General features: G+C 71.6%; 52 protein-coding genes and 1 pseudogene (1 of these 53 only partly in view). 27 read left to right on the top strand and 26 right to left on the bottom strand.

Annotated features, from left to right (window positions below; genetic code table 11):
- The 3 genes in view from AB0C62_RS29180 to AB0C62_RS29170 are tightly spaced (at most 31 nt apart) and all read right to left on the bottom strand, a layout consistent with a single transcriptional unit that may run on beyond the window.
- Window positions 1-129, bottom strand: partial view of a UbiX family flavin prenyltransferase gene (locus AB0C62_RS29180; RefSeq protein WP_362978138.1) — the 5' end (the start) only. It extends 561 nt beyond the left edge of the window; only the first 129 of its 690 coding nucleotides appear in the window; its start codon is at window positions 127-129; its stop codon lies beyond the left edge, outside the window.
- A gap of 31 nt (window positions 130-160) precedes the next feature.
- Window positions 161-1063 carry a menaquinone biosynthesis prenyltransferase MqnP gene (gene mqnP / locus AB0C62_RS29175; protein ID WP_081218725.1) on the bottom strand — a complete coding sequence of 301 codons (903 nt, stop codon included), beginning with the start codon at window positions 1061-1063 and terminating at the stop codon, window positions 161-163.
- Entirely contained in the window at window positions 1060-2511 is a 1452-nt protein-coding gene (locus AB0C62_RS29170) for a menaquinone biosynthesis decarboxylase (RefSeq protein WP_362978136.1), read from the bottom strand. Before AB0C62_RS29170 ends, mqnP begins: the two co-directional genes overlap by 4 nt.
- Before the next feature lie 88 nt (window positions 2512-2599).
- On the opposite strand from AB0C62_RS29170, the gene AB0C62_RS29165 reads away from it, so the two are divergent.
- Both AB0C62_RS29165 and AB0C62_RS29160 read left to right on the top strand, forming a co-directional pair.
- Entirely contained in the window at window positions 2600-3025 is a 426-nt protein-coding gene (locus AB0C62_RS29165; RefSeq protein WP_362978134.1) for a PLD nuclease N-terminal domain-containing protein, read from the top strand.
- A gap of 46 nt (window positions 3026-3071) precedes the next feature.
- Window positions 3072-3965 (top strand): annotated as a pseudogene (locus AB0C62_RS29160) (LysR family transcriptional regulator); the annotation flags it as partial.
- Here the strand turns inward: AB0C62_RS29160 and AB0C62_RS29155 are convergent.
- Together AB0C62_RS29155 and AB0C62_RS29150 are read right to left on the bottom strand one after the other, a co-directional pair.
- A complete protein-coding gene (locus tag AB0C62_RS29155) occupies window positions 3862-4848 on the bottom strand; it encodes a DMT family transporter (protein ID WP_362978132.1) in 987 nt (328 codons plus the stop codon). The pseudogene AB0C62_RS29160 and the gene AB0C62_RS29155 overlap by 104 nt on opposite strands.
- A gap of 110 nt (window positions 4849-4958) precedes the next feature.
- On the bottom strand, window positions 4959-5309 hold the full coding sequence (locus tag AB0C62_RS29150; protein ID WP_362978130.1) for a transcriptional regulator: 351 nt from the start codon (window positions 5307-5309) through the stop codon (window positions 4959-4961).
- A gap of 154 nt (window positions 5310-5463) precedes the next feature.
- Between AB0C62_RS29150 and AB0C62_RS29145 the strand changes: the two genes are divergently transcribed.
- The 7 genes from AB0C62_RS29145 to AB0C62_RS29115 all read left to right on the top strand — a co-directional run bounded on the left by AB0C62_RS29145 (window position 5464) and on the right by AB0C62_RS29115 (window position 13871).
- Window positions 5464-6462 (top strand): zinc-binding dehydrogenase, encoded by a 999-nt coding sequence (locus tag AB0C62_RS29145; RefSeq protein ID WP_362978128.1) that lies wholly within the window; start codon window positions 5464-5466, stop codon window positions 6460-6462.
- A gap of 82 nt (window positions 6463-6544) precedes the next feature.
- Entirely contained in the window at window positions 6545-7201 is a 657-nt protein-coding gene (locus AB0C62_RS29140; RefSeq protein WP_362978126.1) for a class I SAM-dependent methyltransferase, read from the top strand.
- A 196-nt stretch (window positions 7202-7397) separates the two neighbouring features.
- Complete coding sequence (locus AB0C62_RS29135; protein WP_362978124.1) at window positions 7398-8585, top strand: abortive phage infection protein; 1188 nt, start codon at window positions 7398-7400, stop codon at window positions 8583-8585.
- A gap of 56 nt (window positions 8586-8641) precedes the next feature.
- Complete coding sequence (locus AB0C62_RS29130; RefSeq protein ID WP_362978122.1) at window positions 8642-9100, top strand: nucleoside deaminase; 459 nt, start codon at window positions 8642-8644, stop codon at window positions 9098-9100.
- Window positions 9093-10076, top strand: a complete 984-nt coding sequence (locus AB0C62_RS29125; protein ID WP_362978120.1) for a 2-oxoglutarate and iron-dependent oxygenase domain-containing protein — start codon at window positions 9093-9095, stop codon at window positions 10074-10076. The genes AB0C62_RS29130 and AB0C62_RS29125 overlap by 8 nt, the downstream gene beginning before the upstream one ends.
- Window positions 10077-10206: 130 nt before the next feature.
- Complete coding sequence (locus tag AB0C62_RS29120) at window positions 10207-12327, top strand: hypothetical protein (RefSeq protein ID WP_362978118.1); 2121 nt, start codon at window positions 10207-10209, stop codon at window positions 12325-12327.
- Window positions 12327-13871: a hypothetical protein gene (locus AB0C62_RS29115; protein WP_362978116.1), complete on the top strand. Its 1545-nt coding sequence runs from the start codon at window positions 12327-12329 to the stop codon at window positions 13869-13871. The genes AB0C62_RS29120 and AB0C62_RS29115 overlap by 1 nt, the downstream gene beginning before the upstream one ends.
- Window positions 13872-13950: 79 nt before the next feature.
- Here AB0C62_RS29115 and ccsB read toward each other — a convergent pair whose 3' ends face one another.
- The 7 genes from ccsB to hemL form a co-directional block, all read right to left on the bottom strand.
- On the bottom strand, window positions 13951-15069 hold the full coding sequence (gene ccsB, locus AB0C62_RS29110; RefSeq protein WP_362978114.1) for a c-type cytochrome biogenesis protein CcsB: 1119 nt from the start codon (window positions 15067-15069) through the stop codon (window positions 13951-13953).
- Entirely contained in the window at window positions 15066-16898 is a 1833-nt protein-coding gene (locus tag AB0C62_RS29105) for a cytochrome c biogenesis protein ResB (protein ID WP_362978112.1), read from the bottom strand. Before AB0C62_RS29105 ends, ccsB begins: the two co-directional genes overlap by 4 nt.
- A gap of 3 nt (window positions 16899-16901) precedes the next feature.
- Window positions 16902-17690, bottom strand: coding sequence for a cytochrome c biogenesis protein CcdA (locus AB0C62_RS29100; RefSeq protein WP_362978110.1), 789 nt, complete (start codon window positions 17688-17690; stop codon window positions 16902-16904).
- On the bottom strand, window positions 17687-18310 hold the full coding sequence (locus AB0C62_RS29095) for a TlpA disulfide reductase family protein (RefSeq protein WP_164369547.1): 624 nt from the start codon (window positions 18308-18310) through the stop codon (window positions 17687-17689). The genes AB0C62_RS29100 and AB0C62_RS29095 overlap by 4 nt, the downstream gene beginning before the upstream one ends.
- Before the next feature lie 66 nt (window positions 18311-18376).
- Window positions 18377-19633: a hypothetical protein gene (locus AB0C62_RS29090; protein WP_362978108.1), complete on the bottom strand. Its 1257-nt coding sequence runs from the start codon at window positions 19631-19633 to the stop codon at window positions 18377-18379.
- A 132-nt stretch (window positions 19634-19765) separates the two neighbouring features.
- The gene (locus AB0C62_RS29085) at window positions 19766-20485 is read right to left on the bottom strand and encodes a histidine phosphatase family protein (protein WP_362978106.1); all 720 of its coding nucleotides are present in this window, start codon (window positions 20483-20485) and stop codon (window positions 19766-19768) included.
- Complete coding sequence (gene hemL, locus AB0C62_RS29080; protein WP_362978104.1) at window positions 20482-21798, bottom strand: glutamate-1-semialdehyde 2,1-aminomutase; 1317 nt, start codon at window positions 21796-21798, stop codon at window positions 20482-20484. Before hemL ends, AB0C62_RS29085 begins: the two co-directional genes overlap by 4 nt.
- A gap of 384 nt (window positions 21799-22182) precedes the next feature.
- Between hemL and AB0C62_RS29075 the strand changes: the two genes are divergently transcribed.
- Window positions 22183-22815, top strand: a complete 633-nt coding sequence (locus AB0C62_RS29075) for a hypothetical protein (protein ID WP_107482611.1) — start codon at window positions 22183-22185, stop codon at window positions 22813-22815.
- Between the two features lie 89 nt (window positions 22816-22904).
- On the opposite strand, the gene AB0C62_RS29070 is transcribed toward AB0C62_RS29075, so the two are convergent.
- Window positions 22905-23651 (bottom strand): SDR family oxidoreductase, encoded by a 747-nt coding sequence (locus AB0C62_RS29070; protein WP_362978102.1) that lies wholly within the window; start codon window positions 23649-23651, stop codon window positions 22905-22907.
- 233 nt (window positions 23652-23884) lie between these two features.
- Between AB0C62_RS29070 and AB0C62_RS29065 the strand changes: the two genes are divergently transcribed.
- The 5 genes from AB0C62_RS29065 (at window position 23885) to AB0C62_RS29045 (ending at window position 28736) form a co-directional block, all read left to right on the top strand.
- A complete protein-coding gene (locus AB0C62_RS29065) occupies window positions 23885-24493 on the top strand; it encodes a universal stress protein (protein WP_362978100.1) in 609 nt (202 codons plus the stop codon).
- Between the two features lie 468 nt (window positions 24494-24961).
- Window positions 24962-25402 (top strand): SAV_915 family protein, encoded by a 441-nt coding sequence (locus AB0C62_RS29060; protein WP_362978098.1) that lies wholly within the window; start codon window positions 24962-24964, stop codon window positions 25400-25402.
- A gap of 9 nt (window positions 25403-25411) precedes the next feature.
- Complete coding sequence (gene lysA / locus AB0C62_RS29055) at window positions 25412-26782, top strand: diaminopimelate decarboxylase (protein ID WP_362978096.1); 1371 nt, start codon at window positions 25412-25414, stop codon at window positions 26780-26782.
- Window positions 26783-27122: 340 nt separating this feature from the next.
- Window positions 27123-27812: a hypothetical protein gene (locus tag AB0C62_RS29050; protein ID WP_362978094.1), complete on the top strand. Its 690-nt coding sequence runs from the start codon at window positions 27123-27125 to the stop codon at window positions 27810-27812.
- Window positions 27813-28070: 258 nt separating this feature from the next.
- The gene (locus AB0C62_RS29045) at window positions 28071-28736 is read left to right on the top strand and encodes a class F sortase (RefSeq protein WP_362978092.1); all 666 of its coding nucleotides are present in this window, start codon (window positions 28071-28073) and stop codon (window positions 28734-28736) included.
- Between the two features lie 42 nt (window positions 28737-28778).
- Here the strand turns inward: AB0C62_RS29045 and AB0C62_RS29040 are convergent, their stop codons facing one another.
- The 7 genes from AB0C62_RS29040 to AB0C62_RS29010 form a co-directional block, all read right to left on the bottom strand.
- Entirely contained in the window at window positions 28779-29285 is a 507-nt protein-coding gene (locus AB0C62_RS29040) for a GNAT family N-acetyltransferase (RefSeq protein WP_362978090.1), read from the bottom strand.
- Window positions 29286-29399: 114 nt separating this feature from the next.
- Entirely contained in the window at window positions 29400-30083 is a 684-nt protein-coding gene (locus tag AB0C62_RS29035; protein WP_362978088.1) for a response regulator, read from the bottom strand.
- A 160-nt stretch (window positions 30084-30243) separates the two neighbouring features.
- Window positions 30244-30912, bottom strand: a complete 669-nt coding sequence (locus AB0C62_RS29030; RefSeq protein WP_362978086.1) for a potassium-transporting ATPase subunit C — start codon at window positions 30910-30912, stop codon at window positions 30244-30246.
- A 3-nt stretch (window positions 30913-30915) separates the two neighbouring features.
- Complete coding sequence (kdpB, locus tag AB0C62_RS29025; RefSeq protein WP_362978084.1) at window positions 30916-33054, bottom strand: potassium-transporting ATPase subunit KdpB; 2139 nt, start codon at window positions 33052-33054, stop codon at window positions 30916-30918.
- Window positions 33051-34715, bottom strand: a complete 1665-nt coding sequence (gene kdpA / locus AB0C62_RS29020; RefSeq protein WP_362978082.1) for a potassium-transporting ATPase subunit KdpA — start codon at window positions 34713-34715, stop codon at window positions 33051-33053. Before kdpA ends, kdpB begins: the two co-directional genes overlap by 4 nt.
- An 8-nt stretch (window positions 34716-34723) precedes the next feature.
- Complete coding sequence (kdpF, locus tag AB0C62_RS29015) at window positions 34724-34813, bottom strand: K(+)-transporting ATPase subunit F (RefSeq protein WP_055544543.1); 90 nt, start codon at window positions 34811-34813, stop codon at window positions 34724-34726.
- Between the two features lie 275 nt (window positions 34814-35088).
- The gene (locus tag AB0C62_RS29010) at window positions 35089-36912 is read right to left on the bottom strand and encodes an APC family permease (protein ID WP_362978080.1); all 1824 of its coding nucleotides are present in this window, start codon (window positions 36910-36912) and stop codon (window positions 35089-35091) included.
- 240 nt (window positions 36913-37152) lie between these two features.
- Between AB0C62_RS29010 and AB0C62_RS29005 the strand changes: the two genes are divergently transcribed.
- The 5 genes from AB0C62_RS29005 (at window position 37153) to AB0C62_RS28985 (ending at window position 44328) form a co-directional block, all read left to right on the top strand.
- The gene (locus AB0C62_RS29005) at window positions 37153-37737 is read left to right on the top strand and encodes a hypothetical protein (RefSeq protein WP_362978078.1); all 585 of its coding nucleotides are present in this window, start codon (window positions 37153-37155) and stop codon (window positions 37735-37737) included.
- A 46-nt stretch (window positions 37738-37783) separates the two neighbouring features.
- Window positions 37784-39811 (top strand): APC family permease, encoded by a 2028-nt coding sequence (locus AB0C62_RS29000; RefSeq protein WP_362978076.1) that lies wholly within the window; start codon window positions 37784-37786, stop codon window positions 39809-39811.
- A gap of 168 nt (window positions 39812-39979) precedes the next feature.
- Complete coding sequence (locus AB0C62_RS28995) at window positions 39980-41938, top strand: amino acid transporter (protein WP_362978074.1); 1959 nt, start codon at window positions 39980-39982, stop codon at window positions 41936-41938.
- Between the two features lie 110 nt (window positions 41939-42048).
- Window positions 42049-42771: a response regulator transcription factor gene (locus AB0C62_RS28990; RefSeq protein ID WP_362978072.1), complete on the top strand. Its 723-nt coding sequence runs from the start codon at window positions 42049-42051 to the stop codon at window positions 42769-42771.
- A 150-nt stretch (window positions 42772-42921) separates the two neighbouring features.
- Window positions 42922-44328 (top strand): HAMP domain-containing sensor histidine kinase, encoded by a 1407-nt coding sequence (locus AB0C62_RS28985; RefSeq protein ID WP_362978194.1) that lies wholly within the window; start codon window positions 42922-42924, stop codon window positions 44326-44328.
- Window positions 44329-44457: 129 nt separating this feature from the next.
- Here the strand turns inward: AB0C62_RS28985 and AB0C62_RS28980 are convergent, their stop codons facing one another.
- Window positions 44458-45135, bottom strand: coding sequence for an FMN reductase (locus AB0C62_RS28980; RefSeq protein WP_362978070.1), 678 nt, complete (start codon window positions 45133-45135; stop codon window positions 44458-44460).
- Window positions 45132-46223 (bottom strand): LLM class flavin-dependent oxidoreductase, encoded by a 1092-nt coding sequence (locus tag AB0C62_RS28975; protein WP_362978068.1) that lies wholly within the window; start codon window positions 46221-46223, stop codon window positions 45132-45134. The genes AB0C62_RS28980 and AB0C62_RS28975 overlap by 4 nt, the downstream gene beginning before the upstream one ends.
- Before the next feature lie 178 nt (window positions 46224-46401).
- On the opposite strand from AB0C62_RS28975, the gene AB0C62_RS28970 reads away from it, so the two are divergent.
- Window positions 46402-47838: an MFS transporter gene (locus tag AB0C62_RS28970; RefSeq protein ID WP_362978066.1), complete on the top strand. Its 1437-nt coding sequence runs from the start codon at window positions 46402-46404 to the stop codon at window positions 47836-47838.
- 19 nt (window positions 47839-47857) lie between these two features.
- Here the strand turns inward: AB0C62_RS28970 and AB0C62_RS28965 are convergent, their stop codons facing one another.
- On the bottom strand, window positions 47858-48748 hold the full coding sequence (locus AB0C62_RS28965) for an NADP-dependent oxidoreductase (protein ID WP_362978064.1): 891 nt from the start codon (window positions 48746-48748) through the stop codon (window positions 47858-47860).
- Window positions 48749-48872: 124 nt separating this feature from the next.
- On the opposite strand from AB0C62_RS28965, the gene AB0C62_RS28960 reads away from it, so the two are divergent.
- Complete coding sequence (locus tag AB0C62_RS28960) at window positions 48873-49286, top strand: helix-turn-helix domain-containing protein (protein WP_362978062.1); 414 nt, start codon at window positions 48873-48875, stop codon at window positions 49284-49286.
- Here the strand turns inward: AB0C62_RS28960 and AB0C62_RS28955 are convergent.
- Window positions 49259-49756, bottom strand: coding sequence for a MarR family transcriptional regulator (locus AB0C62_RS28955; RefSeq protein ID WP_362978060.1), 498 nt, complete (start codon window positions 49754-49756; stop codon window positions 49259-49261). The genes AB0C62_RS28960 and AB0C62_RS28955 overlap by 28 nt on opposite strands.
- Window positions 49757-50173: 417 nt before the next feature.
- Window positions 50174-50641 carry a hypothetical protein gene (locus AB0C62_RS28950; RefSeq protein ID WP_362978058.1) on the bottom strand — a complete coding sequence of 156 codons (468 nt, stop codon included), beginning with the start codon at window positions 50639-50641 and terminating at the stop codon, window positions 50174-50176.
- Between the two features lie 162 nt (window positions 50642-50803).
- Between AB0C62_RS28950 and AB0C62_RS28945 the strand changes: the two genes are divergently transcribed.
- The 3 genes from AB0C62_RS28945 (at window position 50804) to AB0C62_RS28935 (ending at window position 52211) form a co-directional block, all read left to right on the top strand.
- On the top strand, window positions 50804-51142 hold the full coding sequence (locus tag AB0C62_RS28945; protein WP_351429354.1) for a YnfA family protein: 339 nt from the start codon (window positions 50804-50806) through the stop codon (window positions 51140-51142).
- A 128-nt stretch (window positions 51143-51270) separates the two neighbouring features.
- A complete protein-coding gene (locus AB0C62_RS28940) occupies window positions 51271-52038 on the top strand; it encodes an SDR family NAD(P)-dependent oxidoreductase (RefSeq protein WP_362978055.1) in 768 nt (255 codons plus the stop codon).
- Window positions 52038-52211 (top strand): hypothetical protein, encoded by a 174-nt coding sequence (locus AB0C62_RS28935; protein ID WP_362978053.1) that lies wholly within the window; start codon window positions 52038-52040, stop codon window positions 52209-52211. The genes AB0C62_RS28940 and AB0C62_RS28935 overlap by 1 nt, the downstream gene beginning before the upstream one ends.
- Before the next feature lie 112 nt (window positions 52212-52323).
- Here AB0C62_RS28935 and AB0C62_RS28930 read toward each other — a convergent pair whose 3' ends face one another.
- On the bottom strand, window positions 52324-53517 hold the full coding sequence (locus AB0C62_RS28930; protein WP_362978051.1) for an RtcB family protein: 1194 nt from the start codon (window positions 53515-53517) through the stop codon (window positions 52324-52326).
- Window positions 53518-53719: 202 nt separating this feature from the next.
- On the opposite strand from AB0C62_RS28930, the gene AB0C62_RS28925 reads away from it, so the two are divergent.
- Complete coding sequence (locus tag AB0C62_RS28925) at window positions 53720-54568, top strand: DUF3558 domain-containing protein (protein WP_362978049.1); 849 nt, start codon at window positions 53720-53722, stop codon at window positions 54566-54568.
- Between the two features lie 145 nt (window positions 54569-54713).
- Window positions 54714-55640: a DUF3558 family protein gene (locus AB0C62_RS28920; protein WP_362978047.1), complete on the top strand. Its 927-nt coding sequence runs from the start codon at window positions 54714-54716 to the stop codon at window positions 55638-55640.
- Window positions 55641-55932 lie beyond the last annotated feature (292 nt).

Here is a 55932-nt window from a genome sequence, read left to right as displayed (position 1 = left end):
GCTGACGACCAGGTCGACGCTCTCCCCCGCTTCCAGCAGCGAACGCAGCACCGCCGCCGCGTACGGCGTACCGGACGCGCCGGACACCCCCACGATCCAAGGCCGGCGCTGCGTCTGTCCTGGCTTCATGATGTCGAGCCTATCCGGCCACTGCCCGGATTCAGACCGTGAGCCCGCGCACCAGCAGATCCAGCAGCGCGCACACGAACAGCGCGATGCCGATGAATCCGTTGACCTGGAAGAAGGCGCGGTTCAGGCGGGACAGGTCGTGCGGCTTCACGATGGAGTGCTCGTAGAGGAAGGCGGCCGCGACGATCACGAGGCCCAGCCAGAAGAACGCGCCCGCTCCGGTGGCCAGCGCGTACCAGACGAACAGGCCCGTGGTCACCGCGTGGCAGACGCGCGCGCCCCGGATCGCGGCCGGGATGCCGAACCGCGCCGGCACCGACATCACGCCGATCTCCCGGTCGGTCTCGACGTCCTGGCACGCGTAGATCAGGTCGAAGCCGCCGATCCAGACGCCGACCGCGAGGCCGAGGATCACGGCGTCCCAGGACCAGGTGCCGGTGATGGCGATCCAGGCGCCGATCGGGCCCATGGCCTGGGCGAGACCGAGGATGGCCTGCGGGAAGTTCGTGAACCGCTTGCCGTACGGATAGACGACCATCGGGATGACCGCGATCGGCGCGAGCGCCAGGCAGAGCGGGTTGAGCAGGGCCGCGGCGCCGAGGAAGAAGACGAGCGCGACGAAGGCGCCCGTCCAGGCGTGCTTCACGCTCATCGCGCCGGTGACCAGCTCACGGTGGGCCGTGCGCGGATTGCGGGCGTCGATCTCGCGGTCGATGATCCGGTTCGCGGCCATCGCGAACGTGCGCAGCCCCACCATCGCCACGGTCACCAGGAGCAGCCGCCCCCAGTGGATGTTCCCGTCCCACTCGTACATCGCGGTGAGCGCCGCGATGTACGCGAAGGGCAGCGCGAACACCGAGTGCTCGATCATGACGAGCCGCAGGAAGGCCTTGGTGCGGCCCGGCTGCGGAAGCGCCGCGGAAGCTGAACTCACAGCCCGTACTCCTTCCAGCGGCGGTCGACCTTCGCCGCCGTCTCCGGGTCGGACAGCACCATCTCGGGCCAGCCGCCGTCCCGGGTGTAGCCCTCCTCGGGCCACTTCTTCGTCGCGTCGATGCCCGCCTTGCCGCCCCAGAACTGCTGGTAGGAGGCGTGGTCGAGATGGTCGACCGGGCCCTCCACGACGGTGAGGTCGCGGCCGTAGTCCGTGTTGCCGAGCGCGCGCCAGGCGACCTCGTGCAGGTCGTGGACGTCGCAGTCCGCGTCGACGACCACGATGAGCTTCGTCAGGGACATCATGTGGGCGCCCCAGACGGCGTGCATGACCTTCTGGGCGTGCTTCGGGTACTTCTTGTCGATCGAGACGATCGCGCAATTGTGGAAGCCGCCTGCCTCCGGCAGGTGGTAGTCCACGATGTCCGGCACGATGATCTTCAGCAGGGGCAGGAAGAACCGCTCCGTCGCCCGGCCGAGGGGTCCGTCCTCCGTCGGGGGCCGGCCCACCACGATCGACTGGAGCAGCGGCCGCTTGCGCATCGTCACGCAGTCGATCGTCAGCGCCGGGAACGGCTCCTGCGGGGTGTAGAACCCGGTGTGGTCGCCGAAGGGGCCCTCGGGCAGCATCTCGCCCGGCTCCAGCCAGCCCTCCAGGACGACCTCGGCGTTGGCCGGCACCTGGAGCGGCACGGTCTTGCAGTCGACCATCTCGATCCGCTTGCCCTGGACGAACCCGGCGAAGAGGTACTCGTCGATGTCACCGGGGAGCGGCGCCGTGGAGGCGTACGTCACGGCGGGCGGGCAGCCGAAGGCGATCGCGACGGGCAGCCGCTCGCCGCGCCGGGCCGCCACCTGGTAGTGGTTCCGGCTGTCCTTGTGGATCTGCCAGTGCATGCCGATGGTGCGCTTGTCGTGGCGCTGGAGCCGGTAGAGACCGAGGTTGCGGATACCGGACTCGGGGTCCTTGGTGTGGGTGAGCCCCAGGTTGAAGAAGGAGCCTCCGTCGTCGGGCCAGGTGAACAGGGCGGGCAGCGCGTCGAGGTCGACGTCGTCACCGCGCAGCACGACCTCCTGCACCGGCGCGTCCTTGACCTTCTTCGGCGGCACGTGCGCCATCGCGCCGAGCTTCCCGAAGGCCTCGCGCACCCCGATGAAGCCCTGCGGCAGCTCCGGCCGGAGCAGTCCGCCGATCTTGTCGGAGATGTCGCCGTACGACTTCAGGCCGAGGGCCTTCAGCAGGCGGCGGTCGGTGCCGAAGACGTTCATCGCGAGCGGCATCGCCGAGCCGCGCACGTTCTCGAAGAGGAGCGCGGGACCGCCCGCCTTCTGCACCCGGTCGACGATCTCCCCGACCTCCAGGTACGGATCCACCTCGGCCTTGATGCGCTTGAGGTCTCCCTCACGCTCCAGGGCCCTGAGCAGGGAGCGAAGATCGTCGTAAGCCATGTGTCCAAGTATCGGCCACCCGCTAACCTGTGCCCGTCACCGGGGCCCCGTGCCGCCCCGCCACCGCACACTGGGGGACCGTTCGGCCATGCTCAGGTATCTGCCGTTTCTGCTGGTGCTGGCGTTGTGGATCTACGCCTTCATCGACTGCCTGAACACGCCGGAGGAGGAGGTCAGGGGCCTGCCCAAGGTGGTGTGGGTGATCATCATCCTGCTCTTCGGCGAGGTGCTGGTCGGTCCCGTGGCCTGGCTGGTCGCGGGCCGCAACCGCCGGGGGCCGGCGGGCGGCCCCGCCTCGGTCGGCGGGACCCGGCAGCGCGCCCGGTTCGTCGCGCCGGACGACAACCCCGAGTTCCTGAAGTCCCTGAAGGCCGAGAACCGCGCGGACGAGAGCGGCAAGGACGACGGCCGCCGGGACGAGACGCTCCTGAAGCACTGGGAGGCCGACCTGCGCCGCCGCGAGGAGGAGCTGAAGAAGCGCGAGGACCGGCCCCGGTCCGACGAGGAGTCGTAGGACCGGTCCGGCTGCGGAGCCGCCGACGAACCGTGAGAGTCGTGCCATGGAACTGCGTCTGCTGGTGACCTTCGAGAAGGTCGCCACCGTCCTGAGCTTCACCCGGGCCGCGGCCGAGCTGGCGTACGCGCAGTCGAGCGTGACCAGCCAGATCCGCGCCCTGGAGTCCTCCCTCGGCACGGAGCTGTTCGACCGGCTGGGCAGCAGGATCCGGCTCACCGAGGCGGGCGAGCGGCTGCTGCCCTACGCCCGGCAGATCATCGAGCTGACCGAGGAGGCGCGGGCCGCGGTCGTCGGCGCCGAGGAACCCTCCGGCGCCCTCACCGTCGGCACGATGGAGTCGCTCACCTCCTACCGGCTGCTGCCGCTCCTCGAACTCTTCCACCACCGCTACCCCGGGGTCCGGCTCTCGCTGCGCACGACCATCGGCGACGAGACCCGCCAGGCGCTGCGCCAGGGGACGTACGACGTCGGCTTCCTCATGGAGGAGGAGACCGAGCACGCGGGTCTGGAGGTCGCGGTCCTCGCCGTGGAGCCGCTGGCGCTGGTCGCCGCGCCCGGCCATCCGCTCGCCGGCACCGCACCCGCCACGGCCGCCCTCGCGGGCCAGTCACTGCTCGCCACCGAACCGGGCTGCGCCTACCGGGACTTGTTCGAGCGGGAACTCGACTCGGCTGTTCCAAGTGGTACTTCCGTCGCCTTCACGGAGTTCGGCACGATCGAGGCGACCAAGCAGGCCGCGGCGGCCGGCCTCGGGATCGCGTTGCTGCCCGAGGTGACGGTCGCCGCGGAACTGGAGCGGGGCACGCTCGTACGGCTCGGCTGGGAGCCGCCGTTCACGCTTCGCACGCAGCTGGCGTGGCGGGCAGGGAAGCGGCTTCCGGCGCACGCGCGGCTGTTCGTGGAGCGGGCACGGCAGCTGGTGTCCGAGGAGTCCGGCCCGCCCGGGGAAGCGTGACCTTCAGGCTGGCCGTCACGATCAGCGGGACGCCGAGCGCCTGGACGAGCCCGATGTGGTGGCCGTAGACCGCCCAGTCCATGACCATCGCGACGGCCGGGTAGGTGAACGCGAGGACGGCGATCTTCGCGGTCGGGAGCTTGGCGTACGCGGCGTACATGAGGACGTACATCAGCCCGGTGTGGATCACCCCGAGGCCGACCAGCCAGGCCCAGTCCGCGCCGGTCCCGCGCATCGCGCCGACGTCGGCGAACGGCAGCAGCAGCGGGATGCCGACGAGGACCTGTACGAGGGCGATCAGGTGCGGCCGTACGCCGGTGATGCGCTTGGTGACCAGGGTGGACAGCCCGTACAGGAGAGCGGCGAGGAGGGCCTGGCCGACGCCGGTGAGGTAGGCGCCGCCGTGGGTGAGGTCGGCCGGTGAGACGCCCGAGACGAGGACCAGACCGGCGAAGGCGAGGACGATCCAGCCGGCCTTGGCGGCGGTGACCCGTTCCCGGAACAGCAGGGCGCCGAGCAGCACCACGTAGAACGGCTGCGTGTGGTAGACGACGGTGGCGACGGAGATCGAGGTGTTCTCGTACGACTGGAAGAGCAGGACCCAGTTGAAGACGATGAACACCCCGCCGAGCACGGCGAGTCCGAGGGTGCGCGGGGTGAAGCCGTGGCCGCGGAAGTAGCCGCGGGCCAGGGCGTAGCCACCGAGGGCGAGGGCTCCGAACACGACACGGAAGAAGACGACGTTCAGGGGCGAGGCACCGGACTCGACGACGAAGACGCCGAGGGTGCCGGAGAGCATCATCGCGGCGGTGAGCTGGGCCGCGCCCTTGTTCTCGGTCGCGCCGGCGGAGGTGGCTGAGGTCATGCCCCGACGGTAGGAGCGGGGGCCTTCCGGGGGCCACGGGCCGGTGGGGCGTCCTGCCGATGGGGTCATCGGCGGGGCCGATGCGCTCCCCGCCGACCGGGGAGGTGCGGCTAGGGCGTGTCCGTGTCCGGGGTCCGCTCCTCGCGCAGGGCGAGGGCGAGGAGGCCCGGGAAGCGGGTCTCGAACTCCGCACGGCGGAGCCGGTTGACCCGCCTGGGGCCCTCGTCGCGCTGTTCGACGAGGCCCGCGCCGCGCAGGACGGCGAAGTGGTGACTGAGGGCCGCCTTGCCGACGGGCACGTCGAAGCTGCCGCAACTGCGGCTCCACTCCGCCGAGTCGGCCAGTTCACGGACCAGCAGGATCCGTACGGGGTCGGCGAGCGCGGCGAACGCGCTCTGCGCGGAGACCTCGTCGGGATGGGTGTGCTCGGGCGCCGCCCGATGACTCGTCCGCTCCGCCACGCCGGTCTCCCCTGCTGTTTCCCTGATCCGCTTGCCGAGTGTTCGATGAAAACCATACACTTCGGAGTGTTCGCTTTTCATTGAACAGTCTGTGCGGCGATCCGGTCCGCGCGGGCCCTCGGCTGTCCAGCCGAGCATCAGCCAGGAGTGAGCCATGCGTGCGGTCGAGTTCCAGCAGTACGGCGGTCCCGAGGTACTGCGGGTCGTGGACGCGGAGATCCCCGAGCCGGGCCCCGGGCAGGTGAGCATCGACGTGGCCTGGACGGGCGTCAACTTCGCCGATCTGAAGGCCAGGTCGGAGGGGTACCGGGTGCCGCGGCTGCCCTTCGTGCCGGGGCTGGAGGTCTCCGGCCGGGTCCGGGCGATCGGCCCGGGCGTCACGGGACTGCGGGCCGGCCAGGAGGTCGCGGCGCTGACGGAGGGCGGGGCGTACGCGGAGGTCACCGTGGCCGACGCGGTGACCGCCTTCCCCCTGCCGTCCGGGGTCGGCCTGCGCACCGGCGCCACCCTGCCGACCGTGCTGCCCACGGCGTACGCCCTGCTGCACACGGTGGGCCGCCTCCAGCCCGGCGAGACGCTCCTCGTCCAGGGCGCGGCCGGGGGCGTGGGCACGGTGCTGGGCCAGCTCGCGCGGGCGGCGGGCGCGGGCGCGGTCTACGGCGTGGTGTCCGCGCGGGCGAAGGCCGAGTTCGCCCTCGGGTACGGCTACGACGAGGTGTTCGTCGGCGCCTTCGCCGACGAGGTCAGGGCGGCGACCGGGGGGCGGGGCGTGGACCTGGTCCTGGACCCGGTCGGCGGCGAGACCCTGCAACGCGGCCTCGCGTCCCTCGCCCCCTTCGGCCGGCTGGTCTCCTTCGGCAACGCGAGTTCGGCGGAACCGTGGACGGTGGGCCAGCCGGAGCTCTACCCGACGGGCCTGTCGGTCGCCGGGTTCTCGATCCTCGGCCTGGCCCGGACGGCACCGGACGTGCTGCGCGCCCTCGCCGAGCGGGCGTTCGCGACGGTGGCCGACGGGACCGTCTCCCTGCCGGTGACGGCGGAGTTCGCCCTGGAGAAGGCGGGCGACGCGCACGCGCTGATGGGAGCGCGGACCAGCACGGGCAAGCTGCTGCTGAGGGTGGCGGACCGACGGCTGGGGGCGTACGCCGGGTGAGTCCGAGCACGAGCGCGAACCGGCCGCGGGTGGGGGCCTGTTGGGGCGGCGTTGTCAGTGGGGCCGTCTACTCTTCCGCGCCATGACCACTCGCCTGGATGCCACCCGCGCCTCGTACGACACCGTCGCCGCCGACTACGCCAAGCTGTTCAGCGGGGAGGTCGCCCAGCCTCTGGAGATCGCGATGCTCGCCGAGTTCGCGAAGCGGGTGCGGGCCGGCGGGGGCGGCCCGGTCGGGGACCTCGGGTGCGGGCCGGGGCGGATGACCATCCATCTGGACGGGCTCGGGCTCGACGCGTTCGGGATCGACCTGTCGCCCGGGATGATCGAGGTCGCCCGCGCCGCGTACCCGCACCTGCGTTTCTCGGTGGGCACGATGGCGGACCTCGACCTCGCCGACGGGTCGCTCGCCGGGGCCCTCGTCTGGTCGTCCACCGTGCACATCCCCGTGGATGAACTGCCGCCGCTGTTCGCGGAGTTCCGCCGCGTGCTCGAGCCGGGCGGCCATCTGCTCATCGGCTTCAAGGCGGGCGACGAACAGATCCTCCTGGAGCACGCGTACGGCCACGACGTGGACCTCGACGTGTACAGCTTCCGGCCCGACCGCGTCGCCGAGCTCCTCGCACAGGCCGGCCTGGCGGAAGCGGTCCGGCTGGTCCGCGAGGCCGAGATGACGGAGTACGGCCCGGAGAGGACCGCGCAGGGCTTCATCCTGGCCCGGAGGCCGGAGGACTCCTGAGGCGTCCCGGGCGCCGGGGCCGCCGTCCCCCGTGTCGCCCTCGGTGCGGCCCCGTCCCTCCAAGTGCCCTCACGTGCCCTCTGTTCTCATCCCTTCGGCGCGGCCCCGTAGACCATCGGCGGACGCGGGGCGGGCCGTCCGTTTTCCAGACTGGGTCCCGGACGAAGCAGGTGGGCGCGGAGCCGGGAGGCGCGGGATGCAGGGGACGCCGGGGATCAGCCGGGCACGGTTTCTGGGAATGGCCGCGGCCGTGGGGGGCGCGGCCGCCGCGCTGCCCGTCGCAGCGGCGGGACGGGCGGGGGCCGCACCCGCCCCGGGATCGCCGACGGCACGGGAGCGGCCGGGCACGTCGGCGCCGGCGGCGAGCGGCAGGCGGGGGCTCACCCACCGGGGGGTGGTGTACGAGGTCGGGGACGGGGAGACGCCCGCGACCGGGTGGAACGTCCGGGACATGCGCGCCGACCTGCGCGCCGTCGCCCACGACCTGCACGCCGACTCCGTCAAGGTGACCGGTGACGGGGTCGAACGGCTCACCGCGACCGCGACGGAGGCGGCGGAACGCGGGCTGCACGTCTGGCTCGAACCGACCCTCGGTGACGTGCCCGAGGGGGACATCCTCGACCACCTCGCCGAGACCGGCCGCGCCGCCGAGCGGCTGCGCCGGCAGGGTGCCGGAGTGCACCTCAGCGTCGGCTGCGAGTTCGTGCTGTACGTCCCCGGCATCGTGCCCGGCGCGACCGTCCAGGAGCGGGTGGAGAACCTGCTCAAGGGGAACTTCGACCCCGTCGTCATGGCGCGGCGGCTGCACCGGTTCACCGCGAAGGCGGCGAGGACGGGCCGGTCCGTGTTCCGCGGGCCGCTGACGTACGCCGCCGCACAGGACGAGGACGTCGACTGGGGCCTCTTCGACCTGGTGGGCATCGACTACTACTCCTTCTTCCGGCGCCCGGCGGACTACCTCCGCGACCTCGCGCAGTACAAACGCTTCGGGAAGCCGGTCGCCGTCATGGAGTTCGGCTGCTGCACGTTCCGGGGCGCGCCGGAGCAGGGCGGGATGGGCTGGGACGTCGTCGACTACACGAAGGATCCGCCGGAGATCAAGGCCGGTCTCGTCCGCAGCGAGCGCACGCAGGCCGCGTATCTGACGGACGTGCTGGCCGCGTTCGAGGCGGCGGGACTGTACGCGGCGCTGGCGTACACCTTCGTCACCCGCGACGCCCCGCACCGCCGCCACGACCCGCGCCACGACCTCGACATGGCGAGCTACAGCATCGTGAGGACGATCGAGAAGCGCCCCGGGGACCCGGCCGCCGGCGTCCACTGGGAGCCGAAGGAGGCCTTCCACGCACTGGCCCGTCAGTACGGCCGCCATCGCCGCCCCTGACCGCGCCACGGCCCGGGTACGTTGCCCTCGGGGGACGCCCACCGCAGAGTGGGGTCATGGAGCTCATCGATCAGGCACAGGCGCGGGCATGGCTCGCGACCGCCGTGGCGGAGGCCCGCGCCGGGCTCGCCGAGGGCGGCATCCCCATCGGGGCCGCGCTGTACGGCGCGGACGGCGCCCTGCTCGGCCGCGGGCACAACCGCCGTGTCCAGGACGACGACCCCTCGACGCACGCCGAGACGGCCGCGTTCCGCGCGGCCGGACGGCAGCGGTCGTACCGCGGCACGACGATGGTGACCACCCTCTCGCCGTGCTGGTACTGCAGCGGCCTGGTCCGCCAGTTCGGCATCTCCCGGGTGGTCGTCGGCGAGGCGGCCACCTTCCGCGGCGGCCACGACTGGCTCGCCGAGCACGGTGTGGAGATCGTGCTGCTCGACGATCCCGAGTGCCAGGGCCTGATGCGCGACTTCGTCGAGGGCAACCCCGACCTGTGGAACGAGGACATCGGTGACTGACCCCCAGGCCCCCGCGGCGCCGCGTATCCCGACCGTCGACCTGCGCCCCTGGGTCTCGGGGGACGCGCAGGCACGCGCCGCGATCGCCCGGACCGTCGACGAGGCGCTCCGGACGGCCGGCTTCCTGCTCGTCACCGGGCACGGCGTGGACCCCGCCCTGCGCGTCCGGATCAGGGAGGCGGCCCGCGCCTTCTTCGTACTGCCCGCCGAGGTGAAGGAGCCGTACGCCGCCCGGGTCGGCGGACGCGGCTGGCTCGGGCCCGGCGCCGAGGCCAACGGGTACGCGGAGGGCACCGAGACCCCGCCGGACCTCAAGGAATCGCTGACGTTCGCGACGCACGAGCCGTTCGCGGACCCGGCGACGAACGCCGAGTGGTACGCGCCGAACGTCTGGCCCGCCGAGGCCCCCGGACTGCGGGCCCTGTGCGAGGAGTACCTGGCACGGATGGGCGAGCTGGAGAACCACCTGCTGGCGCTGCTCGGTGAGGCGCTCGGCCTCGAACCGGACTTCTTCACCCGGCACATGGACCACCCCACGTACGGCTTCAACATCAACTGGTATCCGGGGACGGACGTCGTCGGGGCGCCGGAGCCGGGCCAGTTCCGGATCGGTCCGCACACCGACTTCGGCACGGTCACCATCCTCGACCGGCAGGCCGGCAAGGGCGGGCTCCAGGTGTTCACGGACGAGGGCGGCTGGGAGGACGCGCCCTTCGACCCGGCAGCGTTCACCATCAACATCGGTGACCTGATGGCCCGTTGGACCGGTGACCGGTGGCGTTCGGGGCGGCACCGCGTCCTGCCGCCGCCCGCCGACGCGCCCGCCGAGGAGCTGATCTCGCTCGTCTACTTCGGCGAATGTACGCCGGGGACGCTGGTCGAGTCGGTGGCCGCCCCGGTGGGCCGGGTCGCGTACGAACCCGTCGACTCACACGTCTACCTGCGGGAGAAGCTCAACTCGATCACTGTCGGTTGACAGCCCGAACGTTTTCGTAACCGAACAGTCACCAAGTGCCCTATCCCGAATCAACTCCCCCTTTTTACACTGTTGTTGATACACCTCACAGCAGCACATCGGACCGGACCGCGGACCAGGGGGAGATGCGGTGCACGCAGGGCTGCACGGCAGAGGGGCGCTGTTCGACACCGATCCGCCCGGACTCGCGTCACGACTGGTCGGACTGCGTCCGTACCAGCTGCGCGCCACACCGTACGAACACGCGGGTGAACCACCCTTCGTGGTGCTCACCGGCGGCCGGGGGCTCGGCAAGACCGCCGTGCTCCAGGAACTGCGCGAGGCCTACCGGTGGCACACACCGGTCGCCCTGGTCGACGGCGAGGACCGGCAGTTCGCCGCGCCGCCCGCCGAACGCCCCGCGGAGTCCTGGTCCCCGGTCGGCCAGGCGCTCACCACGGCCGCGGAACAACTCGCCGAACCGGTGAAGGGCGCCGGGAGGATCGCGTTCCCGCGCCTCTCCTCCGGCCTGCTCGCCGTGGCGGCGGGCGGCTGGAGCAACCGGGACGTGCCCCGCATCCGGCAGGAGGCGGAACGGATCCTGCTGCTGAACGAGACCGACTCGTGGCTGTCGGGGTTCGCCGGGCGCTGGGTGAGCAAGGTCGTCTCCAAACTCGTCGCGTCGATGAGCGGGACGGGCCCCGTGGTGGAACCCATCATCGAGGCCACCCTGGAGGCCTTCGCGGAGGGCGTCGCGCCGGCCCACCGCCGGCTGCGCAAGGCCGCCACCTGGTACCGGGACTACCCGAACGCGGGCGGCAGCCCCAAGCTCGCGCTGATCCTGCTCTCCCGACACTTCCGGGCGGGCGGCGACTCACGCCGGCACGCCGAACGCCATCTGGTCCGGGCCCTGCTCGCCGACCTCGACGACGCGTACGCGGGCGTCGTGCAGCGTTCCCACCGGCGGGGCCGCCCGGTCCTGCTCATCGACAACGTCCAGGAGCCCGCCGGGCTCGGCCTCCTCGAACCGGTGCTGCGCGACCGCGCCGACGGCATCGTGGACCGGGCCGTGTTCTTCGCCGCGCTCCGGGGCCACGCGCACCCGGCGCTGCGCAACGCCGGCCGGCTCGCGCTGCCCGACACCGCACGCGAGACCGGCTGGCGGCCCGGCACCTCGCCGTCCTCGCGGGCCCTGCTCGTCGCGCTGCCGCCGCTGACCCCCGACGACACCCTGCACATCATGGACACCGCGTCCGGCGGCACCGGCACGACCGGCGGGCCGGACGGCCTGCCCGCCCAACTCCCGCACGCCACCCACCGGCTGACCTGCGGCAGCCCGCTCGGCATCACCCTGCTGGCGGCCTCGGCCCGGCAGAACCTGCCCGTCGGCGCGGACTCGCTCGGCGCGCTGCTGACCTCCGACGTCGCCCTGCACGAGGACCACGCCGGCCGCCCCGCCTACCAGGAACTCCTCGCGCGACTGGTGCCCGGCGGCCGCCTCGACGAACTGACCGTGCTGGCCGCCGCCCACGACCGCGAGTCGGCCTGTTCGCTCGCGGAGTCCCGGCTCCCCGAGGACTTCGGCGCCTCCGGCGTCCTCGACCTGGAGGAACGGCTCGCCTCGGAAGGCTGGGCGACGGCGGACGGCCAGTTCGTCGGCGACCCGTTCCTGCGCGCGCTGCTCCTGCTGCGGCTGCACCACGCGGACCCCGACCACGAGCGGTGGCGGGCGGTGCACCGCGCCCTCGTCGACCACTACTCCGACCACCCCGGCGAGTCGGCGCCCCCGGACAGCGCCCGCTACCGACTGCACCACGAACTCGCCCTCGGCAAAGCCGACTTCGCGGTGGCTTACCTGAGCGACACCTTCCCGCGCACCGACACCCGCGGCTGGCTGTCCGCACTGGTCTTCATCGCCTCCGCGCCCTACTACCACGCGCACGACCCGGACGGCCGGGACTTCGACGGCCACGACCACCGGGCCGCCGTGGCCCTCGGCCGCACGGACGCCGCACACCGCCCGCCGGAGGGCGTCGACGCCGTACTGCACCTGCGGGTACGGCGGTTGCTGCACGCCGTGTGGCAACTGACCGACCCGCTGGTGCTGCCGGACCCGCGCGTCACCGAACGGCTGCGGTTCGAGCTGGAACAGCTGTCGAACCTGCGGCCCGCGGGCAACGCCCTGCTGTGGCGTGCCTCCCGTGACTGGCCCGCCGACGCCCTCGCCGGCCGGGCCCTGCGCATCCCGGGCGACGAGGACGGAGGCCGCTGATGGCTCGACTGTGGGTGTGGCTGCGCGAGGACGTCTGGGAGATCCGCTTCCGCCGGTACGTGGCACTGACGCTGGCCGCCGTCCTGGTGGGCCTCGGTGTCTGGGGCGGCCTGACCGCGACCAAGGAGAACCGCTCCTGCGCACCCGGGGTCGTCCAGCCCCCGGACCGCGACGAGTGCGTGGGCGTCTCCTCGACGACGTACGCCTTCGGGCGCGCCCGGTTCGCCGACACGGTGCGCGCGATCAACCGGGAGAACCACCGCCTGGCGCCCGGCAGTTACGTCACGGTCGCCCTGCTCGAACCCTTCACCGCCACCGACGCGGACAACCTGAACGACGTGCAGCACGAACTCCAGGGCGCCTATCTCGCGCAGTACCAGGCCAATCACGACACGACCGGGCTGAAGCCGAAGATACGGCTCGTCCTCGCCAACCCCGGTGCCACCGGCGCCTCCTGGCGGCACACGGTCGACCAGCTGGAGCGCATGACGAGGAGCGCGGACCGGCTGCGCGCGGTGACCGGGGTGGGCCTGAGCACCGAGAACAACAAGCGGGCGGTGGCCGAGCTGACCCGGCGCGGCATACCGGTGATAGGGAGTTCGATCACCGCCGACGACCTGGCCGACGGACAGAACGGCAAGGACCCCTTTCCGGGCCTCGCCCGCGTCTCCCCCACCAACACCGACGAGGCCCGCGCCCTCGCCTCCTTCGCCAAGGTGTCCGCCGCCAACGCCTTCCTCGTCTACGACCGCACCGGCGACCCCTACACGCGCACGCTCCAGGGGTCCTTCGAGAAGATGCTCAAGGGCGCGCGGTACGAGGCCCAGCCGTTCACCCCGCCCGCCGACCGCAGCAAGGAGGGCAGCACCGCCAACGTCTTCGCGCAGATCGCCACCATCCTGTGCAACACCCCGAAGGCGACGGACACGGTCCTGTTCGCGGGCCGGCACACCCAACTGCGCCAGTTCATCAACGCGCTGGGCGCCCGGGGCTGCTCCGACCGCCGCTTCACCGTCCTCACCGGCGACGAGGGCTCGTACCTCGCGGGCGACAAGGACCTCGACCCGGCCGCGCTCAAGGACCCGCGGCTGTCGGTGCGCTACACGGCACTCGCCCATCCCGACGCCTGGCTGAAGGACCGCGCGCGCACCGGCGGCAGCAAGGCCGACGCCGTCGTCCTCCAGCGGCTGCTGGACAGCGCCCGGCGGGGACCGGTCGGCCCGCTCGGCGAGGTCGCCCTCGCCGACGGCCAGTTGATCATCGCGTACGACGCCATGCGGCTCGCTGTACGCGGCATCCGCGGTGCCTCGCCGACCGGACGCATCCCGGCGCTCGCCGACGTCGGCCTCCAGTGGCCGCAGGTCAAGGGCAGGCAGCTGCGGGTGAACGGGGCGAGCGGGTGGATCTGTCTGGACGCCCACGGGAACCCGTACGACAAGGCCGTGCCGATCGTGGAGCTGACTCCCGACAGCCGTGCGCGCTTCGTGCGCCTCGCCTGGCCGGAGGGCAAACCACCGGCGGCCGAGTGCCTCCCGCCGTCGTAGCGGCCCGTGCCCCGCGGACGACGGAGGCCGGCCCCGGCGACACAGGTCACCGGGGCCGGCCTCTTCGTGTCCGGGCGGGTCAGACGCCCGCGTAGGAGTGCTTGCCGGTGACGAAGATGTTCACGCCGTAGTAGTTGAACAGCCAGCAGCCGAAGGCGATCAGGGCGATGTAGGCGGCCTTGCGGCCCTTCCAGCCGGCCGTGGCGCGCGCGTGCAGGTAGCAGGCGTACGCGACCCACGTGATGAACGCCCAGGTCTCCTTGGGGTCCCAGCCCCAGTAGCGGCCCCAGGCGTCGCCCGCCCAGATCGCGCCCGCGATGATCGTGAACGTCCACAGCGGGAAGACGGCAGCGTTCACCCGGTAGGAGAACTTGTCGAGCGAGGACGAGGCGGGCAGCCGCTCCATGACCGAGGTGGCGAACCGGCCGGGCTGTCCGCCGTTCGCGAGCTTGTTCTCGTAGCTGTCCTTGAACAGGTAGAGCAGCGTGCCGACGGCACCCACGTAGAAGACGGCGCCGCACAGGATCGCGGTCGACACGTGGATGTACAGCCAGTACGAGTGCAGCGCCGGGACCAGCTGGTCGCTCGCGGTGTACAGGACGGTGACGGCGAGCCCGAGGTCGAGCAGGACCGTGGTGACCAGCGGAAGGCCGAGCCAGCGCACGTTCTTCTTCAGCGCGAGCAGCACGAGGAACACCGCGACGGCCACGGTGGAGAAGGTGATGTTGAACTCGTACATGTTGCCCCACGGCGCCCGCCGCACCGACATGGCGCGGGCGACCACGCCGGCCGCCTCGACGGCCCACGCGAGGACGGTGAGGGACACGGCGATCCGGCCGTACAGGTCTCCCTGTTCGTCGCCGCCGTGCGCGCCGGGCCCGTCGGGCACGTCCCGCGCACCGGTCGCGGACCGGGTGACGACCTTGGGCCGCGCCAGGACGGCGGTGCCGCCCGCGGTCTGCAGGGTGACCTCGGGTGCGGCGGCCGCCTTCTCGCCTCCCGCGGTGAGGGCGTTCGCGGTACGCGCGACCTTGCTGCGGCTGCCGAAGAGCCACTCGGCGATGTACGCGAAGAACGCCAGCGTGTAGACGGCCATCGCGGAGTAGATCAGCGTGTTGCTGACGTTGGCGAGGTGTTCGTTGGTCGCGGTGGCCAGATCGGTCACGGCGCCCAGGTCGTGGGCGGTGGCGAGCGTCACTGCTTCTCAGCCCCTTCGGCGGCGGGTACGGGGGTTTCGGCGTCGGCGGGTGCCGCGTCATCGTCGGGCTTGGTGGGCGCAGAAGCGTGGACGAGCGCGGCCAGATCGCCGAGCTCCTCGGGAAGCTTCGCGGACTCGCTGCGGCCGAGCCCCGCCATCTCGACGACGGTGACACCGTCGGCGCCGGTGGTGGCCCGGACCCAGACGCGGCGGCGCTGGATGAACAGCGAGCCGGCGAGTCCGAAGATCGCGGCGAACGCTCCGGCCAGCGCCCAGTCACTGCCGGGCTGCTGGGTGACCTGGAAGTTCGCCCACTCCTTGATGTCCTTGTCGAAGGTGATCGAGCCGGCGCCGTTCGGCAGCGTCATCGTCTCGCCGGGCCGCAGCCGCTTCTTGAGGATGTCGCCCTTGGCGTCCTTGAACTGCTTCATGTTGGCCGTGTCGAGCTGGTACACGTTCTGCAGCAGGCCCGCGTCGACGCCGAGGCTGCCGTGGTAGCCGCTCAGCGCGAGCACCGGGTAGTCGAGCGCCGGGAACTGGGAGAACATGTCGCCCTTGCCCGCGCCGGCGAAGGTCGGCACGAAGAAGGCCGAGAAGCCGAGCTGCTCGCCCGCGCCCCGCGCGTTCTTGTAGCCGTCCATCACCTTGATGGCGCCCTGCGAGGTGACGTTCGAGTCGAGCGGCAGCAGGGGCACGGCGTCGTGGAAGACGACCTTGCCCTTGCCGTCCCGGACCGTCACCGTGGGCGCGTAGCCGTGGGCGGTGAGGTAGACCTTCGAGTCGCCGATCACGAGCGGCTCGTTGACCTTGACGACGGTCTTCTTCTCCTTGCCGTACGCGCCGACGCTGTAGTCGACGGCGGCCTGGTACGTACGGGGGGTGCCCTTGTTGGGGCCGGTCCGCTCGTAGGTGCCGGTGAACTTCTTCAGGTCGAAGCTGAACGGGGTCAGGTCGTCGGTGCTGAAGAGATTGCCGGACTTGAAGTCGTCGTAGGACAGGAGCGTGTTGGAGAAGCCGTCGCCCTCGACGATCAGCTTGTTGCCCTCGGACTTGAAGAGCTGGCCCCAGGCGAAGGCGACGAGCATCACGATCAGCGCGATGTGGAAGAGCAGGTTGCCGGTCTCGCGCAGGTAGCCCTTCTCCGCGGCGACGGCGTCCTTCTCGACGTGCGCCCGGAACCGCTTCTGCCTCAGCACCTTGAGCGCGACCTCGCGGACCAGCTCGGGCTCGGCGTCGGTGCGCCAGGTCGCGTAGGCGGGCAGCCGGTTCAGCCGCTTGGGGGCGCCCGGCGGACGGCCGCGCAACTGCCCGACGAACTGCCAGGTGCGGGGCACGATGCAGCCGATGAGCGAGACGAACAGCAGGATGTAGATCGCGGAGAACCACACCGAGCTGTACACGTGGAACAGACCGAGCCGCTCGTAGACCGGGCCGAGCAGGGTGTGCGCGTCCTTGAAGTCCTGGACCTTGGCCGCGTCGGTGCCGGACTGCGGGATCAGCGAGCCGGGGATGGCGCCGAGCGACAGCAGGAAGAGCAGGATCAGCGCGACCCGCATCGAGGTGAGCTGCCGCCAGAACCACCGGACCCAGCCGGTCACCTCACGGCCGGTCCAGGCGATCCACCCCGCGGCACCGGGCTTGCGAGTGCCGCCGAAGGAGCCGGGCATCGCCGTCTCGACGGGCGCGGTGGACAGCTGGGAACCGGCCTCGCCGAGTTCGCCGTCGGCGCTCACCCCGATGTGCCGCTTGGGGCTCACCGGGTCCGGCGCGCCGTCGTCCTCCGGCGTCGCGGCGGAGTCGTGGGTGTTGCCGGTGTCGGTCGTGCTCATGGATCAGATCCCTACCGTGAAGCCGCTGGACCACGTCTGCATCTGCTGCACCAGGCTGTCCCAGGCACCTGTGAGCAGGAGCACGCCGGTCACGATCATCATCGTGCCGCCGATGCGCATGACCCAGACGTAGTGGCGCTTGACCCAGCCGAACGCGCCGAGCGCCTTGCGGAAGGCGACGGCGGCGAGCACGAAGGGCACGCCGAGACCGAGGCAGTACGCGACGGTCAGTATGGCCCCTCGCCCGGCGCTCGCCTCGTTCGAGGAGAGCGCCAGCACGGAGGCGAGGGTCGGGCCGATGCAGGGCGTCCAGCCGATGCCGAACAGCGCGCCCAGTATCGGGGCCCCGACCAGACCCGTCACCGGCCGCTTGTGGAAGCGGAACTCGCGCTGCGTCAGCCAGGGCATCATCCCCATGAAGAAGACGCCCATGAGGATCATGAGGACGCCGAGCACCTTGGACAGCGTGTCCTGGTACGCGAACAGCGTCGACCCGAAGTAGCCGAACAGGGCCCCGCCGGAGACGAACACGGCGGTGAAGCCGAGCACGAACAGACTCGCGCCGCCGGCCATCCGTCCGCGTCTGCTGTCCGCCAGGTCGGTGCCGCTGACCCCGGTGACGTACGAGAGATAGCCGGGGACGAGCGGCAGGACACACGGGGAGAAGAAGGAGACGAGACCGCCGAGGACCGCGATGGGCAGGGCGAGCAGCAGGGCCCCGCTGGAGACCGTGTCGCTCAGGTCGCCCGAGGCGAGATACGTGGACGAGTGGAGGAGGGACACGCCGGTCACTTCTCCGCGAGGACGGGGTCGAGCATCTCGCGCAGCTTGTCCTCGCTGAGCGCCTGGAGCGTGCGGGCCGCGATCTTCCCGTCCCGGTCGATGACGAGCGTCGACGGGATCGTCTGCGGGTTGAGCGTGCCCTTCTTGAAGCGGAGCATCAGCTTGCCCGTCGGGTCGAACAGGCTGGGGTAGGTGACGCCCTTGTCCTTCTCGAAGGACCGCGCCAGCGACACGTTCGCGTCACGGGTGTTGATGCCCACGAACTGCACGCCCTGGCCGGCGGTCTCCTTGGCGACCTTCACGAAGTTGGGTGCCTCGGCCCGGCACGGCGGGCACCAGGAGCCCCACACGTTCAGGACGACGACCTTGCCCTTGTAGTCCGCGACGTCGAGCTGCTTGCCGTCGACGGTCTTGCCGGAGAGGTCGGGGATGGCCACGCGGTCGGCCTTGGCCACCGTCGAGATGCCGTCCTTGCCTGCCACGAAACCGCTGCCGCCGGCACCGCCCTTGGTGCCGCCCGACCCGCACGCGGTCAGGACGAGCGCGGCGACGGCGGCCCCGGCGGTCAGCAGGGCGGCGCGGCGACGGGTGCGGATCGGGCGCTGGTCTGCGCGGCAGGCGGCACTCATGTGAAAAGTTTCGCATGCCCGTTTCGGGGATCTTCCGCACCCCCCTTGCGGGCGGAAACCCGCATATCAGGCGGCCTGCCCCCGAAGGTACGACTTCCAGCCGCCCGCGGGCTGTTCGGCGACGTCCATCGACTGGAGCTTCGCCAGCACCTCGGGTCGCTGCACGTCCAGCCAGTCCACGAACTGCCGGAAGGAGACGAGCCGCACGTCCGCGCCCTTGCTCTTCTCGTGGGCGATGTATTTGAAGGCCTTCTCGACGGCGTCCATGTAGATGCCGCCGTTCCAGTCCTCGAAGTGGTTGCCGACGAAGAACGGCGCCCGGTTCGTCTCGTATGCCCGCTTGAATCCGGCGATGTACGAGTTGGTCGCCTGGGTGCGCCAGCCCGGGTAGTTGTACGAGGGCGCCCGGGTGGTGGCGATCGACTGGTTGGCCAGGATGTTGTAGTCCATGGAGAGGACCTCGAAGCGGTGCCCGGGGAAGGGGATCGCCTGGAGCGGCAGGTCCCACACCCCCTCCTTCTTCTGCGGCCAGCGCTGCACCCCGCCGGGCGAGGAGGCGTCATAACGCCAGCCGAGCTCGCGGGCGGCGGGCAGCAGGTTGTTCTGGCCGAGCAGGCACGGGGTGCGGGCGCCGATCAACTCCTTCTCGTAGTCGAAGGGCAGCGCGGGCAGATCGGTCCAGCCCGTGTTGGTGCGCCACTCGGTGACGAACGACTTCGCCTGCGCGATCTCGCTGCGCCACTGCTGGGGCGTCCAGTTGCCGACCGAGCCGGAGCCGGAGCAGAAGTGGCCGTTGAAGTGGGTGCCGATCTCGTGCCCGTCGAGCCAGGCCTGGCGCACCAGCTTCAGGGTGGACCGGACGTGGTCGTCGTTGAGGTAGCCGATGTCGGAGGCGCCCCGCGGGTTGTTGGGCGGGTCGTACAGGCGCTTCTTCGACTCGGGCAGCAGATACAGCCCGGAGAGGAAGAACGTCATGTGCGCCTCGTTCTCCTTGGCGAGCTGCAGGAAGCGGTCGAAGAGACCGGTACCCACCTCGCCGGCGCCGTCCCAGGAGAAGACCACGAACTGCGGCGGGGTCTGGCCGGGCTCCAGCGGCACGGGCTGCCCGGGCTGGTGCGGCTGCTTGCCCGTGTAGGCGGTGGAGCCGTCACCGATGGGGCGCACGGTCCGCTTCGGGGTGCCGGGCCGGCCGCTGCCCGCCGTGGGGGAACCACCGGCGTGACCCACGGCGTCCTTCTGCGCGGTGCCGCACGCGGCAAGTCCCATCGCGGCCGCGGCACCTGCCCCGAGACCGATCATTCCCCTCCGGCTGACGTCCCGCATACGGTCCTCGTTTCATCGCACCCTCTCAGCTGGCTCTCAGCTGGCACCCCATGAGAGGGCACGATGAAGTCGCGGGTTCCGTATAACTCGCGCAGATTTATATGATTTTACGAATATGCGCTCATTTGGCCGTCAGGCCCCGAATGCCTTGTCCTTGCCCTTCACCGGCTTGGCACCGGCGAGGAGATGGGCCGGCACCAGGTCGCGCGCGGGCTCGCTGTAACCCACGGACACGATCTTGTCGCCGCGGTAGGTGAAGGTCGTCAGCGAGGCGAGCGTGCACTGCCGCTTGCGCGGGTCGTGCCACAGCCGACGCTTCTCGACATAGCTGCGCACGATCCAGATCGGCAGCTGATGACTCACCAGCACCGCCTCGTGGCCGCGCGCGGCGTCCTTGGCCGCGTCCAGCGCGCCCATCATCCGCACGACCTGGTCGACGTAGGGCTCGCCCCAGGACGGCTTGAACGGGTTGACGAGGTGCTTCCAGTTCTCCGGCCGACGCAGCGCGCCGTCCCCGACCCCGAAGGTCTTGCCCTGGAAGACGTTGTCCGCCTCGATGAGCCGCCCGTCGGTCGCCAGGTCGAGACCGTGCGCCTTCGCGATCGGCGTGGCCGTCTCCTGCGCCCGCTCCAGCGGCGAGGCCACGACGTGGGTGACGTCACGCGGCGCGAGGTGCTCGGCCACCCGGTCGGCCATCTGCCGGCCGAGCTCGGACAGGTGGTAGCCGGACAGCCGCCCGTAGAGGACCCCGTCCGGGTTGGCGACCTCACCGTGCCGCATCAGGTGGACGACGGTGATGTCGTCCTCACCCGTGCCGCCGATGCCGCCGTTCGTGCCGCTGGACTCGCTCATGCCGTGGCCTCCGCCGCTGCCCGTGCCGCCGCCGGAAGGGCGTCGGCGATCCGCTGAACCGCCTGGTCGTCATGGGCCGTCGACACGAACCACGACTCGAACGAGGACGGCGGCAGGTACACGCCCTGCGCCAGCATCGAGTGGAAGAACGCGGTGTAGCGGAAGGACTCCTGCGCCTTCGCACCCTCGTAGTCGCGCACCTCACGTCCCGTGAAGAACACGGAGAACATGTTCGAGGCACTCTGCAGACGGTGGGTCACACCCTCCTTGGCGAGCGCCTCGGTCACCAGCGTCCGGATCCGCTCCGACACCGCGTCGACCTTGGCGTACGCCGCGTCGTCGAGCAGCCGCAGCTGCGCGAGACCGGCCGCGGTGGCGACGGGATTGCCCGAGAGCGTGCCCGCCTGGTACACCGGCCCGGCCGGCGCGAGGTGCGCCATGACGTCCTCGCGGCCGCCGAACGCCGCGGCCGGGAAGCCGCCGCCCATCACCTTGCCGAAGGTCATCAGGTCGGGACGCACACCGTCGATCCCGAACCAGCCGGCCCTGCTCGTGCGGAAGCCGGTCATCACCTCGTCGGAGACGAACAGGGCGCCGTTCTTCGCGCAGGCGTCCTTCAGGCCCTGGTTGAACCCGGGCGCGGGAGGCACCACGCCCATGTTGCCGGGCGAGGCCTCGGTGATCACACAGGCGATCTCACCGGGGTGCGCGTGGAACGCGGCGTGCACGGCCTCGAGGTCGTTGTACGGCAGGACGATGGTGTCGCCGGCCTGCGCGCCGGTGACGCCGGGGGTGTCCGGCAGGGCGAACGTCGCGAGGCCGCTGCCCGCCGCGGCGAGCAGCGAGTCGACGTGGCCGTGGTAACAGCCGGCGAACTTGATCACCTTCGCCCGCCGGGTGAACCCGCGCGCGAGCCGGATGGCCGACATCGTCGCCTCGGTGCCGCTGGAGACGAGCCGGACCTGCTCGACGGGCTCGACGCGCGCGACGATCTCCTCGGCGAGGGCGACCTCTCCCTCACCGGGCGTACCGAAGGACGTACCGCGGGAGACGGCCTCCTGGACGGCGGCGATGACCTCGGGGTGGGAGTGCCCGAGGATCATGGGACCCCAGGAGCAGACGAGGTCGACGTACTCACGGCCGTCGGCGTCGGTGAGGTACGGACCGGTGCCGGACACCATGAACCGGGGCGTACCGCCCACGGCTCGGAAGGCGCGCACCGGCGAGTTCACGCCACCTGGGGTGACGGCGGTCGCTCGGTCGAACAGCGACTGCGAGGCTGGGGCTTCGTAGGGATAAGGCAGTTCGGTCATGACCTGCGACGTCTCCGACTCCGGGGGGCTAGTGACTACCTCAGGGTAGGCCAGGGGCCGCGGGGACCCGGGAGGGGAAGAACGGGGAACCGTGAACGGACGGGCGCGGCCCGACGTACGGCTCCAGAGAGGAATGATCCCGGCCATCGCGGACGGGCGGAGAGGAGCCCGGTACGACAACCGGCCTCCTTCCCCCGGCCATCTGCGAAACTGGGGCTACGGACGGACAGCTCACATGAACCATGGTGTTCAGGGGCCGCGAAGATCCCGCGGACAGGTGTTTCAGCGTACGTTTCGGCGTGCGGCCGTGGGGGAGGTCACTGTCACGATGATCGGGTTGCGTGGCGGGGGTCGCGCGCCTTAGAAAAGCAGTCGGGTGGAGATATGCATCGCGGTGGCGGACTGGGCGAGGGGACCGATGACCTCGGTCCTCGGCGTGCCCGGCGGGGAAGGCACCGACGCGAGGCGGAGGAAGCGGCCGGCACACGGGCAGGACAGGCACAGGGACCGCAGGGCGATCCCGAGCGCGGTGACGGCTCGGTGGAGCGGCTGCGGGCGGGAAGCGGGAATGGTGGCCGGGTGGGGGTGACGTACAAATACTTCGGCGCTCCGGACGGCGCGACGGCGGCCCGGGTCCCGATCTCGATGCGCCCCGAGGAGCTCGGCGGCGACGAGCTCGGGATGAACGGCATGTTCACCAAGATCAAGCCGGAGACGATGGCCGCGATGGTCCTCACCGGCATAGAGGGCGTCCCCCTGCACAAGGTCCCCCCGCTGGAGCTGGTCGTCCTCCACCCCGACTACGCCGTGGTGAAGCTCCCCATGACGGTCGTCGACCCGCTCCGCGGCATCGGCGAGGAGGCGGTCGGCGCGGCCGCCTTCATCTGGTCCACGGTCCCGGACCGGGGCGGCCCCCGCGACGCGTTCAACGTCTACCAGCTCCTGCACGAATGGCAGGACTTCTCCCACCGCCTCCACGAGGCGGGCCACCAGCCGTACTGTCTGGTGTGGCCCTGAGCCGAGACGTATCGGATGCACGGGCGGGGTCCACGACCCCGCCTTTCGCGTACCCCCGGTCGTATCGGGGTGAACCTCTCCGCGCCTCGCTACAGCCCGCCCGCCACCCGCAGCACCGCGCCCGTCGTGTACGACGCGTCCGGGGACAGGAGCCAGGACACCGCGCCGGAGATCTCGTCCGGGTGGCCCGCCCGGCCCAGGGGGACGGCCGCAGCGACGCGGGCCGGGCGTTCGGGGTCCTCGTGGAAGTCGGTCCAGACCGTGCCGGGGGCGACGCAGTTCACGCGGATGCCGTCGGCCGCGACCTCCTTGGACAGGCCGATGGTCAGCGCGTCGACGGCGGCCTTCGCGGCGGCGTAGTGGACGTACTGGCCGGGGCTGCCCAGCGTCGCCGCGGCGGAGGAGATGTTGACGATCGCTCCGCCGCCCGCCGCGGTCATCTCCCGTACCGCGCGGCGCGCGCAGAGCAGATAGCCGAGGACGTTGACCTCCAGTGCCTGCCGCATGCCGGCCGGGTCGGCGTCGGCGAGGCGGCCGTTGGGGCCGCTGATCCCGGCGTTGTTCACCAGGCCGGTGACCGGGCCGAGTTCGGCCGTCGCCGCGTCGAAGAGCCGGTCGACCGCGCCGGCGTCGGACGTGTCGACGGCCACGGTCAGACACCGGCGGCCCACGGCGCGGACCTCCTCGGCGACCCTCTCGGCCGCCGCGGCGTCGGACCGGTAGCCGATGACGACGTCGTGCCCGTCCCCGGCCAGCCGCCGGCACACGGCCGCGCCGATCCCCCGGCTGCCGCCCGTCACCACGGTGGTCCTGTTTCCGTCCCGCACGATGGCCATCGCCCGCCTCTCGCCGTCTCTCGCCGTTCAGCCGGCCAGTGTGCCAGGCGCGGGACGGGCGGCGGCCGGACGGCGTCAGAGGTGCGTCAGCGCGGGGGCACGCCGGGTCAGAGAGGCGTCAACACGCCGGACATCCGTCCCCGCCCGCGCCTTCCATGGGAGACGGCCGGATTCCTGGGCAACGGATACCTGGGCGGCCGTGCGGTGGACGGCCGGCGAGGGACGGGGAGGACATGGTGCGCGCTACAGGTGCGGGTGCGGGTGCGGGTGCGGGCGGGGAGAACGGTGCGGGCGACGACGGTGGCCGCCCGGGTGCCGGGCGGCGACGCGTCGTCGTCGGGGTGAGCGGGTCGCCGGGGAGCCTGGCCGCGCTGCACCGGGCCGCGTACGAGGCCCGGCGGAGCGGTGCCGACCTGCTGGCCGTACTCGCCTGGGAGCCGCCCGGCGGTACCTACGCGCACCGGCGCGCCGTCTGCCCCCTGCCGCTGGAGGACCTCCGTCAGGACGCCGGCATGCGACTCCTCGACGCGCTCGGCTCGGCCTTCGGACCCGACGGGCCCGAGGTGCCGTTCCAGGCCGTGGTCGTCCAGGGCGCGACCGGGCCCGCACTCGTGGAGAGCGCCGCCGGTGAGGACGATCTCCTGGTGGTCGGGGCCGGGACCCGCGGGCCGTTGCGCCGCGCCCTGTTCCCCTCCGTCGCCCGGTACTGCCTCGCACACGCCGCGTGCCCCGTCCTCGCCGTACCGCCCTCGCCCCTGGTGAGCGATCTCGCGGCGGTCCAGCGCAGGATCGGCCTCCACCTGCCCCTCGACGCGAGGGAACTGACGGTCGGCAGCCGCTGAGCGGACCGCCCGGCGAGCGCCGACCGCGCTCGCGCAGACGCCGGGCCACCTGACGCCGGTGGGGCGGAGTGAGCGGCGTTCCTCGCCCCCTCCGCCCCAGACCCCGCTCCTCAGACGCCGGAGGGTCTGAAATTCACGCACGGCCCGCAGTCGGCGTCCGGCGGGAGGGGCCGTGCCGGTACATCACATGCCCGTCGCTGACGTCCGGATCGAGCAGCTGCCGCTGCTCGACCCACGTCTGATCCAACGGCGACGGGCGGATGGACCGGCACGGCCCCGACCCACCACCGGACCGCACCCGCCGCCGACGCCCGGCGCGCAGCCCCCGTCAGCATCCCGTCACGACCCCGGCGTCAGCCGTCAAGCATGCGTCAGGGAGACGCCCGCTCCCCCGGTGGACGGGCATAGCGTCACCGAGGCGTCCGGCGAACGGGCCGGGCGGCGACCACCCCCTTCGAGGAGCACCACATGTCTCCACTCGACACCTCCGAGGACCCCGAGCCCTCCGAACCCTTCCCGGCCGGACGGCACGGGCGGAGGTCCAGCCGGCCTCTCTTCGTCCCCGTCCGGCCGGGGCCCACGGGCTGCACGGCCCGCCTCTTCCGTACCCCCGTCGGCGGTCGTACGGCCGTCGGGTTCACCTCGGCCGCGCGCCTCACCGCCACACTCGGTGCCGGACAGGCCTGGATCAGGCTCTCCGAACCCGCGCTGCGCGCCCTCGCCGCGCCGCTGGGCGTCACCGCCCTCACCGTCGACCCGCAGCTCTCCGCCCCCGCCGCCGACCGCGCCGCCGCGACCGTCCGCGAGCGCGACAACTCCTGGCGCCGGTGGCACCCCCAGCACGTGGGTGCCCTGCGCACGACCGGCGCCGCGGCGGTCGTCGTCTGTCTGAACCTGCTGATCGGCTGAGGAGGCGTCATGTCCATCCAGGAACTGCCCGCGATCGTCGCGTCCCCCCTCCCCCCGGAGGTCACGGCCGACGCGCGGGACGCCGACGGCCTCACCGTCTGGCCCCGCTCCACCCGTCCCGCCCCCGGCGGAGACCTCTCCCTCGCCGGTGTCCCCCTCGCCGAGATCGCCGACCGCTTCGGCACCCCGGTCTACGTCCTGGACGAGCAGGAGGTCCGGTCCCGCTGCCGTACGTACCGCACGGCGTTCCCCGACGCCGACGTCGTGTACGCGGCGAAGGCCTTCCTGTGCCGGGCGATGGCGCACTGGGTACGGGAGGAGGGCCTCGGCCTCGACGTCTGCTCCGCCGGGGAACTCGCCCTCGCCGTCACCACGGGCTTCCCGCCGGAACGGATCGTGCTGCACGGCAACGCCAAGAGTCCCGAGGACCTGCGCACCGCGCTCCGCCTCGGGGTCGGACGCATCGTCGTGGACAGCACCTCGGAGATCACCCGCCTCGCCGCGCTCACCCCGTCCGGTACCCGGCAGAAGGTCATGGTGCGGGTGGTGCCCGGCATCGCCGCCGGCGGGCACGCCAAGGTGCGCACCGGCACGGAGGACCAGAAGTTCGGCCTGTCGATCACGGACGGCTCGGCACGGCACGCCATCGCCCGGATACTCGGCCAGCCGCACCTCGAACTCGTCGGTCTGCACTGTCACATCGGCTCGCAGATCGGTTCGGTGAAGCCGTACGTCAGCGCGGTGCGCCGGCTGGTCGGGCTCATGGCACGGGTGCGGGACGAACACGGGGTCGTCCTCCCCCAGCTGGACATCGGCGGCGGCCACGCGATCGCCTACCGCCCCGGCGAGGACAGCATGAACGTCCCGGTCCTGGCCGGCCGGGTCCGCGCCGAGCTGGAGGAGGGCTGCGCCCACGCCCGACTGCCCGTCCCCCGGCTCACGTTGGAGCCGGGACGGGCCATCGTCGGGCCGGCCGGCGTCGCCGTCTACCGGGTCCTCTCGGTCAAGCGCACCAGCGGCCGTACGTTCGTCGCCGTCGACGGCGGCATGAGCGACAACCCGCGGCCCGCGCTCTACGGCGTCCGGTACGCGCCCCGGCTCGTGGGCCGGGTCTCCGGCGCCCCGCCCCGCCTGGTCACCGTCGTGGGCCGGCACTGCGAGGCGGGGGACGTCCTCGCCGACGAGGTGGCCCTCCCGGGGGACGTCCGCCCCGGCGATCTGCTCGCCGTCCCGGCGGCCGGGGCGTACCACCTCTCCATGGCCTCGGGCTACAACCTGGTCGGCCGCCCGCCCGTGGTCGCCGTGTCCGACGGCGTGGCGCGCCTTCTCGTCCGCCGGGAGTCGCCGGAGGACATGAACCGCCGGGACGTCGGGATCTGACGACCCGTGGCCCGTCCGGACGTCGCGATCGGGCGCCGCGGCGGTCCGCGCCACGCCCGGGACGGTGAGCAGACGTGTCGCCGCCGATCGGGTCAAGCACAAGGCGCCCCACAGGCTCGGCGACACGCCGGAGGCTCGCGTCGAACGAGCAGGTCAGAAAGGTGTGGCCGTTCTCGGGTGGGCGAACGGGACGGCCGACGGGGGTGGCCGCGGGAGTGGGCCGAGCGTGCGTCCCAAGTGGTGGGCGGAGCGGATCGGAATGACGGTGGATCACGTCGGGCCGGGTTCACGTGTGCTGACAAGAGGTCAGCTGCCCGGTCCTGACGGAAGGACTCCGACAATGCGATCTGCCCGCATGCTCCTCGCTGCCGCGACGGCCACCGCCGCTCTCGCGATCGCCGCCCCCGGCGCCTACGCCGTCACGGCCGGCGACTGGGACCACGACTCCTCGTCCTCCTCGACCAAGGAGCACGACGACTCCTCCTCTTCCTACAGCAAGGAGCACGACAAGGACAGCGACCACGACAAGGGCTCGTGGCACGAGAAGCCGAATGGCGGTGTGCACACCGGCGGCGGCGCGCTGACGGCCGTCACCGGCGACGACTGGTCCAAGGGCGACAAGGACAAGGAGTCCTCGGACTCGGACCACGAGAAGGGCTCCTGGGAGCACGGCAAGGACGAGGAGGAGAAGCCCCAGGGCGGCATGCACACCGGCGGCGGCGCGCTGACGGCCGTCACCACGGACGACTCGTCCAAGGGCGACAAGAAGTACGACCCGGAGACCTACAAGGACAAGGAGTCCTCGGGCTCGGACCACGAGAAGTCCTGGGACTCCGAGCAGGACAAGGGCGACAAGGGCTCGTGGGAGAAGGGCCAGGACGAGGAGGAGAAGCCGCACGGCGGCATGCACACCGGTGGCGGCGGGCTCGCCACGCCGGGTGTCACGGCCGGCGGTGTCGCGGTCCTCGGTCTCGCGGCCGCGGGCGTCTACGTGGTGCGTCGTAGGAACGCCGAGGGCGGTGTGGCCTGACCATGCCTGACGACATAGTGGCCCGGGCCGCCACCCCACGTACTCCGTGGCGGCCCGGCCGGCTTCCCGTCAGCCCCCCTTGTTGCCTACGCATGGCTCCGGGCCGCACGGGGCGCGCCCGCCGTGGCGCGCCCCCGCCGCTCGTCCCGCCGACTCCGCTCCACCGCTCCTTCCGCAGTCACCGCGCCCGCCGTACGTCCGGGGGTGCCTGACCGCCCCGTGTTCGTTCCGCTGCCCGACCCGATGAGGTGGTGCCCGATGGCAGCCCGGTCGTCCTTTCCCGCCGAGACCCACAACCCCCGGCGGCGCCTGACCTGGATCGTGTGGTGCGCGGGCATCGCGATCGTCATGGCCACGAGCGTGTTCCGCGGTCATGACGATCCGTCCGGCCCCACCGGCGCGTCCCGCGCGGCGGCGGCCCCCGCCGCCTCGTCCTCCGCGTCCTCGGCGGCCCACCCGTCCGGCACGTACCTCCCCCGGGCCGAACCGACCCGCCTGCTCATCCCGAAGATCGAGGTGGACGCGCCGTTCACCGAACTCACCATCGACGACTCGGGCCGGCTCGAACCGCCGCCCGCGGACGACGTGAATCTGGTCGGCTGGTACGCCAAGGGCGTCTCGCCCGGTGAGCGCGGTGCCGCGATCATCGCCGGGCACGTCGACACGAAGACCTCCGCCGCCGTGTTCGCCGGTCTGAGCGACCTGAAGAAGGGCGACAAGTTCAGCGTGAAGCGGTCCGACGGCCGTACGGCCACCTTCGCCGTGGACAGCTCGGACACCTTCGAGAAGGACGACTTCCCCGACGAGCGCGTGTACGCGGACACCCCCGACGCCCAGGTCCGCCTGATCACCTGCGCCGGCAACTACGACCGCTCCGCCAAGGACTACACCGAGAACCTGGTGGTCTTCGCCCACCTCGTGTGACGGACGGGCGACCGGACGCCGGCTCTCGTCCGGGACTCCCGTTCACGCGTCCCCGACACCGATCCAGAAGCGGTCCTCGCCACGGATCCGGCCGTCGGGGACGCCGCCGTTGGCGCGGATCACGCGGCGGGAGGCCTCGTTGTCCGCGTCGCAGGTCAAGAGGACCCGGTCGAGGCCGAGACGGCGGCATTCGGTGAGGCCCGCGGCGAGCATCCCGGTGGCATGGCCCTGACGGCGCCAGGGGGTGACGACGTGATAGCCGACGTGGCCGCCGACCTCCGCCAGCTCGGGGGTGAGGTCGTGCCGAACGACGAGGCTGCCGAGGTAGTGCGCGCCGGAGACGTACCAGAAGACGGTGGACGGGACACCCCAGCGGGTCCGCGTGCCGCGCCGCTCCTCCACGTAGGCCGCGAAGTCCTCCGCGGCCCCGTCGAGCGAGTCGGTGCTTCTGTTCTCCGCCGCGCAGTCGGCGCGTTCACCGGCGAGGTAGGAGTCCCGCACGGCCGGTGTGGGCGCCACGAGACGGGGCGGCGTGGTGAGTTCGGTCATGGGGGTGAGTCTTCAGCGGGTTCCGGCACGGCGTCTCCCCCTTTTTTCCGGGCCGCCGAGCCGCCGGGCCTCCGGGCCTCCGGGTCGGAACCGCGTCCGCCCTGCCTCCCCTCCCTACTCCTCGAAGCGGTAGCCCATGCCCGGTTCGGTGATGAGGTGGCGGGGGTGGGAGGGGTCCGCCTCCAGTTTGCGGCGGAGCTGGGCCATGTACACGCGCAGGTAGTTGGTCTTGTTGCCGGCGGTGACGCCCCACACGTCCTGGAGGAGGCGGCGCTGCGTGACGAGGCGGCCCGGGTTGCGGACCAGGATCTCCAGCAGCTGCCACTCGGTGGGCGTGAGGCGGATGTCACGGCCCGCGCGGCTCGCCTTCTTCGCGGCCAGGTCCACGGTGAACTCGTCGGTGGTGACGAGGACCGTGTCGGGGGTGAGCGCCGGTGTCTCGGTGCGGCGGACGGCGGCCCGCAGCCGGGCGAGGAGTTCGTCCATGCTGAACGGCTTGGTGATGTAGTCGTCGGCGCCCGCGTCGAGGGCCGCGACCTTCTCGCCGGAGGCCCGGCGCGCGGAGATCACCAGAACCGGGGCCCCGGTCCAGCCGCGCAGTGCCCTGAGGACGTCGGTGCCGTCCATGTCGGGCAGCCCGAGGTCCAGGAGGACCGCGTCGGGCCGGCGGGCGGCGGCGATCCGCAGCGCGGTGGTGCCGTCGGGTGCCGCGTCGACCCCGTAACCGCGGGCCTGGAGGGTGATCACGAGCGCCCGTACGAGCTGGGGGTCGTCCTCCACCACGAGCAGCCGGGTCATCGGAGGGCCTTCCTGCGAGGCGGGGTGAGGGTGCCTGTCGGGGCCGTACGGAGAGCGGTACCGACAGGCCGAGGGGGTGAACCGGCCTCATGGCGGCGGGAGTCGGCGTGCGCGGGAGGTGTCCCGGGTCGCCGACTCCCGCCTGGTGCGCCTGAGCCCATCAGCTCTTCGCCACGAGTTCCTTGAGCGCGATGTTGAGTTCGAGCACGTTGACGCGGGGTTCGCCGACGAAGCCGAGGGTGCGGCCGTCGGTGTGCTCGTCGACCAGCTTCCGCACCTGTCCGACGGGGAGTCGGTTCTTCTCGGCGACGCGGTGGACCTGGAGGTCCGCGTAGTCCGGGGAGATGTCCGGGTCCAGGCCGGAGCCGGACGACGTGACCGCCTCGGCGGGTACGTCGGAGGGCTTGACCTTGTAGTCCGCGGTCGAGTTGTCCTTGACCACGGCGGCCTTCGCGTCCTTGACCCACGTGATCAGGTCGGCGTTGTCACCGGAACGGTTCGTCGCGCCCGACAGGATCAGCTGGTACCGGGTGTTGACGCTGTTGGTGCCGAGACCGTTCTGCGGGCGGCCCTGGAACCACTTCAGATCGGGCTCCGGGGTCTCCTGGCCCTTCTTCAGCGGGAGGTTGTAGGCCTGGCCGATCAGGGACGAGCCGACGACCTTGCCGTTCGCCGTGATCTCCGAGCCGTTCGCCTTGCCGGGGAACAGGCCCTGAGCCACCCCGGTGACGGCGAGCGGGTAGATCACGCCCGTCACCACGGTGAGCACCAGGAGCGCTCGCAGTCCGGCCCACAGCAACCGGGCGGAGTTCGTAACCGAGTTGTTCATTGGTCAGCCGATTCCGGGGATGAGGGAGATGAGCAGGTCGATGAGCTTGATGCCGACGAAGGGCGCGACCAGGCCGCCGAGGCCGTAGATCCCGAGGTTGCGCCGCAGCAGCCGGTCGGCGCTGACCGGCCGGTACCGCACACCCCGCAGGGCGAGCGGGACCAGCGCGATGATGATCAGCGCGTTGAAGATCACCGCGGACAGGATCGCGGAGTCGGGCGAGGACAGGTGCATGATGTTGAGCTTGTCCAGGCCCGGGTAGACCACGGCGAACAGCGCCGGGATGATCGCGAAGTACTTGGCGACGTCGTTGGCGATCGAGAACGTCGTCAACGCGCCCCGGGTGATCAGCAGTTGCTTGCCGATCTCGACGATCTCGATGAGCTTGGTCGGGTTCGAGTCGAGGTCGACCATGTTGCCGGCCTCCTTCGCGGCCGACGTGCCGGTGTTCATCGCCACGCCGACGTCCGCCTGGGCGAGGGCGGGCGCGTCGTTGGTGCCGTCGCCGGTCATCGCGACGAGCTTGCCGCCCGCCTGCTCCCGCTTGATGAGCGCCATCTTGTCCTCGGGAGTCGCCTCGGCGAGGAAGTCGTCGACGCCCGCCTCGTCGGCGATCGCCTTCGCCGTCAGCGGGTTGTCGCCCGTGATCATGACGGTCCTGATGCCCATGCGGCGCAGCTCGTCGAACCGCTCGCGCATGCCGTCCTTGACGACGTCCTTGAGGTGGATGACGCCCAGCACGCGGGCGCCGCGCGCGTCCTCGACCGCCACGAGCAGCGGGGTGCCGCCCGCCTCGGAGATCCGGTCGGTGAGCGTGTCGGCGTCCTCGGACACCGTGCCGCCCCGTTCCTTGACCCAGGTGGCGACCGAACCCGCCGCGCCCTTGCGGATGCTGCGCCCGTCGACGTCCACGCCCGACATCCGGGTCTGGGCGGTGAAGGCGATCCACTCGGCGCCGGACAGCTCGCCCTGGTGGCGTTCGCGCAGCCCGTACTTCTCCTTCGCGAGGACCACGATGGAGCGGCCCTCGGGCGTCTCGTCGGCCAGCGAGGAGAGCTGGGCGGCGTCGGCGACCTCGGCATCGGTCGTGCCCGTCACCGGCACGAACTCGGAGGCCTGGCGGTTGCCGAGGGTGATGGTGCCGGTCTTGTCGAGGAGCAGGGTCGAGACGTCTCCGGCGGCCTCGACGGCCCGGCCGGACATGGCGAGCACGTTCCGCTGCACCAGCCGGTCCATGCCCGCGATGCCGATCGCGGAGAGCAGCGCGCCGATGGTGGTCGGGATCAGGCAGACCAGGAGGGCCACCAGGACGATCATCGTGAGGTGCGTGCCCGCGTAGTCGGCGAAGGGCGGCAGGGTGGCCACCGCGAGCAGGAAGACGATGGTGAGGGACGCGAGCAGGATGTTCAGCGCGATCTCGTTGGGCGTCTTCTGCCGGGCGGCGCCCTCGACGAGGGCGATCATCCGGTCGATGAAGGTCTCGCCGGGCTTCGTCGTGATCTTGATGACGACGCGGTCGGAGAGGACCTTCGTGCCGCCGGTGACGGCCGAGCGGTCGCCGCCCGACTCCCGGATGACCGGCGCGGACTCGCCGGTGATGGCGGACTCGTCGACGGACGCCACGCCCTCGACGACGTCACCGTCGCCGGGGATGATGTCGCCCGCCTCGCAGACCACGAGGTCACCGATGCGCAGCTCGGTGCCGGGCACCCGTTCCTCGGTGCGGCCGTCGGCGGAGAGCCGGCGGGCGACGGTGTCGGTCTTGGCCCTGCGCAGGGTGTCGGCCTGCGCCTTGCCGCGCCCCTCGGCCACCGCCTCCGCCAGGTTGGCGAAGACGACGGTGAGCCACAGCCAGGCGCTGATCGCCCAGCCGAACCAGTCGCCGGGGTCCTTGAAGGAGAACACCGTGGTCAGCACGGAGCCGATGAGGACCACGAACATCACGGGCGACTTGACCATGATCCGCGGGTCCAGCTTGCGGAAGGCGTCGGGCAGCGACCGCAGGAGCTGCTTCGGGTCGAAGAGACCGGCGCCGACCTTTCCCTCGTCCTGGTGGTGGCCGGTCGGCAGGTCGCTGTGCGGCGCCCGGGTCGGAGTGGCTGTGGACATGGAGTCCTCTTGGTTCTCGGTACGAGTGGTCATGACGCCAGCCCCTCGGCCAGCGGGCCCAGGGCGAGGGCCGGGAAGTAGGTCAGACCGGTGATGATGAGGATCGCGCCCACCAACAGCCCGGTGAACAGGGGCTTCTCGGTGCGCAGGGTGCCCGCGGTCGCCGGGACCGGTTTCTGTTCGGCGAGCGATCCGGCGAGGGCGAGGACGAACACCATCGGCAGGAAGCGGCCGAGCAGCATCGCGAGTCCGATGGTGCTGTTGAACCACTGCGTGTCGGCGTTCAGACCGGCGAAGGCCGAGCCGTTGTTGTTGGCGCCGGACGTGTAGGCGTACAGGATCTCGGAGAAGCCGTGCGCCCCGCTGTTGGTCATCGAGTTGCCCGGGGTGGGCAGCGCCATCGCGGCGGCGGTGAAGACGAGCGCCAGAGCCGGGGTGATGAGGATGTAGATCGCCGCGAACTTGATCTCGCGGGTGCCGATCTTCTTGCCCAGGTACTCGGGGGTGCGGCCGACCATCAGGCCGGCGATGAACACCGCGATGATCGCCATGATGAGAATGCCGTAGAGGCCGGATCCGGTACCACCGGGGGCGATCTCGCCGAGCTGCATGCCGAGCATGGTGATGCCGCCGCCGAGGCCGGTGAAGGAGGAGTGGAAGGAGTCCACCGCGCCGGTCGAGGTCAGGGTCGTGGCCACCGCGAAGATGGACGAGCCGCCGACGCCGAAGCGCGTCTCCTTGCCCTCCATCGCCCCGCCGGCGATGTCGAACGCCGGGCCGTGGTGGGCGAACTCGGTCCACATCATCAGCGCCGTGAAGCCGATCCAGATCGTCACCATCGTGGCGAGGATCGCGTAGCCCTGGCGCAGCGAGCCGACCATGCGGCCGAAGGTACGGGTCAGGGCGAACGGGACGAGGAGGATCAGGAAGATCTCGAAGAGGTTGCTGAACGGGGTGGGGTTCTCGAAGGGGTGGGCGCTGTTGGCGTTGAAGTAGCCGCCGCCGTTGGTGCCCAGCTCCTTGATGGCCTCCTGGGAGGCGACCGCGCCGCCGTTCCACTGCTGCGAGCCGCCGAAGAACTGGCCGACCGCGTGGATGCCGGAGAAGTTCTGGAGGGCGCCGCACGCGACGAGCACGATCGCGGCGATCACCGAGATCGGCAGCAGGATGCGGACGGTGCCGCGCACCAGGTCGGACCAGAAGTTGCCCAGTTCACCGGTACGGGACCGGGCGAAGCCGCGCACGAGGGCGACGGCGACGGCGATGCCGACCGACGCGGACAGGAAGTTCTGCACCGCGAGGCCGCCGGTCTGTACGACGTGGCCCATGGCCTGTTCGCCGTAGTACGACTGCCAGTTGGTGTTCGACACGAAGGACGCGGCGGTGTTGAACGCCTGGTCCGGGTCGATGGCGGCGAAGCCGAGCGAGCCGGGCAGGTGGCCCTGGAGCCGCTGGAGCAGGTAGAGGAAGAGGACGCTGACCGCCGAGAAGGCGAGAACGCCGCGCAGGTAGGCGGGCCAGCGCATCTCGGCGTCCGGGTTGGCGCCGATGCCCTTGTAGATCCACTTCTCGACGCGCAGGTGCTTGTCGGAGGAGTAGACCCGGGCCATGTAGTCGCCGAGGGGACGGTAGGCGAGGGCCAGTGCCGCTATGAGAGCGAGCAGCTGGAGGACGCCGGCGAGGACGGGGCTCATGACAGTGCTCAGAACCTCTCCGGGAAGACGAGGGCGAGGACGAGATAGCCCAGCAGGGCGACGGCCACGATCAGGCCGACGATGTTCTCGGCGGTCACAGCTTCGTCACCCCCTTGGCGACGAGGGCCACCAGCGCGAACACCGCGATCGTGGTGACGACGAAGGCCACGTCGGCCATCGTGAGCTCCTAGATGAGGTTCGGATCGAACTGACGAGTTAGAGGAAACCGCCCCCACGACCCGTTTCGGCCACCGTTGACGCCTCCCATACGGGGCGCGGCGTCCCTTTGACGCGTCCCATACGGGGCGAGGCGGAACGCCCGCTTCCGGGGTCGCGGAAAGGGCCGCGCGACCCCGGAAGGCGAGGGTCTGTTTCAGGACAGCCGGAACCGCAGACGGCAGATCACCGCGTCGGTGTCCCTGCGGACGGCGTGCGCGACCACGGCACCGCGCTGGTTCTGCAGCAGCCGCTGCCACATCCGGTCGGGCTCGACTTCCGCGATCAGGACGGTGACCCGGGTGCCGGGTGCGGCGATCCCGCGCACGTACGCGGCGACGGGACGCCCCAGCGCGCGGCGCTCGGAAGCGATGCGGACCAGCGGGACCCCGGGGTTCCACCGCTCCCACGCCACCTCCAGGGCCGCCGCCTGCGCCCGGTCCTCGGGGTCGGAGTGGCACACGGTCACGGCACGCACCTCGTCGCCGAGCGAACCGGCCGCGTTCAGCGCCTCACAGGTCAGCCGGGAGAGGTTCGACACGGGGACGATCACCAGGGAGCGCTCGCGGTGCGGGCGTTCGGGGACGCGGCCGAGGCCGAGCCGTTCCCCGATCCGCGTGTACGCCCGGTGCACGGCCTCGAACGCGGCGACCAGCAGGGGCAGCGCGATGACGATCAGCCAGGCGCCGTCCGCGAACTTGGTGGCGGTCACCACGACGGCGGAAACGCCCGTGAGCGCCGCGCCGAACCCGTTCAGCAGGGCCTTGCCCCGCCGGCCACGGCCCCGTTCCAGAAGCCAGTGCCGGACCATGCCGACCTGCGCGATCGTGAAGCCGACGAAGACACCGACGGCGAAGAGCGGCACCAGGGTGTTGGTGTCGCCGCCGGAGAACACGAGGAGGGCGGCGGAGACGGCGGCCAGCGTGAGGACGCCGTGCCGGTGCACCTGGCGGTCCGCCTTGAGCGCGAAGACGTGCGGCAGGTGGTTGTCGCGGGCGAGGAGCTTCAGCAGGACCGGGAGGCCGCCGAAGGAGGTGTTCGCGGAGAGGGCGAGCAGGATCATCGTCGCGAACTGGACGACGTAGAAGGCCGCGTTGTGGCCGAGAGAGGCGTCGGCGAGCTGCGCGAGGACGGTGACGCCCTCCACGGGCTGGAGGTGGAACCGCGAGATCAGCACGGACAGGCCGATCAGCATCGCGCCGAGGACCGCGCCGAGGGCGACCTCCGCACGCTGGGCCCGCTTCGCGCGCGGCATCCGGAACGACGGCACCGCGTTGGCGAGGGCCTCGACACCGGTGAGGGCGCTGCACCCGGAGGCGAACGCCTTCAGCAGGAGCAGGGCGCCGACCGCCGTGGCGTTGTCGGCGAGGACGGACGCGTGGCCCTGGGCGGCGGCCGTGCTGACGGGCGCCGACCGGAAGAGGCCCACGGCGATGAGCACGAACACCGAGCCGACGAACACCGCCGTCGGCACGATGAAGACCCGCGCCGACTCGACGACACCCCGCAGGTTCACGCCCGTGACCAACGCGAGCACCGCGAGGCAGATCCACACCCGGTCGTCGTAGAGCCCCGGGAACGCCGAGGTCAGGGCCGCGACCCCGGCCGTGACGGCGACGGCCACGTTCAGCACGTAGTCCAGCACCAGGGAGGCCGCGGCCACCAGGCTCGTCCGGACGCCGAGGTGGGTGCGGGCGACGGCGTACGCGCCGCCGCCGTCGGGGAACGCGACGATCACCTGCCGGTAGGAGGCGACGAGTACGGCGAGCAGGCCGGCGATGGCGAGGGTGACCGGCAGCGTGAAGCCGAGGCCGCGCGCACCGGCGGCGGCCAGCACCAGGACGATCGCCTCGGGGCCGTACGCCACCGACGCCATCGCGTCCAGGGAGAGCGCGGCGAGGCCGGTGACGGCGGTCAGCCGGTGGCGTTCACCGGTATCCGGGGGTTCCTCGTCGGCGGAGGCGGCGGTCAGGACGGACATGGGGCGGGTGCTCCTCGGCTCGGGGCGGGACCCTGGACGGGTCGTCGCGCTGGAGCCGCACCCGCGGGGCGGCGCGTGCGGCTGCGACCAGGTTGTTCCCGGCCACCACCCGCTCCGTACGGCCCTTGCGCGTTCTTCGCGCCCGTCGCCCCGGCCTTGTCGCGACCTTGACGCCGCGGCACGTCAGAGACCCGTCAAGGCATGCCGGGTCCGGCCTCGCGGGTGCTTACCGTCGACGACATGGAACGCCGCGACGATCCGCGCGAAGCGGTCGGGTTGCCCCCGCCCCGGGCTCCCGGTCCGGACCCGCGCCCCGCCCCCTCCCCGGAGGTGGCGCACGATCTCCACTGGGCCCGGGACCTGCGCAGCGCGGTCCGCTGCTCGGCCCTCCTCCTCGCCTTCCTGCTGCTGATCGACCATGCGGCCGGCACCCTCACCGGCCCGCGCGTCCTGCTGTGGACGGGGCTCGCCGCGCTGCTCCTCCTCGTCCTGTACCCGGCCCGGGTCGCCGTCGGCGAGGGCTGGCTGAGCACGCGCGGGCTCCTCGGCACCCGGCGGGTCCGCACCGACCACCTGGTGTCCGTGCGCTGTCTGGACGGGGTCGGGCAGCGGCTCGTCCTGCGCGACACCTCCGGCGCGCGCGTCGAGATCGATCCCCGTCTGCTGGTCGCCAATCCGGCGCTGTGGCACCGCCTCGACGCCGACGCCCGCGCCTCCGCGCTGCGCGGCTCCCTCGTCTGCGGCGCGACCGCGCTGCGCCGCGTGAGCGAGCGCGTCGACGACGAGGCCGCACGGGCGGTGTTCAAGGTGTCCGGGCTGGACTGAGTGTCGGGACCACCCGCAGCCCCCCGTCCCGGCTTACCCTCCGCCCGTGCTGAACGTGACGGGGATGCTCAAACGGCTCGTGATCGGCAGGGCGATGCGCAGCGACGAGCTGCACGGGACCCTGCTGCCCAAACGGCTCGCTCTGCCGATCTTCGCCTCCGACCCGCTGTCGTCCGTGGCCTACGCGACGCAGGAGATCCTGCTCGTCCTCACCCTCGGCGGCCTGACGTACCTGCACTTCACGCCCTGGATCGCGGGCGCCGTGGTCGTGCTCCTGACGGTCGTGGTGCTGTCGTACCGGCAGGTGGTGCACGCCTATCCGAGCGGCGGCGGCTCCTTCGAGGTGGCGTCCACGAACCTCGGCCCCTCGGCCGGGCTGGTCGTCGCCGCCTCCCTGCTGGTCGACTACGTGATGACGGTCGCCGTCTCCGTCGCCTCCGGGGTCGACAACATCATCTCGGCGATCCCCGCCCTCGCCCACCAGCGCGTCCTGATGGCCCTCGTCTTCGTCGCCGTCCTCGCCGCCATCAACCTGCGCGGGATGCGCGAGTCGGGCCGGGCCTTCGCCGCGCCGACGTACCTGTTCATCGGCGGCGTCCTGATCATGGTGATCACCGGCCTGATCCGGTACGCCCTCGGGGACGCGCCGGTCGCCGAGAGCGCCGCCTACGGAGTCCGGCCCGCCCCCTCCGACGCCCATCTGACGGGCCTGGCCCTCGTGATGCTGGTGCTGCGCGCGTTCTCCTCCGGCTGTACGGCGCTGACCGGCGTGGAGGCGATCTCCAACGGCGTACCGGCGTTCCGCAAGCCCAAGTCGCGCAACGCCGCCTCGACACTGGCGGCGATGGGCGGCCTCGCCATCATCATGTTCGTCGGGGTCACCACGCTGGCGCTGGTCGCCAAGGTGCACATCACGGACGACTCCTGCCGGCTCACCGGGCTGAGCGACTGCGCCACCTACACGCAGCGCACGGTCATCGCACAGATCGCGGCGGCGGTCTTCGGCGGTGAGAGCAGCTTCGGCTTCTACTTCATCCAGGCCGTGACGGCCCTCGTCCTGATCCTCGCCGCGAACACCGCCTTCAACGGCTTCCCGCTGCTGTCCTCGATCCTCGCCCAGCACCGCTACCTGCCCCACCAGCTGCACAACCGGGGCGACCGGCTGGCCTTCTCCAACGGCATCCTGGCCCTCGCGATCGTCGCGGGCCTGCTGCTGTGGGGCTACCGGGCGAACGTCACCAGCCTCATCCACCTGTACATCCTCGGCGTGTTCACCTCCTTCACCCTGTCCCAGCTCGGCATGGTGCGGCACTGGAACAGAGCGCTGCGCGGAGAACCCGACCCGGCCGCCCGACGCCGTCACCACACGGCGCGCGTCATCAACGCGGTGGGCGCGGTCTTCACCGGGATCGTCCTTCTCATCGTCCTGGTCACCAAGTTCACCCAGGGAGCGTGGCTGGCCGTCCTCGCGGCAGCCGTGCTGTGGGTGCTGATGCGCGCGATCCGACGCCACTACGACGCCACGGCGGCCGAGCTGGCGGTGACGGACCCGCACGCCGAACTCGTACCGCCCGGCCGGGTCCTCGCGATCGTCCTCGTCTCCAAGGTCCACAAACCGACCCTGCGGGCCCTCGCCTACGCCCGCGCCATCCACCCCGACCGGCTGGAGGCGCTGACCGTCTCGGTCGACGCGGAGGACACGGACGAGCTGCGTCGGCGCTGGGAGGAGTTCGCCATCGACGTGCCGCTGAAGGTCGTCGACTCCCCGTACCGCGAGATCACCAGACCGGTCGTCGGATACGTGCGTTCGGTGCGCCGCGACAGCCCGCGCGACGTCGTCGCCGTCTTCATCCCCGAGTACGTCGTCGGCCACTGGTGGGAGAACGCCCTGCACAACCAGTCCGCCCTGTGGCTCAAGAGCCGGCTGCTGTTCACCCCGGGCGTGATGGTGACGAGCGTGCCCTGGCAGCTCAGCTCCTCCGCCCACGCGAACCGGCCGACGGGCCGTGCGCCGGGTGCGGTCCGCCGGGGCGAGCCGGTCCCGCCGCAAGCCACCCGGCAGGGGCGACCGTAGCCGCCCCCTCGGCGTCCCCGTGATGCGCGACCGGCGGGTCTTAACGCAAGCTTGACGCGTAGGCCCCCGGCAGGCGTGGGCCCATGGATCACTCTCTGCATACGCTGATGACGCCGTCTCCTCGATGGCCGGAAACGATCGCCGAGCCGTACGTCAGGAGAGCCACCGATGGCCAGCCCCGAGCACGCCCCGCCGAGCCGGCTGCGCGCCTGGATGCTGGAAGGCCTGTCCGACATGGGCAAGGGCAAGGGCCGGCAGCTGCCCCGGCCCGCCGCCCCCGCGCCCGTCCACAAGGGCCAGCGCTGGTGGCGCGTCATGTGTCTGACCGGCGTCGACTACTTCTCCACCCTCGGCTACCAGCCGGGCATCGCCGCCCTCGCCGCCGGTCTCCTCTCCCCCGTCGCGACCGTCGTCCTCGTCATCGTCACCCTCGCGGGCGCACTGCCCGTCTACCGCCGCGTCGCCGAGGAGAGCCCGCACGGCGAAGGCTCGATCGCGATGCTCGAACGGCTCCTGTCGTTCTGGCAGGGCAAGCTCTTCGTCCTCACCCTGCTCGGCTTCGCCGCCACCGACTTCCTCATCACCATCACCCTCTCGGCGGCCGACGCCTCCACCCACCTGGTGGAGAACCCCCACCTGAACAGCGTCCTGCACGACAAGCAGCTGGTGATCACCCTCGCCCTCGTCGCGCTGCTCGGCGCCGTCTTCCTCAAGGGCTTCCTGGAGGCCATCGGCGTCGCCGTGGTCCTGGTGGGCATCTACCTCGGCCTCAACGTCGTGGTCGCGGTGACCGGCCTGTGGCAGGTCGCCACCCACGGACACGTCGTCACCGACTGGACCACCGCCCTGACCGCCGAACACGGCAACGTCCTCGCGATGGTCGGCGTGGCCCTGCTGGTCTTCCCGAAACTCGCCCTCGGCCTCTCCGGCTTCGAGACCGGCGTCGCCGTCATGCCGCACGTCGAGGGCGACGCCGCCGACACCGAGGAGACCCCGGCGGGCCGCATCCGCGGCACGAAGAAACTGCTCACCACCGCCGCCGTGATCATGAGCGTCTTCCTCATCGTGACCAGCTTCATCACCACCGTGCTGATCCCGGAGAAGGAGTTCGAGTCGGGCGGCCAGGCCAACGGCCGCGCCCTCGCCTATCTGGCCCACGAGTACCTCGGCAACGCCTTCGGGACCGTCTACGACGTCTCCACCATCGCCATCCTGTGGTTCGCCGGAGCCTCCGCCATGGCCGGACTCCTCAACCTCATGCCGCGCTACCTCCCCCGCTACGGCATGGCCCCGCACTGGGCACGCGCCGTCCGCCCCATGGTGATCGTCTTCATCCTGATCGCGTTCCTCGTCACCTGGATCTTCGACGCCGACGTCGACGCCCAGGGCGGCGCCTACGCCACCGGCGTCCTCGTCCTGATCAGCTCCGCCGCCATCGCCGTCACCATCGCCGCCCGCAAGGCCCGCCAGAAACACTGGACCATCGCCTTCGCCGTCATCTCGGCGGTCTTCCTCTACACGACCGTCGTCAACGTCATCGAACGCCCCGACGGCGTGAAGATCGGCGCCTGCTTCATCGCCGGCATCATCCTCGTCTCCTTCCTCTCCCGGCTCGCCCGCGCCTTCGAGCTGCGCGTCACCAGCGTGACCGTGGACCCGATGGCCGAACGGTTCATCCGCGACATCGCGAGCCGGCGCATCCGGTTCATCGCCAACGAACCCGACAACCGCGACATCACCGAGTACCGCGAGAAGATCGACCAGATCCGCGCCGACCACGACCTCCCCGCCCAGGAGGACTTCGTCTTCCTCGAGGTCACCGTCCTCGACCCCTCCGAGTTCGAGTCGGTCATGAACGTACGCGGCGAGGTGCTCCACGGCCGCTACCGCATCCTGACCCTGGAGTCCTCCTCCATCCCCAACGCGCTCGCCGCCCTGCTCCTGCACGTCCGCGACACCACCGGCTGCATCCCGCACGTCTACTTCGAATGGACCGAGGGCAACCCGTTCACCAACTTCCTGCGCTTCTTCCTCTTCGGCCAGGGCGAGGTCGCCCCCGTCACCCGCGAGGTGCTCCGTGAGGCCGAACCCGACCGCGACCGCCGCCCCCGCGTCCACGTCGGCTGACCGGCCGGCCGACCACCGACCCCGCCCGACGGAGTGAGAGGCCGGTAAGAAGCCCCGCCCGGGAGCCGCCCGCCAGGCCGCACCCACCCGTCGCTTGGCAGACTGGTCCGGTGCCCCAGACTGTGCTGCTCGCCGAGGACGACCGCGCCATCCGTCACGCCCTGGAAAGGGCGCTGACCCTGGAGGGCTACCAGGTGACGGCCGTCGCCGACGGGGTGGAGGCGCTCGCCCAGGCCCACCGCACCCCACCGGACGTCCTCGTCCTCGACGTGATGATGCCCGGCATCGACGGCCTCCAGGTCTGCCGCGTCCTGCGCGCCGAGGGCGACCGCACCCCGATCCTGATGCTCACCGCACTCGTCGAGACCGCCGACCGCATCGCCGGCCTCGACGCGGGCGCCGACGACTACGTGGTCAAACCGTTCGACGTGGAAGAGGTCTTCGCCCGGCTGCGCGCGCTGCTGCGCCGCACCGGCAACGGCGCCCTCGACGAGGGCCCGGCGGCCGCGCCGCGCGAGGCGCGCGCCACCACCGGGCAGATCGCCGTGGCCGGGCTGCGCATGGACGTCCAGGCTCGCCGGGTCTGGCGCGGGCAGCGCGAGCTGGAGCTGACCCGGACCGAGTTCGAACTCCTCGAACTGCTCGTCCGCAACGCCGGCATCGTCCTCGACCACTCCACGATCTACGACCGTATCTGGGGCTACGACTTCGGCCCCGGCTCCAAGAACCTCGCCGTCTACGTCGGCTACCTGCGCCGCAAGCTCGACGAGCCGGGAACCCCGTCCCTCATCCACACCGTCCGGGGCGTCGGCTACGTCCTCCGGGAGGACTGAGTGCCACCGGGTCCGCCGGACCCCGAACCGGGCCGGGCGGCCCGACCCGGCGACGAGACACCGCTCACGCCCGGCGGTGCTGCCCGGCAGCGCCGCGGCGGTGGACCGGGGCCCTCGTGGGGATCCCGGTTCCCCGGCGCGTCCGGACGGCTGCGGCAACTGTCGTCCCTGCGCGCCGTGTTCACCGTCTCCTTCGCGGCCGTCGCCGCCGCCGTCACGGTCCTCGTCGGCTTCCTCAGCTACGACGCCGCCGCCCGGCTCGTACGCGTCGACCAGCAGACCGTCTTCGCCGAGGTCGTCCAGGACCTGCGCGACCAGGTGCGCGAACACCCGCTGCGACCACAGGACTTCGCCGCCTCCGACCCCGACCACGACGGCCCCCTCGACGACATCATCCGGCCCAGCCGCACCGACGTGCAGGTCCTCGGGCACGGCGGCACGGTCGTCGACCGCGGCAGCCCGCCCCTGCCCGTGGACGGCCACGACCGGGCGGTCGCCGACGACGCCCTCGCCGGAGAGGTCGAGGAACACAAGGACGTCGACGTCGCCGGCGACCGCTACCGGCTCGCGACCGTCTCCCTCGGCGACGGGCGCGGCGCGGTCCAGGTGGCCCAGCAGTTCAGCGACACGGAGGACCTGCTGCGCGAGCTCCAGCAGCGCACCGTGCTGCTCGTCGGGGCCGTGGTCATCGCCGCCGGGCTCTTCGGCTGGTGGCTGGCACGGCGCATCACCCGGCGGCTGGTGCGGCTCGCCGGGGCCGCCGAGGACGTGGCGCGCACCGGCCATCTCGGCATCCAGGTGCCGGTCACCGGCTACGACGAGGTGGGCCGGCTCGGCCGCTCCTTCGACCGGATGCTCGGCCGTCTCGCCCAGTCCGAGGAGGACCAGCGGCGCCTGGTCCAGGACGCGGGCCACGAACTCCGTACGCCGCTGACCTCGCTGCGGACGAACATCTCCATGCTCCGCCGGATCGACGAACTGCCGCCGGACGCGCGTGAGGAACTCGTCGCCGATCTCGCCCTGGAGTCCCGCGAGCTGACCGATCTCGTCAACGAACTCGTCGCCCTCGCGGCCGGCCAGTCCGACACCGAGCCCGTACGACGCCTCGACCTCGCCGAACTCGCCGAGGACGCCGTGATCGTCGCGCGCCGGCGCACCGGCCGGGAGATCACCCTCGACGTCACCGGAGACACCACCGTCGACGGCCGCCCGACCGCTCTCCAGCGCGCGGTCTCCAACCTCGTGGAGAACGCGGCCAAGTTCGACCGCGGCGGTACGTCACCGATCGAGGTGGTGGTGAGCGGCCGCCCCGGTGAAACCGGCGGCCGCCCGGGTCCGGTGCGCGTCGAGGTACTCGACCGCGGTCCCGGCATCGGCGAGGACGACCTCGTCCGCGTCTTCGACCGCTTCTACCGCGCCGCCGAAGCCCGCAGCCTGCCCGGCTCGGGCCTCGGCCTGTCCATCGTCCGCGAGGTCGCAACAGCCCACGGAGGCACCCCGTTCGCCTACGCCCGCACCGGAGGCGGCACGGTGATCGGCTTCACGACGAGCACGTGAGCTGCGGTGCGGTGGTGGCTCGTGGCCGTGCCGGACGCCGAAATCCAGCCCCTCCGGCGTTTGAGGAGCGGGGTCTGGGGCGGAGCCCCAGGTACGGGTTGGGTAGGGGCGGAGGGGGCGAGGAAAGGGTTACGGCCGCAGCGCCGCGAGCTGCTCGGCGAAGGGGACCACCCGGAATCCGTCCTCGCGAGCGGTCACGCTCCCCTGAGCGGGGAGGGAAGAGCCGGAAGAGTCCGGAGCCGGGACGGCGGACTCGGCCGGTGCCTGGACGGTGGGCGCCGACCGACCCGCCAGGGCCGACATCAGCACCGCCAGCTCCCCCGCGGCCCGCTCGATCCGCTCGGCCAACCCCTCGGCCCCCCAGTCCTCCGAAGCCGCGTACACCCCGGTGGGCACGACCACGGCCCGCAGATAGGCGAACAGAGGCCGCAGCGCGTGTTCCAGGACCAGCGAGTGCCGCCCGGTCCCCCCGGTCGCCGCGACCAACACGGGCTTGCCCACGAGTGCGTCCTTGTCGAGCACGTCGAAGAAGGACTTGAACAGCCCGCTGTACGAGGCGGAGAACACCGGGGTGACGACGATCAGCCCGTCCGCCGAGGTCACGTCGTCGATCGCGGCGGACAGGGTCCGCCCGGGAAACCCGTTGGTGAAGTTGTGCGCGATCTCCACGGCGAGATCCCGCAGTTCGACGACGCGGACGTCCACGGGCCCGGAGGCCCGGCCGGCGGTCGCGGCCGCCAGCCGGTCGGCCAGCAGCCGCGTGGACGACGGAACGCTCAGCCCCGCCGAGACGACGACGAGCTTCATGCGACGGTCACCTCTTCCTTGGCGGCGGCCACCCGGGCCGCATGGGTCGGCGCGTCCGGCACGTCGGCCGGCCGCCCCTTGGCGAACTCCTCGCGCAGCACCGGCACGACCTGCTCGCCGAGGAGGTCGAGCTGCTCCAGCACGGTCTTGAGGGGCAGCCCGGCGTGGTCCATCAGGAACAGCTGGCGCTGGTAGTCACCGGCGTAGTCGCGGAACGCCAGCGTCTTCTCGATCACCTGCTGCGGCGAACCGACGGTCAGCGGGGTCTGTTCGGTGAAGTCCTCCAACGACGGCCCGTGCCCGTACACCGGCGCGTTGTCGAAGTACGGCCGGAACTCCCGTACCGCGTCCTGCGAGTTGGGCCGCATGAAGACCTGGCCGCCGAGGCCGACGATCGCCTGCTCGGCGGTGCCGTGCCCGTAGTGCGCGTACCGCTCGCGGTAGAGCTCGACCATCTTCTTGGTGTGGTCGGCGGGCCAGAAGATGTTGTTGTGGAAGAAGCCGTCGCCGTAGTACGCGGCCTGCTCGGCGATCTCCGGCGAGCGGATGGAGCCGTGCCAGACGAACGGGGCGACCCCGTCCAGCGGCCGCGGCGTCGACGTGAACGACTGGAGCGGCGTACGGAACTTGCCCTCCCACGTCACGACGTCCTCGCGCCACAGGCGGTGCAGCAGCGCGTAGTTCTCGACCGCGAGGTTGATGCCCTGCCGGATGTCCTGGCCGAACCAGGGATAGACGGGACCGGTGTTACCGCGGCCCATCATCAGGTCGACGCGTCCGTCCGCGAGGTGCTGGAGCATCGCGAAGTCCTCGGCGATCTTCACCGGGTCGTTGGTGGTGATCAGTGTCGTGGACGTGGACAGGACGAGCTTCTCGGTGCGCGCGGCGACATAGCCGAGCAGGGTGGTCGGGGACGACGGGACGAACGGCGGGTTGTGGTGCTCGCCGGTCGCGAAGACGTCGAGGCCGACCTCCTCGGCCTTCTGCGCGATGGCGACCATGGCCTTGATGCGCTCGTGCTCGCTCGGCTCCCGGCCCGTGGTCGGGTCCGGAGTCACATCGCCGACGCTGAAGATCCCGAACTGCATGGTCGCTCACCCTCCAAGTTGTTGACGGTTCAACTATACCCTCGAACCACCACCCCGCCCCAGGTATTCCACGACCACCCCATCCCGCCCATCCCGCCCCTCACCCCCTAGCCCCCCTAGCCCCCCGTCCAAGCAAACCGCTTGACCGCACCCCACCCCATGCCCGACATTTATCTGCGTGACACAGACATTGCATGACGCAGATGAAAACGCTCTGCGAGATACCCCACATCCACCCGCCCGCACCCGCTGGGCGATCCTCGGCGTCGTCCTCGCCGCCGACGTCCTGGACCTCCTCGACGGCACCATCACCAACATCGCCGCCCCGACCATCGCCCACGACCTCGGCGGCGGCACCGCCCTCGTCCAGTGGCTCGGCGCCTCCTACGCCCTCGCGCTCGGCGTCCTGCTCGTACTCGGCGGACGGCTGGGCGACCTCTACGGCCGCCGGCGGCTCTTCCTCACCGGGCTCGCCGGCTTCACCGCCGCCTCGGTCGCCTGCGGCCTCGCCCCGACACCGGGGACCCTCGTCGCCGCCCGCCTCGTCCAGGGCGCCTTCGGCGCGCTCGTCATCCCGCAGGGCTTCGGCATCCTCGGCGCGACCTGGCCCCGCGCCCAGATCGGCAAGGCCTACAGCCTCTTCGGGCCCGTGATGGGACTGTCCGCCGTCGGCGGCCCGATCCTCGCCGGACTCCTCATCGACGCGGACCTCGCCGGACTCGGCTGGCGCCCGATGTTCCTCATCAACCTCGTCCTCGGCGGCGCCGCCCTGCTCGCCGCCGGCCGCCTGCTCCCCCACGACACCGGCGACCGCACGACCACCGTCGACATCCCCGGCTCCGCACTGCTCGGTGCCACCATGCTCGCCCTGCTCACCGGCCTCATCGAGGGCTCGGCGCACAGCTGGACCGCGCTCCCGGTTCTCGCACTGCTCGCCGGCCTCGCGCTCTTCGCCGCGTTCTGCCACCGCCAGCGCACCGCGCCCACCCCCCTGATCCGGCCCTCACTCCTGCACAACCGCGGCTTCACCTCGGGACTGCTCCTCGGCATCGTCTTCTTCGCCGCGGTCGCCGGCCTCCTCTACGTCGTCTCGCTCTTCCTCCAGCAGGGCCTCGGCCGCTCCCCCGCGGGCGCCGCACTCGCCCTGATGCCTCTGTCCGCGGGCATCGTCATCGCCTCGATCGCCTGCTACCGCCTGATCGCCCGGCTGGGCCGCCGCCTCGTCCTCATCGGCTTCCTCGTCACGCTCGCCGGAACGCTCCACCTCCTCGTCCTGGTCTCCGTCTCCGGGACCGGCACCGGCGGCTGGGCCCTGGTGCCGCCCCTGCTCGTCATCGGGCTGGGCATGGGCGCCTGCTTCGGCTCGCTCTACGACGTCACCATCGGCGACATCGCCCCCGCCGAGGCCGGCAGCGCGGGCGGCTCGCTCGGCGCGGTCCAGCAGCTCGCCAACGCCGTCGGAGCAGCCGCCGTCACCAGCGTCTACTTCCGCTCCGGCGGCGGCGAGACCCACGCCACCACGGTGAGCCTCACCGTCGTCGCCGCCATCACCCTCCTGTGCTGTCCCCTCGTACGCCTGCTGCCACTGAGGGCGCCCGCGGACCAGCATCACTAGGTGCCGCCCGACAGAGGCCCTAGGGGACGAGGACCAGCCGGCCGCGCAGGCCGCCCTCGGCGAGCCGGGCGTGCGCCTTGGCGGCCTCGTCGAGGGCGTACGTCTCGGCGACCCGGGTCGTCAGCACCCCCTCGTCGACCAGCGCCACCAGTTCCGCGAGCCGCGCCCCGTCGGCGGCCACCTCCACCGATCCGGTCCGCACCCCGCGCACGGACGCCGGGTGGGCCCCCGGGATGACACCGGCGAAGGCGCCCCCGTCGCGCACCCACTCCAGCGCGTCCGCACCCAGGATCGCCGCGTCAAGCACCGCGTCCACGCTCCCCGGAGCCACCGCACCCGACACGAACCGGTCCGCCCCGAGGGACCGCACGAGCTCCTCGTCCGCCTCGCGGGCCAGCCCCGTCACCGTCACCCCGAGGCGGACCGCCAGTTGCACGGCGTACCCGCCCACCGCGCCGGCCGCCCCCGTCACCAGCAGACTCCGCCCCGACTCCAGGGCCAGCCCGTCCAGTGCCTGCGCCGCGGTCAGGGCGTTCAGCGGCAGGCTCGCCGCGTGCACCGCGTCGACCGAGCGGGGCGCGGCGGCCACCGCGTCGACGTCGACCACCACGTACTCGGCGTGCGTACCGAGGGACTTGGCCGTCCCGTACGCCAACGCCACCACCTCGTCGCCCACGGTCCACCCGGAGGCGACCCCGACCGCGTCGACCACCCCGGCCACGTCCCACCCGAGCCCCAGCCTCTTACCGGCACCTCCGAAGACCCCCGCACGGACCCCGGCGTCCACGGGATTGACCGCCGCGGCCGCCACCCTGATCCGCACCTGCCTCGCCCCCGGCTCCGGCACCGCCACCTCGACGATCTCGACCGACTCCGGACCACCGAACGCCGTCACCACAGCAGCACGCATGCCAACTCACCCCATCCATAAGCCAGTTACCCGGGTCTCTCACCCGCTGCAACTACCCTAGGAAGAGCTACTATCTTCTGGTAAGTAGGCACCTCAAGGTGCGTACGTCACCCGGAGGTGAGCGATGGCGACCACGACGGCGGCCCAGCGGCGACAGCAGGCCCGCGTCGAGTACGACGCGTTCATCAAGAGCTGCCCCACCAACCAGCTCCTGGACCGCATCAGCGACAAATGGGTCAGCCTGATCGTGAGCGCGCTCGCCGACGCCCGGGGCCCGATGCGCTACAGCGACCTCGGCCGCAAGATCGCCGGCGTCAGCCCCAAGATGCTCACCCAGACCCTGCGCTCACTGGAGCGCGACGGCATCGTCTCCCGCACGGTGACCCCTGCCGTACCCGTCCGCGTCGACTACGAACTCACGCCCCTGGGCGCCAACTTGAGCTGCCTGCTCACCGCCGTCAAAGACTGGGCCGAGCACCACATCGAAGAGGTCGTCGAGGCCCGCGAGCGCTACGACGCGTCCTCCGCGTCCTCCTGAAGGTCCCCGGCCCGAAGCCGCGCGACCTGCCGCGCGCTGAAGTCGACCGTGCGCCTCATGTGCCCGATGATCAGGGCGACTTCGGCGTCGTCGAGCCCTTCGAACAGGGCGTACCAGCCGCCGCCCAGCCGGTCCCACATGCGGCCGAACTCGGCGATCTTCTCCGGCACGGTGGCCACGAGCACCCGCCGCCGGTCCACCACGTCGCGCTCCCGCACGACATAGCCCGCCTTCTCCAGGCGGTCCACCAGCCGCGTGGCCGACCCGGTCGTCAGCCCCGTCATCTCGGCGATCCGACCGGTGGTCACCGGCCCGGCCTCCAGGCTGAGCAGATTCACACACTGCACATCCGTCGGATGCAGGCCGACGTGGTCGGCGAGGGCCTGGTTGAACAGGGCGTACGAGGCCATGTACCGCCGCGACACGACCGCCAGCTCACCCAGCAGCCCCTCGCGCCCTTCCCCAGCCATCCCGCCCCTTCCCAAGCCTCCCGGAAATCGTACGCCGCCCCCTGCCCGCGGCACCCCGGCCAGGCTCTTCACCCCCTCCGCCCCACCCCTGGAGCGCCGCCCCGGACCCCGCTCCTCAAACGCCGGAGGGGCTGAATTTCCCGAGCGCCAGAGGGACTGAGTCTCCGCGCGCCGGAGGGGCTGAAATCCACGCACCCGGCCACGCACGGCCCGCACCCGGCGTCCGGCGGGAGGGGCCGTGCCGGTACATCGGATGCCCGTCGCTTACGCCCGGATCGAGCAGCTCCCACTTGCTCGACCCACGTCTGATCCAACGGCGACGGGCGGATGGACCGGCACGGCCCCGACCCACCCACCGGACCGCACCCGCAAGCGCGCCCCCACCCGGAGCGCTGCGCCGGGGTAAACGGGCGGAACCTAGAACGCGTACGCGTCCCCGGTGTCCAGCACCAACACCTGCTGCCGATCATTCGCATGGTTCCGGTCCACCGACCCCCCACCCCACACCGTGTCCAGCCCCAACGTCACCTCGGACGCGACCTCCCGCAGCCGCACCGTCATCCGGATCTCCTCCCCCGGCCCGTCCGCCGGCAGCGCCCCCGTCCGGCACACCACCACCCGCTCGCCCGACCGGGCGCACCCGACCGGCAGCACCTGGGCGTCGCCCAGCGCCGCCGACCACCGCAGCCGCACCGTCGCGTCGTCCACCGGATCGGGCCCGTGGTTCCGCGGCGTCAGCCGGACGTCGACCCGCCCAGCGGCCATGGACGCGCTCCCGTGATAGGCGAGATCAGCTTCAGGAGCCACCGCACCCCCGAGACCTCCCACGCCTCCCACCAGCACAGCCCCCGAACCCAACAGACCCACCGCACTCAGCATCCACATGGCCATTTCCTCCGCCGGCACGAACCATCACGATCATCGGGTCGTCGACCCACCGTCTCGGGATGTATCCCACCCTGGCCGCCCCCCAGGCGCCCTCCAACAGGTGACACCCCGGCACCGGCCCCGGGCCGAGCCCCCAGGACCCCATGTCAGAGTGACCGCATGCTCGTCGCCCGCTCCGCCGCCCTGTTCGTCCTGGCCGCCCTCTTCGAGATCGGCGGGGCCTGGCTGGTCTGGCAGGGCGTACGGGAGCACCGCGGCTGGCTGTGGATCGGCGCGGGCGTGATGGCCCTCGGCGTGTACGGCTTCGTCGCCACCCTCCAGCCGGACGCCGAGTTCGGCCGCATCCTGGCCGCGTACGGCGGCGTCTTCGTGGCCGGCTCCATCGCGTGGGGCGTGGTCGCCGACGGCTACCGCCCCGACCGCTGGGACATCACCGGCGCCCTGATCTGCCTGGCCGGCATGGCCGTGATCATGTACGGCCCGCGCAACGGCGCCTGAGACCCGCCTCACCCCCGGCCGCGTCCCGCCCGCACCCACCTATCCTTGCCGGAGACACCCCAGCCGGCCCGCCCGAGCCACCGCCAGACGGCTGCGCGAGCCACCGCCCGAGGAGCAGGAGCAGCCGTATGACCCCCGCCGCCGCATCCCGTATCGCCGTCATCACCGGTGCCAGCAGCGGAATCGGCGCCGCGACGGCCCGGCAGCTGGCGGCCGAGGGCTACCGCGTCGTGATCACCGCCCGCCGCAAGGACCGCATCGAGGCACTCGCGGAGGAGATCTCCGCGGCGGGCGGCCAGGCGACGGCGTACGCCCTGGACGTCACGGACCGGGCCGCGGTCGACGAGTTCGCGACGGCGTTCAAGACGATCGGCGTGCTGGTGAACAACGCGGGCGGTGCGCTCGGCGCCGACCCGATCGCGACGGGCGACCCGGCCCAGTGGCGCCAGATGTACGAGACGAACGTCATCGGCACCCTGAACGTGACGCAGGCCCTGCTACCCGCGCTCACGGCCAGCGGCGACGGCACGGTCGTCGTCCTGTCCTCGACGGCGGGCCACGGCACGTACGAGGGCGGCGGTGGCTACGTCGCCGCCAAGCACGCCGAGCACGTCCTCGCGGAGACGCTGCGCCTGGAGATCGTCGGCACGCCGGTCCGGGTGATCGAGGTCGCCCCCGGCATGGTGAAGACGGACGAGTTCGCGCTGACCCGCTTCGGCGGCGACACGGAGAAGGCGGCGAAGGTCTACGCGGGCGTCGCCGAGCCCCTCACCGCGGACGACGTCGCCGAGACCATCACATGGGCCGTCACGCGCCCGAGCCACGTCAACATCGACCTGCTCGTGGTGCGCCCCCGCGCCCAGGCGTCGAACACCAAGGTCCACCGGGAGCAGTGATGCCCACCCCGGCGTCACCCGAGGGCCAACTCCCCACGGACGAAGGCGAGAAGGCCCGCCTCGCCTTGGAGAAGAAGCGCGAACGCTTCGTCTGGTACTACCTCGCGTACTTCCTCTTCGGCATCCACATCATCGCCTTCGTCATGATCTACGCGGTCCTGCACGCGAAGTGACGCCCAGGGCTCGCCTCCACGGGCCGCCCGCGAGCACTCGCACGCACCCGCGCGAAAGGGCCCGAGCCGTTGGCGGCTCGGGCCCTCGCGGCATGTCACCCCTGTTCGGGACTCAGCCCTTCACGCACACGACCTGCTTCAGCTTGGTCACGACCTCCACGAGGTCGCGCTGCTGGTCGATGACCTTCTCGATCGGCTTGTAGGCGCCCGGGATCTCGTCCACGACGCCGGAGTCCTTGCGGCACTCCACGCCCTGGGTCTGGTCCTCCAGGTCCTTCGTCGAGAAGCGGCGCTTCGCGGCGTTGCGGCTCATGCGCCGACCGGCGCCGTGCGACGCCGAGTTGAAGGCCTTCTCGTTGCCGAGGCCCTTCACGATGTACGAACCGGTGCCCATCGAGCCGGGAATGATCCCGTACTCACCGGCACGGGCGCTGATGGCACCCTTGCGGGTGACGAGCAGGTCCATGCCTTCGTAGCGCTCGATGTTCACGTAGTTGTGGTGGCAGCTGACCTCCGGCTCGAAGGTCGGCTTGGCCTTCTTGAACTCCTTGCGGACCACGTCCTTCAGGAGCGCCATCATGAGCGTGCGGTTGTTCTTCGCGTACTCCTGGGCCCAGAACAGGTCGTTGCGGTACGCCGCCATCTGAGGGGTGTCGGCGACGAAGACCGCGAGGTCCCGGTCGACGAGGCCCTGGTTGTGCGGGAGCTTCTGGGCCAAGCCGATGTGGTGCTCGGCCAGTTCCTTGCCGATGTTCCGGGATCCGGAGTGCAGCATGAGCCAGACCGAATCGGACGTATCAACACACACCTCGATGAAGTGATTTCCCCCGCCCAGCGTCCCCATCTGCTTCACGGCCCGCTCCTCACGGAACTTGACCGCGTCCGCCACCCCCTCGAAGCGGCCCCAGAAGTCGTCCCACCCGGCGGTGGGCAGGCCGTGGAAGGCGTTCGGGGTGACCGGGGAGTCGTGCATGCCGCGGCCGACCGGGATCGCCTGCTCGATCTTGGAGCGGAGGCGGGAGAGGTCGCCCGGCAGGTCGTTGGCCGTGAGGGACGTGCGGACGGCGGACATGCCGCAGCCGATGTCGACGCCCACCGCGGCCGGGCACACCGCGTCCCGCATCGCGATGACGGAGCCGACCGTCGCGCCCTTGCCGTAGTGGACGTCCGGCATGACGGCGAGCCCCTTGATCCAGGGCAGGGTCGCCACGTTCTGGAGCTGACGGAGTGCCACGTCCTCGACCGACGCCGGGTCGGTCCACATGCGGATCGGAACCTTCGCGCCCGGCACCTCTACGTACGACATATCGTCCTCAATCCCCCGGAAACCAACAGAAGTCTTTAATCGCAAAACCGGCGCCTAGGTCGACGTATGGGACAACGGACCGGCGTCCACGGCTGTGCGTGCGATACACATTGTCTCCAGGGGTCGCCCCTGTGCGGCAACCGAATAACCACAGGACACCCGGGCGGAAGCGCGCCGGGGAACCGTCGAGAGGAGCCTGACCGTGCAGCGGAAGGCGTACGTACCCGGCGCCGCCGTGCTCCTCGCGGCATTGCTGGCGGGCTGCACCGGCGCTTCGGACGACGGGGGTTCGCCGATCGACTCCAAGGGCGGCGACACCGGCACGACGGCCGTCGCGGCCCAGCCGGGCAAGTACCGCACCCTCCCGGAGGCGTGCGGCGCGGTCGATCACGACACCCTGGACTCGTTGCTGCCGGGCATCGAGCAACTCACCGACCCGGCACAGCAGGAGCAGGCGTACGAGGGCGAGGCGGCGCTCACGTACGACACGGACCGGCGTGACGGCTGCAACTGGAAGGTGGAGTCCGCCTCCGCCACCGACCACCTCTCCGTCGACTTCGAGCGGGTCGTGTCGTACGACAACGCGGTGAGCGACGACAACAAGGCCGAGGAGTTGTACACCACTCGGGAGACGGCGGCGGACCTTCCCGAGCCGGCCGCCTCCAGCAGCGACGCCTCGTCGAGCCCGGGAGGCGACGCCGGCACCCCGAGCGACGGCGGTAGCAGCAGCAGCGACAGCAGCGACAGCGGTGGCGACGGCTCGGAGCCCACTCCTTCCGGCTCCGGTTCCCCCTCGGAGACGTCGGCCGCGCTCCAGCCCCGCGTCCTCGACGATCTGGCGGACCAGGCGTTCCTGAACGACAAGCTGAGCACGGGCTCGTCGACCGCCCGGCAGCGCACGGTGACTGTGGTGTTCCGCACGTCGAACGTCATCGTGACGATCGAGTACGCGGAGCAGCCGACGGCTTCCGGGGGTGTCCCCGACAGCGAGGAAATGCAGGACAGGGCCCGGAAACTGGCGGACGTGCTCGCCGGGAAGCTCGACGGCTGACGGCTCGGCGACCCCGTCGGGCACCCCTGCACGAACCGCCCGAACGGGAACCGGCCCGGCGGATCACCGCGTACCGTGGCCCCTCGGACCCGACCGGCCGCACGCTCCATGTGCGGCCGTACCACGAGCCTCGAGTGAAGGAACCATGCACCGACCAGTACAGCGAGTAGGCCGAGCACCGCGACTCACCCGCATCCTTGTCAGCGCAGCCGCCATCCCGGTGGCGCTCGTCGCCGCGGGCTGTTCCTCGGACTCCGGCTCCACGGACGACGCCCGGAAGAGCGCGACGCCGGACGCGAAGAAGTCCGCGAGCCCGACGGCCGAGGCCGTGCAGCCGGCCGCGTACGCGACGCTTCCCCAGCCGTGTTCGGTGCTGTCGAAGAAGACGCTGGGCGAACTGGCTCCGAAGGCCGACAAGTCGGGCAAGAAGGGCGCATCGGACGATGCGACCCAGCGCAGCAACTGCAACTGGAGCAGCCTCGACAACAACGGCGTCAAGGGCTCCCAGTTCCGCTGGCTGAACGTGGCGCTGCTGCGCTTCGACTCGGACGCGCGCGGTGCGGGCGACGAGCAGGCGCACGCGTACTTCGAGAAGCAGGTCACGGGCGCGCAGGCGGTCGAGGGTGCGAAGGGTGCCAAGTCGGCTCCGGTCGCCGGGACGGGCGACGAGGCGACGGCCGTGCACTACGACCTGAAGAAGAAGGAAGGCTCCTTCAAGCAGCAGACGGTCGTGGCGCGCGTGGAGAACGTGGTCGTCACGATCGACTACAACGGCGCCGGTCTCGCGGGTGAGAAGACCCCGGACTCCGGTGACCTGCTGAAGGCGGCCGAGAAGGCCGCGAAGGAGGCCGTCGCGGCGGTGTCCGCGGCGAACAAGGACGGCGGCTCGACCGGTTCGTCCCCGTCGAAGGGCTCGTCCTCGAAGCCCTCCTCCGGCGCGAAGTCGGCCTCGCCGTCCAAGAGCGCGGACAAGAGCGACTCCAAGGGCGACGCGAAGGCGGACTCCGGGAGCGGCTCCAAGTCCGCTTCCCCGTCGAAGTCCGCGTCCGAGTCCGCGGCGGCGAAGAGCTGACCCGGACGGCGATCGTTCCGGAGGCCCAACTTCCGCTCTGAGCTGGACAGTTGCAGGGGCCCGGTACCCGAGGGGACCGGGCTCCTCCCATGCCGGGCACCCGGAGGCCGCACACATGTGCCACTCTGTTGCGCGCAACAACACGCAAGGGGAGGGGAGTACAGGTGTCCGCGCCCATACAGCTGACTCGGATGCACAAGATACTCATCGGTGTGGTCGTCGCCGGTGCGGTCGTCATCGCCGGGATCGGCTTCGCGGGTTCGTACGCGGCGGTCCGTGAGCTGGCGATCAA

The organism is Streptomyces sp. NPDC048643 (assembly GCF_040650615.1).
Classification (GTDB): domain Bacteria; phylum Actinomycetota; class Actinomycetes; order Streptomycetales; family Streptomycetaceae; genus Streptomyces.
This window is presented reverse-complemented; position numbering and strand designations above follow the sequence as displayed.

Coding starts and splice junctions, on each gene's coding strand:
- AB0C62_RS28945 (WP_351429354.1), top strand. CDS start 50,804: ATGCTCGTCGCCCGCTCCGCCGCCCTGTTCGTCCTGGCCGCCCTCTTC.
- AB0C62_RS29145 (WP_362978128.1), top strand. CDS start 5,464: ATGCGTGCGGTCGAGTTCCAGCAGTACGGCGGTCCCGAGGTACTGCGG.
- AB0C62_RS28950 (WP_362978058.1), bottom strand. CDS start 50,641: ATGTGGATGCTGAGTGCGGTGGGTCTGTTGGGTTCGGGGGCTGTGCTG.
- AB0C62_RS29130 (WP_362978122.1), top strand. CDS start 8,642: ATGGAGCTCATCGATCAGGCACAGGCGCGGGCATGGCTCGCGACCGCC.
- AB0C62_RS29040 (WP_362978090.1), bottom strand. CDS start 29,285: ATGACCGAACTCACCACGCCGCCCCGTCTCGTGGCGCCCACACCGGCC.
- AB0C62_RS28960 (WP_362978062.1), top strand. CDS start 48,873: ATGGCGACCACGACGGCGGCCCAGCGGCGACAGCAGGCCCGCGTCGAG.
- kdpB (WP_362978084.1), bottom strand. CDS start 33,054: ATGACCACTCGTACCGAGAACCAAGAGGACTCCATGTCCACAGCCACT.
- AB0C62_RS28995 (WP_362978074.1), top strand. CDS start 39,980: ATGGCCAGCCCCGAGCACGCCCCGCCGAGCCGGCTGCGCGCCTGGATG.
- AB0C62_RS29045 (WP_362978092.1), top strand. CDS start 28,071: ATGGCAGCCCGGTCGTCCTTTCCCGCCGAGACCCACAACCCCCGGCGG.
- AB0C62_RS29075 (WP_107482611.1), top strand. CDS start 22,183: ATGCATCGCGGTGGCGGACTGGGCGAGGGGACCGATGACCTCGGTCCT.
- AB0C62_RS29135 (WP_362978124.1), top strand. CDS start 7,398: ATGCAGGGGACGCCGGGGATCAGCCGGGCACGGTTTCTGGGAATGGCC.
- AB0C62_RS29065 (WP_362978100.1), top strand. CDS start 23,885: ATGGTGCGCGCTACAGGTGCGGGTGCGGGTGCGGGTGCGGGCGGGGAG.
- AB0C62_RS29085 (WP_362978106.1), bottom strand. CDS start 20,485: ATGAGCGAGTCCAGCGGCACGAACGGCGGCATCGGCGGCACGGGTGAG.
- AB0C62_RS28965 (WP_362978064.1), bottom strand. CDS start 48,748: ATGCGTGCTGCTGTGGTGACGGCGTTCGGTGGTCCGGAGTCGGTCGAG.
- AB0C62_RS29105 (WP_362978112.1), bottom strand. CDS start 16,898: ATGAGCACGACCGACACCGGCAACACCCACGACTCCGCCGCGACGCCG.
- AB0C62_RS28955 (WP_362978060.1), bottom strand. CDS start 49,756: ATGGCTGGGGAAGGGCGCGAGGGGCTGCTGGGTGAGCTGGCGGTCGTG.
- AB0C62_RS29005 (WP_362978078.1), top strand. CDS start 37,153: ATGGAACGCCGCGACGATCCGCGCGAAGCGGTCGGGTTGCCCCCGCCC.
- AB0C62_RS29095 (WP_164369547.1), bottom strand. CDS start 18,310: ATGAGTGCCGCCTGCCGCGCAGACCAGCGCCCGATCCGCACCCGTCGC.
- AB0C62_RS28935 (WP_362978053.1), top strand. CDS start 52,038: ATGCCCACCCCGGCGTCACCCGAGGGCCAACTCCCCACGGACGAAGGC.
- AB0C62_RS29050 (WP_362978094.1), top strand. CDS start 27,123: ATGCGATCTGCCCGCATGCTCCTCGCTGCCGCGACGGCCACCGCCGCT.
- AB0C62_RS28940 (WP_362978055.1), top strand. CDS start 51,271: ATGACCCCCGCCGCCGCATCCCGTATCGCCGTCATCACCGGTGCCAGC.
- AB0C62_RS29060 (WP_362978098.1), top strand. CDS start 24,962: ATGTCTCCACTCGACACCTCCGAGGACCCCGAGCCCTCCGAACCCTTC.
- AB0C62_RS29170 (WP_362978136.1), bottom strand. CDS start 2,511: ATGGCTTACGACGATCTTCGCTCCCTGCTCAGGGCCCTGGAGCGTGAG.
- AB0C62_RS29090 (WP_362978108.1), bottom strand. CDS start 19,633: ATGCGGGACGTCAGCCGGAGGGGAATGATCGGTCTCGGGGCAGGTGCC.
- AB0C62_RS28975 (WP_362978068.1), bottom strand. CDS start 46,223: ATGCAGTTCGGGATCTTCAGCGTCGGCGATGTGACTCCGGACCCGACC.
- AB0C62_RS29070 (WP_362978102.1), bottom strand. CDS start 23,651: ATGGCCATCGTGCGGGACGGAAACAGGACCACCGTGGTGACGGGCGGC.
- AB0C62_RS29010 (WP_362978080.1), bottom strand. CDS start 36,912: ATGTCCGTCCTGACCGCCGCCTCCGCCGACGAGGAACCCCCGGATACC.
- AB0C62_RS29155 (WP_362978132.1), bottom strand. CDS start 4,848: ATGACCTCAGCCACCTCCGCCGGCGCGACCGAGAACAAGGGCGCGGCC.
- AB0C62_RS29165 (WP_362978134.1), top strand. CDS start 2,600: ATGCTCAGGTATCTGCCGTTTCTGCTGGTGCTGGCGTTGTGGATCTAC.
- AB0C62_RS29115 (WP_362978116.1), top strand. CDS start 12,327: ATGGCTCGACTGTGGGTGTGGCTGCGCGAGGACGTCTGGGAGATCCGC.
- AB0C62_RS28980 (WP_362978070.1), bottom strand. CDS start 45,135: ATGAAGCTCGTCGTCGTCTCGGCGGGGCTGAGCGTTCCGTCGTCCACG.
- kdpA (WP_362978082.1), bottom strand. CDS start 34,715: ATGAGCCCCGTCCTCGCCGGCGTCCTCCAGCTGCTCGCTCTCATAGCG.
- AB0C62_RS29030 (WP_362978086.1), bottom strand. CDS start 30,912: ATGAACAACTCGGTTACGAACTCCGCCCGGTTGCTGTGGGCCGGACTG.
- AB0C62_RS29140 (WP_362978126.1), top strand. CDS start 6,545: ATGACCACTCGCCTGGATGCCACCCGCGCCTCGTACGACACCGTCGCC.
- AB0C62_RS29035 (WP_362978088.1), bottom strand. CDS start 30,083: ATGACCCGGCTGCTCGTGGTGGAGGACGACCCCCAGCTCGTACGGGCG.
- AB0C62_RS28920 (WP_362978047.1), top strand. CDS start 54,714: ATGCACCGACCAGTACAGCGAGTAGGCCGAGCACCGCGACTCACCCGC.
- lysA (WP_362978096.1), top strand. CDS start 25,412: ATGTCCATCCAGGAACTGCCCGCGATCGTCGCGTCCCCCCTCCCCCCG.
- AB0C62_RS28930 (WP_362978051.1), bottom strand. CDS start 53,517: ATGTCGTACGTAGAGGTGCCGGGCGCGAAGGTTCCGATCCGCATGTGG.
- hemL (WP_362978104.1), bottom strand. CDS start 21,798: ATGACCGAACTGCCTTATCCCTACGAAGCCCCAGCCTCGCAGTCGCTG.